The following is a 57,671-nucleotide window of genomic DNA, read 5'->3' as shown; positions in this document are numbered from 1 at the left end:
CACCGGTGCCGAAAAATGGGGGGAGGCAGACTATTTCGGTGCGCAGCCAAAAGCAGACACAGTACAAATCGAGATCGGCCGCGAAGAGCTTGACGATGGCGAACTGAGCAAGATTGTCCTGGCGGGGATGGATGAAGATGTCATACAGCAGCTGCTACCCGATACGCCAGTAGAGCAGCGCCCGGGCGCCCTGAACGAGCTGCTGGCCAACCACCTGACAGCACGTCGTCACGAAATCTTCGCGAGCATGCTGGAAAGCCATCGCGCACCGCTTGGCGACGAAGCACAGACCTTGGGCCGCCAGTTCCCCGGCTTGCCTGACAATGCCCTGGAAGAGCTCGTCGCACATGCCGACAGCACCGAACGCGAACGCCTGAAGAACGGGCGCGTGCCCTTGCGCGTGGCTGAAGAAGCCCGCTACCTGCAGGCCCGCGCCCGCCTCGATCGTGCCTTGACCGGCCTGTACCGAGCAGACCTGGCCAATGCCGACAGCCAGCTGCTGCGCGATGCATTGGTAGCCGAACAGCCGCAGGCGAGTGAAGCCGAGCTGTTCGCCAGCGCCGTCGCCGACCGATCGGGCTGCGCCGTGCTGCTTGGCCAGCAATCAATCAAGCCAGGCTTTCGCTCGCCCATGCGCCTGGCACATGGGCGAATCGGTTACCCGCTCAGTGGTCGAGGAGCAGCAATCAGCACATCCGCCGCGACAAGTCGGCTCAATCGACTTTTCCCTTCTCTGAATAGCAAACAAATCACCGCCCTGAGCGACGAATTGAGCCGGACCCGTGACCTGGGCTCGGCAATTCGGCAACTGGAGACGGAGTGGCAAACGCTGGATAGCAATCTGGAAAGTTGGTACAAGAGCGCCCCTGACATCTTCAGGCGCCAGGATCGAGAAAAATGCGCCGAAAGCCTCAAAGAGGCCTGGCGGCGGGAGGGTTCAGCCAAACTGGGCACGCTCGTTCTGGAGAAGATACAAATATCCGAGCTGCCAGCGATCACAGCGAGCCTGCCCTACATCCGTGAACTCAAGCTGAACGATCTGCAACTGCAACGACTGGACAGGGCGTTCCTGTCATGCTTCCCCAACCTGCAAGTGCTGAGAGTGACCAACATCGCGACAATCAACCCGCAAGCGTTGTTCGAAGCGCTCGAAGCGGTGCCCAAGCTGCAAACACTGGACCTGACCAACAATACCGTTGTTACCCTCTCACCCACCGCACAACGAGTGCTGGCAGCGATGCCAGGCTTGCGCGAACTGAACCTGACCGGCAACAACCTTACATTGGATCAAGCGACATTGGCTTTCCTCTGCGATCAGCCGCTTAATATCCTGAAGCTGAGTCGAAATCGCATCACGCTTGATGAAAACCTCGCCACACGCTTCCAGGACATGATCCATCCGCAGCAACTGGACCTGAGCTTCAACTCGCTGCAACACGCGCCTGATGTGCGCTACATGGCGCGGCTGCAGCACCTGGATCTGGACAGAACTCAGCTGCATGCCTTTCCCCCTGGCCTGAGCACCCTGATGAACCAGCGACAGTACCAGTTACGTTACCTGAACCTCTCGTCCAACCACATTCCCAATGTTCCGGACCTGGTAAACATCCTGCGCAGCCCGTATGTGCGGGACGTCGCAGCGCGCGTGCGCGATCGCCGTTGGCTTTTCAACTACAACAATCTGGAAGCCGAGCCGGCCAGGCAACTGCGCGCAAGAGGCGTCAACATCTTCGAGCACCCGCCCGAAAGGCAGGAGTGGCAACGGCTCTGGCGCGATTCCGCAACCGATCATCAGGTACAGGTGTGGTCCGACCTGTTCGATCAGAACGACAATGGCGACCTGCAAGCGGTGTTGGAGCGTCTGACCGACTCGGTGGAAGCGCGAAGAGATCTGCGAAGCCTGCGTGCCCGAGTGTGGGAACTGTTGGAGCAGGCCCACGGGGACGCGGTGTTGCGCGAGCGTTTGAACGAGGTGGCGAAAATCTTCCCGCCCACTTGCGGTGACGCCGGCGCCGATGCGTTCAGCGCCCTGGAAGTGGAGTTGCTGATCCACCAGGTATCTGGGGAAGCACAGGACACGGCAAAGCCGATACTCGACCTTTATCGCAAGCTGTACCGTCGCGAGAAAGTCAACGAACTGGCCGATCGCATCAGCCTGCAACGCGGTTTGCGCAAGCGGGCGCTGCAGGAACATGCTGGTCAGTTACCGGACCGTGACGTACTGGATGTCGCGGCGGCGTTCCCCGATGCGGACCTGACCACAGGCCTGGTCGACGATATTGAAGTCCGCCTGGCATTGCGCCAGTCGTTGAGCGAAGACCTCGATTTTCCAGAACCCAGCAGCGGCATGCTCTATAGGGACCTCGCCAAGATCAACCAGCAGATCATCGACAACGTGCGCGATGCCGTGGTCGAACTCGATGCCGACACCACTGCCCGACAACTGTGGATAAGCGAACGGCCGGTCTGGGTTGATTACCTCAAGCGCAAATATGCCAGCCAGTTCGAGGCCATTACCGACTTCTGGCGCCCTGGCCTCGATTACCTCTTTTATTGCCTGGATGAAAGCCAGGAGGCGATCACGCACCTGGACAAATCGATAATACGGGCATTGGCCCCGGAAATGCCTGGCCTTGCGCTGGACGAAAACGGCACGCTGCGCCGGGTTCCGCTCAGTGGGAAAGCGTATTTCAAGGCTATGGAAGCCTTGACCAAGGCACAGGAGGAGGTGGAAGCCGGGCTATTGCTGAGCCTTACCCGGCAAGAAGACATCCTCGATGCCTGAAAGCTGATCAATGACCACGCAGGTCTTCGAAGAAGGCCTGCCGCCCATCCACCTGGCTCGACGCACGCGGCGCTGCCGCCGCCTCTGCGTTAGCCGCCTCCACATGCCAATAGCAGTGCCTGACCGCGCGGGTTACCGCCACGTAGGCCAGGCGCTGCACCTCTTCCTTCTGCGCGGTATCGAACGGCTGGGCATCACCGGCCTTGCCCAGCCCGGCCTGGCGATACACCTGGTTCTTGTAGGGTGAACTGGTCAGGTACTGGCAGTCGCCCAGCATGAACACTGCATCGGCTTGCAAGCCCTTGGCACTGTGGTAGGTCAACTGGCGCAGCCGGCGCTGCTCGGCCGGCAACGCCGCCTCGGCGTGCAGCACGCCTTGCAGGTGCTCGTTCATCAGCGCCCTGTCGCTGCCCTTGCGGTACAGCATCATCACCGTCTCGCCACGCTGGTAGTGCTCGATCAGTGTTTCACCCAGGGCTGCCTCGTCACGGTCGAACACTTTTACCGGCGAGCCTGGCAACTCGGCCGCCGGGCCACTGGCCCGGGCTTTCTTGCCGGCTATCGCCGGGGTGCCCTTGACCAGGTGCTCGGCCGCGTCGATCACCTGCTGCTGGCAACGGTAGTTGTCGACCAGCATCACCCGAGTGTTGGCCGGCGACGGGAAGGCCTTGGTGAATTCCATGAAGTACTTGGGCGAACTGCCACGCCAGCCGTAGATCGACTGCCAGTCGTCGCCCACGCACAGCAGCGACGAATGCTGGGCATGGCGCCCGGTGTGCATCGCCGGGCCGCGACGACGGATCTCGGCGAGGCTGGCGCGAAGCCAGCTGACGATCTGCGGTGACACGTCCTGGAACTCGTCGATCATCAGGTGCGCCAGCGGCCGCAGCAACGGGTCGGGCAGCAGTTGCAGGTTTTCCGGGTTGTTCTCGCCGAACAAGGCGAACATGCGGTTGTAGCTCATCACCGGCGGCGACTGGTCCAGCAGGTGCGCCTCCAGGGCCTTCCAGTACAGGGCCAGGGCCTCGAAGAACAGCGCATCGCTGTCGCCGGACGGGAAGCTCATCGCCGCGACGGCAGTGTTCACCTCCAGGCCGAGGTTTTCGATGAAGTTCGCCGCGCCAACAAAGGCATCGAGCAGCGGCGCCGGGGCCAGTTCGCCCTTGACCTTGTATTCGAAGCCGGGGCCGGCCACGGCATCACCGGCCAGCGACGCTGCCAGGCGCCGGGCCATGGCGTAGTTGTCGAGCCAGATCAGCGGCTGGTCGCAGAAGGCCTGCAACAGGGTGCGCTTGACCGCCCACTCGGCACGCACTGCCAGCTTGGCACCGGGGCGCTGGTACTGCGCGCTTTCCGCCGGGTCGAAGCCCAGCACGAGCAGAGGCCCCTGGCCGGCCAGACGGCCATGCACATGGAAGCGGCTGCCACGAATCTCGATGGTCTCGCGGCAGGGTTCGATGCCCTTGATCGGCCAGGCGCCGGCGGCGAACCACAGGTCTTCGATCACGTCGCACAGCTCTTCGTCGCGCTGGGCAGCCAGCTGGGTTACCTGGGCGCGCTTCTGCACATCGGGGTTGTTCGGGTCCAGCGGCTTCAGCTGCAGGGCTTCGCTGCGCAACAGGCCGACCAGCTCGGCAAAACGCGGGCTCTCGCCCAGCAGCGTGCTGTAGCACTGGTTCAGTTGCTGGCGCTGGGCATCGTTCAGGCGCAGGTCGAACGGGTTGCTCTCGGCCTCGGCCTCACGCCCGGCCGGCATCTCGTTGCCCAGCGTTTCGAACGCGCGCACCTGGCCAAAACCCGGCAGGCTGCGCACCAGCGGCAGGATGCGCGAATGGAACGTGCGCACCAGCTCGCGGGCCTGCGGCGGTTGCAGGTTGATCTGCCACAGGGCGAAAACCTGCAGCAGGCGCTTGATGAAGTCCTTGCGCGACTCGCGGGTGAAGGTGACCACGGTCATCGCATCCAGCTCGTAGCCCAGGTAGTGGCGCAACAGCAGGATGCGCAGCACCAGCGAGGTGGACTTGCCCGCCCCGGCCCCTGCCACCACGCAGGTGGACGGTGTGTCACTGAAAATCAGCTTCCATTGCGCGGCACTGGGTTGCGCCTCGGCGGGCAGACGCTGGGCGACATCGGCCTTGAAGCGCTTTTTCAGCTCGGCAGTCAGCGGCAGGCGCCAGTCATCGAACAGGTTGTCATCCCGGCCCGGTACGGCGGCGGTGTCTGGCCGGGTGTCGCGGATCACCAGCACCTGGCGCCCGGCCTCGTAACCTTCCACCCGCCCGCGTTCGAACCCTTCACGCACGCCATCGGCATGGCCACTGCGCTGGCCGCTGGCGTGGCCGAGGAACCAGGAGTCGCGGTGCTGGGCCTGCAGGCGGGTCAGGCCACGCCCCAGCAGGCGGGCCGCCAGGCGGCGAAACCAAGGCAGTTGTGCAGGAGGGGTAAGGTCGGCGGGGGCCTGGGGTTGCTCGTGGGCCACGGTCACTCCGTTGAAAAACAAAATCAGCGGGCATGTTCGCCGCATCGACAAAAAATCGCCAGCGAATGCTTGCAGATCAGTGGATTAGGCGATGAAGCGAATAAAACACTCGATCGCATTAAATCAATTTTACTGATTGTTTTAAGCCGATATTTACGCTTATTTTCGATGCTTCTTTGACGCATCATGGCCTCATTCCACTGATTCAAGGAGCACGACCATGCTGCAACTGCGACCGTTCGAAAGCCTCGGCCACGCCAACCACGGCTGGCTCGACGCCCACCACCATTTCTCGTTTGCCGAGTACTACGACCCGGCGCGCATGCACTGGGGCAACCTGCGGGTGTGGAACGACGACCTGATCGCTGCTGGCAGCGGCTTCCCGCCGCACCCGCACCGCGACATGGAAATCATCACCTATGTGCGTGAAGGCGCGATCAGTCACCAGGACAGCCTGGGTAACAAAGGCCGTACCGAAGCCGGTGACGTGCAGGTGATGAGCGCCGGCACTGGCATCGTGCATAGCGAGTACAACCTGGAAGACGTCGACACGCGTATTTTCCAGATCTGGATCGTGCCGGAGCGCACCGGCGAAGCACCGCAATGGGGTACCCGGCCGTTCCCCAAAGGTGAGCGTGGCGAAGGCTTCGTGACCCTGGCCAGCGGCCGTGCGGGCGATGAGGACAGCCTGCAGATCCGCACCGATGCGCGGCTGGTGGCTGCCACCCTGCGGGCCGGTGAAACTGCCGAGTACCGCTTCGATACCGCTCGCCGGGGTTACCTGGTGCCGGCCAAGGGGCTGGTGGAGGTCAACGGGCTGCGGGCCAAGGCGCGCGATGGCGTGGCGATCGAGCAGGAGGAGGTGCTGCGGGTGACCGCCATCGAGGACAGCGAGATCGTGCTGGTGGATGTGGCCTGACGGGTGACGCGTACCTGTGGGATGACTTTGCCCATGCTACCCGCGACGGGTTGGTGGGCGAGGTGGAACGGCTCGAGGGCGGTGTGGCGCGGGTGGTGTTCGACTTCAGGCCAGCGGCCGCGGGCCTTGCAAACGGCTTGAGATTGCCGGGGCTGCTTTGCAGCCCTTTCGCGACACAAGGCCGCTCCCACAGAACTGCACATGCCTAATTGAATTAGCAGGGACCCTGTGGGAGCGGGCAATCCCGCGAACACCGGCGGAGCCGGTGCCATCCTCCGCGTCGCCTGCTTCGCGGGCGCGCCCGCTCCCACAAGGGAATGTGACACGCTCTCGAACATTGTTCCCTATGCAACAGCGCAGCCCAAAGGGCTGGGCACTCTTCCACAGAACTGCACACGACTCATTGAATTAGCAGGGACTCTGTGGGAGCGGCTGAAGCCGCGAACATCGGCGCAGCCGGTGCCATGCTCCGCGTTGGATTCTTCGCGGCTAAAGCTACCCCGCATCATGACGACATGCACTAGCCTCGTGCGGCCAGTTCAGCGAGCACCTCGGCCGAGGTGGTGACCTGGCGGAAGTGATGCTTCCACAGGTCGGTGCCCAGCTTGCCCGACCTGTCCAGCGAAGACCCTACAGTCATGTCCGTGACCAGGGTGGGCATCAGCCCCGCATCGAACAGGGCAAAACCGGCGGCCAGCACGCAAGTTTCGGTCTGCAACCCACATACCAGCACCCTCTCCACGCCCAGTTGCCGGATGTACTCGATGGCCTCTGCGCTCTGCCCGTAGCCATGCTTGACGAACACCTGGTCAGCTTCGACCAGGCTCTCGTCCTCCGCCGCCGGGTGCCAGCCAAGCTGGCGCTCGAACGGCGTGACCTGTTCATCGTGCAACTCGACCGAGGCAATGGTGGGGATGTTGGCCGACAACCGACGCAGGCCATCGACCAGCCACTCGGGCGGGCTGAAGGTGGACTGGACATCGACAATGAGCAAAACCTGGCGCATGGGCGGATTCCGGGCATGGGCAAAGGCGCGGAGTATAACGCGATCGCCTGTGGGAAAGGCCTCAATGCCACGCTGCCAGGTTGTCCCCCTGGCGATCGCCAAGCACTTCCACCAGGCGCCCGCTGCGCAGGTGATCGGCCAGGCTCCACTCGGCCCGCAACAGGATACCCTGCCCGTCCAGCGCCCAGTTCAGGGCGACCTCGTCATCATTGGTGCTGAGGCTGCCATGCACCTTCACCGACTCGCTCTGCTTGCCGCGGCTCAGCCGCCAGATACCGAACGCGGCGTCATTCTGGCGTAACACGATGCAGGTTACTCCCACAGGTTCTCCACAGGGCTGAGTATTGTGGGGTATCTGTGAGTTATCTGTTGCCTGAACCAACCTCTTCGCGGGCAAGCCCGCTCCTACAGGGGTATCACCAAGCCTGAGGGCAGTGATATCCCTGTGGGAGCGGGCTTGCCCGCGAATGGGCCGCAGAGCGGCCCTTGCTGCGTCCTCCCAGGCCCTCAACCTGCCAGGTTGAAGTCCGCTACGGTCACCGTGGTTGCATCCGCCACCCCCACCAGGCGGATGGAGTCGGTAGCACCGATGCTGACCAGCGTGTCATTGCCGACATCGGCGATGGTGACGTTGGCGGCAAAGGTGGCCGCGGTAATGTTGAGGGCAGAGATATCCAGCCGGTCCTGGCCACCCTGCGGGACTGCGTCGAAGTTGATGATCAGGTCATTGCCGAAGCCGGCAGCGAACTGGAAGACATCATTGCCATCGGTGGCCATCATCGTGTCGTTGCCGGCACCGCCCACGACGGTATCGTTACCCGCCGCACCGTTGAGGAAGTCATTGCCGGCACCGCCCTGCAAGGTGTCATTGCCAACGTCACCAAACAGCGTGTCGTTGCCATCGCCACCCTGCAGCACATCGACGCCGTTGCCGCCGTCAAGGTTGTCATCGCCGGCACCACCCTGCAGGTTATCGTTGCCGGCGTCCCCGAACAGCGAGTCGTTACCGGCGCCGCCGTCGAGGGTGTCGTTGCCAGCGCCACCGTTCAGGGTGTCGCTGCCCAGGCCACCGAGCAACTGGTCGTTGCCGCCATCGCCGTTGAGGGTGTCGTTACCCGCCGCGCCGGTAATGATGTTCGCCAAGCCATTGCCGGTACCGGTGAAGTTGCCCGCCCCGATGTAGGTCAGGTTCTCGACGTTGGCACCCAGCGTGTAGCTGGCCGCCGTGGCACGCACGGTATCCGTACCACCAGCCGTAGCCTCGACCACTACATCCCCGGCGTTGTCCACCACATAGGTGTCGTCGCCCAGGCCACCGACCAGGCGGTCGATACCGGCACCGCCATCGAGCAGGTCATTGCCAGCACCACCGGTGATGGTGTTGGCCAGCGTGTTGCCGGTACCCGTGAAGTTGCCTGCCCCGGTAAAGGTCAGGTTTTCGACGTTGGCACCCAGGGTGTAGCTGGCAAGGGTGGTCTGCACCAGGTCGACACCGCCGTTCAGCGCCTCGCTCACGGTATCGCCGAGGTTGTCGACCACGAAGGTATCGTTGCCTGCACCGCCAACCATGGCATCCGCACCAAGCCCGCCGTTGAGGGTGTCGTTGCCGGCACCGCCGTCGAGGCTGTCGGGGTCGTTACCCCCGTTGAGGATGTCGTTACCATCACCGCCGAACAGTTGGTCGGCGCCGCCAAGGCCGTTGAGCACATCGTTGCCGCCCAGCCCCGAGAGCGTGTCATTGCCCGCACCACCGGTCAGGGTGTTGGCCCCGGCAGTACCGACCAGCACCACGCCTGCCGGCGGCACCACCGCCGCAGTCGCTGCCGAGGTCAGCGATTCCAGGGTGCCGAAGGCGTCGGTGTAGCTCACGACCACCCGCAACTGCCGGTTACCCTGTTCGAAGCCCGGAGTGAAGGTTGCAGCAGTGGCACCCGCGATGTTGCTGAAGGTGCCGCCAATGTTCTGCTGCCACTGGAAGCTGAACGCGCCCAGCCCATCCAGGTCGGCGATACTGCCGGTGAGCGCGGTCAGCGTCTGGCCCTGGTCTGGCGTGGTGTCGCTGATCAGCACGGCACCAGTGGGCGCATCGTTGACGTTGGCCACCGGGTCGAGGATGTCGGAGGCAATGCTTTCCTGCACACCGAAGTCATCCACGTAGCTGACCACCACCCGCATGTTCTGCCCCACCTGGTTCTGGGTAAGGAGGAAGGTGCTGTTGATGGCGCCAGCAATGTCGACCCAGCCGGTACCCCGGTTGGACTGCCACTGGAAGGTGAACCGCGGGTTGCTCAGGCCGTCGGCATCGACAATGGTTGCCGGGTTGGCGGTGAGCGTCTGGTTCTGCACCAGCAGCCCGGTCACGGTAGGCCCGGCAGTCGGCGCGTTGTTCGGCGCCGAATCGACGATTTCCAGCGTGCCCTTGGTGTCCTGGTACACCGCGCGTACGCGGATGTTCAGCCCCGCCACATCGTCCGTGACCCGGTAGGTGGTACCGACAGCTCGCGAAACCTCGCCGGCAGCAACGAAGGTGATGTCTTCATAGACCCCCGAACCTGGCAGGGTCTCTACTTGCCAGTAGTACGCCACCGGGCCGGTGATCGCACCGGTCAGGTTGGTTGCGCTGACATTGTCCGCGTCATGTACCGCCAGCGGGGTAACCCGCAGCAGCTGGCCGCTTACCGGTGTGTCGTCACGCACGCCGGTGGCAGCGTCAAGGATCACCAGGCTACCGGTGGGGCCGGCGTTGACGGCGGTACCCACACCGGAAGCTTGCGAGCTATCCGAGAACTGCAGGCGCTCGATGCCGGTCAGGCGGTCGACACCATCACGCCCGGCCACCGAGTCGGTGACGATCACCGAGTTGCCATCGACTACCACGCTGTAGTCGCTGGCCACCCCCGAGTACACCGCCGTGTCGTAGCTGTCGGTGCCGTTGAGGATTTCGCGAACGATCACCAGCTGGCCCGGGTTGTAGGTGCCATTGAGCATCAGCGGCACCATCGGCTCCATGCTGTCGTAGCTGGCGATTTCCGGGCCAGTGCCGTCGCTGTTGGCGCGCACGCTGATGCGCACGTTCAGCCACTTGTCACCGTCGAGGATGTCGTCGCCGCCGCGGCCTTCGATCAGATCGCTACCACTGCCACCGAGGATGATGTTGCCACCATCGTAGAACGTTGCACCGGCGGCCAGCAGGCTGGACAGGCCATTGATCAGGCTGATGTTGGTCAGTACGCTGCCGTTGGCGCCATTGGTCGGCAAGGTGGCAGAGGTTTCGCTGTCACCACGCAGGAAGTCGCCATGAGCCGACCCCGACAGGCCTTCCATGATGTCGAAGCGCACCAGCGCAGACGCGCCCGAACCCGGTACCGGCGGCACATCGAAGAAGCGGTCGCTGAAGTCGACAGTCACGCCCTGGGCCAGGCCCTTGAAGGTTGCCCAGTCGTAGCCGGAACCACCGATGTAGCGGTCACCGAAGCCCAGGCTGCCGACCATGATGTCGTCACCGCCTTCACCGTTGAACTTGTCGTTCTCGTTGCCACCGATGAACACGTCGTTGCCGATGATCGGGTCGTTGCCGAGCGGGTCGAAGTTGTCGCCAGGCGCACCGTCCGAGGTACCCTTCTCGATCCAGTCGTCACCTTCGTTGCCCATGTCCTGCTCGTTGGCCTTGCTGCCCAGGATGAAGTCGTTGCCCTGGCCGCCAATGGCTTCGGAGGCGTCCTCACCGGTAACGATGAAGTCGTTGCCGAAACCGCCGATGATCAGGTTGATGCCATTACCGCCGTGCAGCACATCGTTGCCGTCGCCGCCCTGGATGTTGTCGTCACCACCCATGTCGCTGATGATGTCGTCGCCGGCACCACCACGCAGCTGGTCGTTGCCGTCGCCACCCTCGATGCGGTCGTTGCCGCCATCGCCCCAGACAGTGTCGTCACCCTCGCTGGAAACCAGGATGTCGTCACCGTTGGTGCCACCCAGCACAATGTGCTGGTCACCGGCGTAGCGGATGTAGTTGGTGTCCGGGCCTACTGTCAGCGGGCTGTCGCGGAACACCACCTGCTCGCCGTTTTCGCCCAGTGGGTCGGCATTGCCCAAGCCTTCGTTGAACTGCTTGCTCTGGTCCACTTCCAGGTAGAAGCCAACGTCGGAGAACACCAGGCCCGGCAGGTGGGTGGCCGAGGTGTTGGCCATGATCAGTTTGGCGAACGAGTTGCTTTCCAGCTCGGCATTCATCGACAGGCCGGCGGTGCGCTCCAGGTAGTAGAAGCGGTCGCCGTCCTGCAGTTTCTCCAACTGGTTTTCGAACACGAAGTTGAACGTGGTGCCCAGCATGCCGCCGAACGGGGTTTTCGCCTCCGCCAGGCCACCGATCCACAGGTCGATGGCATCGACACCGGTCACGGTCACTGCCCGCAGGTCATCGACGGTGCCGAGCACGCCATCCTTGCCAGGCAGGGTGACGTTGGCGTAGGCGCCGGTGCTGTTGAGGAAGTCCAGGCGATCGGCTGGCGCGCCGTCGCCGCCGAACACCAGGGCCATGGCCGCCGCGCGTTTCTCCAGCAACGTGGTGGCCCCGGTGATGGTGCTGTGGGTGCCGTAGGCGGCGATGAAGTTGATCAACGACTCCGGATGCTTCAGGTGCTGTACCAGGTCGACCCAGCTGGTGTACGGCTTGAGCTGGGTATCGCCGGTTTGCGCGTAGATGTCGCGGCGCACGGCGTTCAGCGAAGGGATACCGACGTCGCGGCCACGGGCGATGTTGATCGCCGGCAGGTCCAGCGGCAGGCCGAGCAGGTTGTTGCGTAGCGCCTCGGTGACGAACTCGTCGATCTCGTTACCGGCCTGGCGGGTTACCCCGCGCACGATGGCGCTGGTGGCATCCTCGGGGGTGACGCCACTGGCGGCATACGCCAGCGGGTTGAGGAACGCCGCGATCAGGCCCAGTTGCTGGTCGGGGTTGGCGCTGGCCGGGTCACTGATGACGGTGAAGTCGACGTCGAAGCGGTCGACGGTTTCGGTCAGCATCGAGTGGCCAAAGCGGTACACGGTGTGGGCGAATTCGGCCACGATCGACGCATCGAGGTCGACGTCATACACCTGGGTCGGGGCGAAGAACAAGTCGACCCGCGGCTGCACGGTACGGGCGAACTCCTCGAACACCAGGTGCTGGTACTGCATCTCGGTACCGAACTTGGCGGCCTGGAACAGCCGCTCGCCATTCCACACCAGTGCGTCGATCTCGGCCTGGTTAGCCGGCAGCGCGCTCAACGGGTTGAGCAGCCACTCGTTGATGAAGGCCAGGTCACCCGAGTCGAGCACGGTGTCCATGGTCTGCGCCACCAGCCGGTTGTGCTCGGAGTGGAAGATCGCATGCACGGCGGTCAGGCCGATGTTCTCGTTGACCCTGCCGTCGCCGGCAATGTAGTGCGCATCGAGCAGCTCGTTGTCGTAGGCCAGGTTGGCGCCAGTCTGCGGGTTCACCGGCACGGCGTTGCCGACATCGGTATCAGCATCAGGCACCAGCACGCCATTGCTGAACACCGGCACGGCATTGTGGGCGATGTCGGCAAGGAACTGGTGACCGGTGCGCACGGCGTTGGTCAGGCTGATCGGCGCCAGCGGGTTGCCCTCGACCTGCTGGTCGTCGGCCGTGCCGGCAATGCCGTCGGCACCTTTCATGATCACCATCGGGAAGCCGTTGGGCCCCTTGATGAAGTTGCCGTAGGCATCGGTCGCCAGCAGCGGCACGTTGTCTACATCGGCATCGGTCAGGTTGATGCCCAGTACGTCACGGGCCTGGGCCTTGACCACCTTCCAGATCGCCATGCCACCAATTTCGGTGTCGTCGGCGGTACCGTAGCGGCCGTCGGCGCCCAGGTCCCGGTTGGTGATCAACCGGCCGGTGGCAATAGGCCCGTCGTCAGTCAGCACATAGCCGCGCAGGAACACCTGGTGCGAGGGGTGCGAGCTGTAGGTCTGGTTCTGGTCCACGAACGGCGAGGTGGTATTGGTGTGCTCGTGGATGTCGTCGGCCGTGCCAAGCACGCCGTCCGGCCCAGGCTGGTTGGTCGCACGTGTCACCACCATGAAGTTGGTGAAACCGCCCTCCACGTACAGCGGGTCATCCGGTTGCAGCGGGATGTAGATGGTGCCCGAGCCCCCCTTGGTGACCAGGTCCAGGCCATGGTCGAAGAACTGCCCGAAGAAGGTCATCCAGGCGTTGAACGGCGCGGACAGGCCGGCATCGGCGGCGGTGTTCTCGAACAGGTAAACGTCGTGATCGTCGTCGGTGCCGAACTGGCCGTCCAGGCCCGGGCTGGCGACGATGTGCACGCCGTCCTTGAGCACGTCGTCATTGCCCTCGACGCCGAAGTTGAGCACGCCGTCCGCACCCGGATCATACGCGGTGGCATAGGCCGCCGGGTTGTTGGAGGTCTGGTCGACGATCAGGTTACTGATGGTGCGCGGCTGCGAGTCGAATACCGGGCCACTGGTCTGCTGGTACGACGAGCCCGGAATGGCCGGCGAGCCAGGGCCGAAGAAGCCGGCCGGTGCACCTTCGGCCGGGTTGAACACCGGGTCGGTCACGCGCGGGAAGACGTTATCGGCCGCACCGAACTCGGTGTTGTTGATGCCGTTGAGGTTCATCAGGTTGTTGTTCGAACCATCCACCGCCCGCAGGCCGAGTGGCGCACGGATGTTGGGCAGCAGCGAGAGGATGTCTGCCCCGTTGGCGTCGGCCTCGGCAATCTTGATTTGCTCGAGGATGAAGTTGAGGTCGGAGCGCACCATGTGCAGCCCGGCACCGCCTGCCGTGGCATCCACCACCGGCGTGGCTGGCGTCGGTACCACAGGCGCGCCCGGTTGCACCACGGTGGTGGGCTGGGAGAACAGCACTTCGGTGGTGCCATGGGCGTCCTGGTAGATCGCCTTGACCCGCAACGACAACCCGGCCAGGTCCGGCGACACCTTGAACGTGGTGCCGTCGGCGCTCTGGAACGCCAGGTCGCCTGCCGGCAGCAGGATGATGTCTTCGAACACACCGCTGCCCGGGGTGGCCTCGAACTGCCAGTAGTACGACACCGAACGGTCAGCGAGCGTGCCAAGCGGGTTGCCGGCGCTGATGTTGTCGGCATCCCGCACGCCGGCCACGTTTACCGTAAGGAGGTCACCCACGGTAATCGCGCCGCCGTTGTTATCAGTAACGGTCGGGCTGCCGACAGGCTGCGCATTCAGCCCTTCCACCAGCACCCGCTGGCTGTCTGCGAACTGCAGGCGCTCGATGTGCAGCAGGGTATCGACGCCATCGCGGCCGGCCACGTTGTCGGTCACCGTCCAGACGTCATCGGAAGTGTCCAGCGTACCTTTGGTGTTCTGCGTCACCGTGTACTCGCTCTGCACCCCCGAAAACACCGCCGTGTCGAACGCCGCCCCACCCGTCGAGGTGCCGGGCAGGATTTCCCGCACGGCCTTGAGCTGGCCAGGGTTGTAGGTACGGTCGAGCATGAACGGAATCATGTCGACCATGCTGTCGAAGCTGGCGATTTCAGGGCCGGTGTGGTTGACGTCTCCCGGCGCGTACACGGCGATGCGCACGTTGAGCCACTTGTCGCCGTCGATCAGGTCATCACCGCCACGGCCTTCGATCAGGTCGCTGCCGTTGCCGCCGAGCATGATGTTACCGGTGGCAAAGCCGGTGGTCGGCAACCCGGCATCGGCCAGGAACTGCTGCAGGCCACGGATCAGCGCCACGTTGGTCAGCGCACTACCGGTAGCACCACCATGGTTGAGGATGGTCACGGCATCGACATTATCGCCCTTGAGCACATCGGCGAAGTTCGAACCGGACACGCCCTCGACCTCGGCGAAGCGGTCGAGGATGGAGGCCGGCGAGGCGCCGACCGGGTTGAAAATACCGGTGTTCTGGTTCGGTGCGTTGCCATGAGGCTGAGCCAGGGCGGCCAGGGTCAGGTCGACGGTGACGCCGACCTGGTCATTCTTGTTGGTAACCCAGTCGAAACCGGACATGCCATCCATCTTGTCCTGGGCATCGCTGCCGACAAAGATGTCATCGCCGCCCTCGCCTATCATTTCGTCGAAGCCGCCACCACCGACGAAGATGTCGTTGCCGACCACTTCGTCACCCAGCAGCGGCGCAAAGTTGTCGCCGGGCGCACCGTCCTGGGTGCCCTTCTCGATCCAGTCGTCACCCTCGTTGCCGGTCGGTGGCAGGTTGGTCTTGGCGCCGAGAATGAAGTCGTCGCCCTGGCCGCCGAAGGTGGTGCTGATGTCTTCGGTGGTGATGATGAAGTCCTGGCCGTTGCCGCCCAGGATCAGGTTGCCGGCCGCCAGCATGCTGCCGGCAACGATGACGTCGTTGCCATCGTTGCCTTCCAGGCGGTTGTCGCCGAAGGAGTCGGTGATGATGTCATCACCGGCACCGCCCAGCACCGCATCGTTGCCCGCACCGCCTTCCAGGGTGTCATTGCCGGCGTCGCCGTAGAGGGTATCGTCGCCCTCACTGGAAATGATGATGTCGTTGCCAGCGGTGCCGCCCAGCACCACGTGGTCTTTGCCGGTGTAATGCAAGAAGTTGGTGTCGGTGCCCACGGTATCGGGGTTGTCGCGAATCACCTGCGACACCACTTCGACACCGTTGATCATGATGCCGCCCGTCGGGTCGGCCCGGCCGTCGGCGCCCAGGCCGGTGAACTGCTTGGTCTGGTCCACTTCCAGGGTGAAGGTGGGCGTGAGGAACACGGTGTTGGACAGGTGGGTGACATCGGAGTTGAGCATGATCAGCTTGGCGAAGGAGTTGTTCTCCAGTTCGGTGCCGAAGTTCATGCCCGCCGTACGCGACAGGTAGTAGAACCGATCGCCGTTCTGCAGGGCTTCCAGCTGGGTTTCGAAGACGAAGTTGAAGCTGGAGCCGAGCATGCCGCCGAACGGCATTTTCTTCTCGGCCAGGCCGCCGACCCAGAAGTCGATGGCATCGACACCGGTCACGGTCACCCCGGTGATGTCATCGGCGGTGCCGGCGATGCCGTCGGCACCGGCCAGTGTCACGTTGGCATAGGCGCCGGTGCCGTTGAGGAAGTCCAGGCGGTCTGCTGGCGCGCCGTCACCGCCAAGCACCAGCGCCACGGCAGCGGCGCGCTTGGCCGCTTCGGTGTCCGCCCCGGTGATGGTGGCGTGGGTACCGTAGGCGGCGATGAAGTTGATCAGCGACGCCGGGTGCTTGAGGTGGTCGGCAAAGTCGGCCCAGCTGATGTAGGGCTTGAGCTGGCTGTCGCCAGTCATGGCGTAGAACTCGCGGCGCGCCTCGTTCAGGGTGGGGATGCCGGTGTCACGGCCACGCGCGATGTTCAGCGCAGGCAGGTCCAGCGGCAGGCCGAGCAGGTTGTTGCGCAGCGCTTCGGTGACGAACTCGTCGATTTCGTTGCCCAACTGGCGGGTGACACCGCGGATGATCGCACCGGCCGCTTCATCGGCAGTGGCGCCACTGCCGGCGAATGCCAGCGGGTTGAGGAAGGCAGCGATCAGGCCCAGCTGCGGGTCGTCATTCACCGTGGCGAACGTCGGGTCGTAGCGGTCGACGGTTTCGGTCAGCATCGAGTGGCCGAAGCGGTAAACCACGTGGGCGAACTCGGCGAGGATGGCCGGGTCGATCGAGGTGTCATAGCCGTTGGGGGCGAGAAACTCGTCGATCTGCGGCTGAATGGTGCGGGCGAACTCCTCGAACACCAGGTGCTGGTACTGCATTTCGGTGCCGAATTTGGCAGCCTGGAACAGCCGCTCGCCGTCCCATACCAGCGCGGCGATTTCGGCGGGCGTGGTGGGGATGGCAGCGACATCATCGATCAGCCACTGGTTGAGAAACGCCAGGTCGCCGGCGGCCAGCAGGGTGTCCTTGGTCTGCTGCACCAGGCGGTTGTGCTCGGAGTGGAACACGTGGTGCACGGCGGTCAGGCCGATGTTCTCGTTCACCCGGCCGTCGCCGGCGATGTAGTGGGCGTCGAGCAGTTCGTTGTCATAGGTCAGGTTATTGCCGCCAGGCCCGGTTGGCTGCGCGTTGCCGACGGCAATATCGGCGTCGGCCTGCAGCACACCGTTCACGATCACCGGCGCGGCGTTGTGGGCGATGTCGTCAAGGAAGCCATGCCCGGTGCTCACGGCATTGGCCAGGCTGATAGGCGCGTCGCGGTTGCCTTCGACCAGCGTGGTGACGTCGTCGGCGGTACCGGCAATGCCGTCGGCACCATTGTTCACGCGCATCACCACCTGTGGCATGCCGTTGGGCCCACGCAGGAAGTTGCCGTAGGGGTCGGTGGCCAGCAGTGGCACGCTGTGCACATCGGCGTCGGTCAGGTTGATACCCAGCAGGTCGCGGGCCTGGGCCTTGACCACTGCCCAGGTGGCCATGCCACCGCTTTCACCATTGCCATCGTCGGCGGTGCCGAAGCGGCCATCGGCGCCCAGGTCACGGTTGGTGATCAACCGCCCGGTGGCTACCGGGTCGCCTGCGGCATTGAGCGTGTATTCACGCAGGAACACCTGGTGCGAGGGGTGCGAGCTGTAGGTCTGGCTCTGGTCGACGAACGGCGAGGTAGTGTTGGTCTGGCCATCGTCGGCAGTACCCACCACACCATCGGCGCCTGCAGTACGCACCGCGCGCGGCAGCACCATGAAGTTGGTCGGGCTACCTTCGACGTACAGCGGGTCGTCCGGCTGCAGCGGGATGAACACGACGTCGGTGCTGCTCTTGGTGACCAGGTCCAGGCCGTGGTCGAAGAACTGGCCGAAGAAGGTCATCCAGGCGTTGAAGCCGGCGGTCAGGCCGACGTCGGGCGACACGTTGGGGATGAAGAACACCTCCGTGTCGTCAGCGGTGCCGAATACCCCGTCGATGCCGGGGCTGATCACCGGGGCGGCGCCGCCATTGGCTTCGACCGCTGCCGGGTTGTTCGCCGTCTGGTCGACGATCAGGTTGCTGATGGTGCGTGGTTGCGAGTCGATGACCGTGCCGGTGCCGGCATAGTCGCCGGTGAAGGATGGGCTGAGCAGGCGCAGGAACGAATTGTCGGCGGCGCCGAACTCGCTCTGCCCGGTCACCAGGTTGTTGTAGCTGCCGTCCACGGTACGCAGGCCGAACGGCACCTGGCTGTTGGGCAGCAGGTCGATCAGGCTGGCGCCATCGGCATGCGCTTCGGCGATGAAGATCTGCTGAAGGATGAACTCCAGGTCCGACTTGCTGAAATCTGCCATTTCAATTGCCCTCGATCTGTCGGGAGATGACTCAGGGCAACAGGGTCCTTCCCGCGCCCAGTCAATGTGACGTGCGCAGTTCTGATTCTGGGTTCTGGGGCAGTTGGGCACTACGGTGCTGCGTTATCGCCACTGGCCTCATCGCCGGTTAGCCGGCTCCCACAGGAATGGCGGGAACCTTGTAAATGGTGCGATACAGGTAGGCACCGCACACACATCGACCCCAGCTCGCACAGGGTCCGAATACATCAGACTAAAGTCGTAGAAGAAAACCTTGTCAATATCCCGTCAAAAATTCACGCAACGCTGACAGCGCTATACAACTTACTGTTTTCACGGCACTTATGAAAAGTTCAAAGATTTTATAGAGCAAAAAGATATTACCGAGTGTTTTACTGCAACCTACGCTCCAGCATGTGGGAGCAGCGCAGCGTTTTGGACCATTCGCCCTCAGAGCGACCCGCCTGCGAGCCGACCAGAAGCCACAACTACCGCTGTACGGGCCGCCGCAAGGGCTTCCCGTTTGTGATAAAGGGAGGCCCCGATGCACAAGCCACCACGCACTCGTTCCGAGCTGGCCGACGTGCTGTTCCGCCTGCGCCGCAGCTTTTTTGCCCTGGCCGCCTTCAGCGGCGTCATTAACGTCATGATGTTGACGCCAGCTATTTATATGTTGCAGGTGTACGACCGCGCCCTGGTCAGCCGCAACGTCACCACCCTGACCATGCTCACCTTGCTGGTGATCGGCCTGTTCATGCTGATGTCGGCCCTGGAGATGGTCCGCACCCGCGTACTGATCCGGGTCGGCAACTTCCTCGACATGGATCTGAACCGACGCATCTTCAGCGCTGCCTTCGAACGCAACCTGAGCCGCGCCGGCGGCAACCCGGCCCAGGCCTTGCAGGACCTGACCCAGGTACGGCAGTTTCTCACCGGCAACGGCCTGTTCGCCTTCTTCGATGCCCCGTGGACGCCGATCTACCTGCTGGTCTGCTACCTGATCCACCCACTGCTGGGGCTGGTGACGTTGATCGGTTCGCTGATCCTGGTGGGCCTGGCCTACCTAACCGAGAAGGCCACGCAAAAACCCTTGGCCGAGGCCAACCAGGCGGCACTGTCCTCGGCCAGCTACGCCAACAACAACCTGCGCAACGCCGAAGTGATCGAAGCCATGGGCATGCTGCCAGCGATCGGCAAGCGCTGGTTTCAGGGCCATTTGCGCATCCTGCAGATGCAGACCCTGGCCTCCGACCGCGCGGCGATCATCAGTAGCACCGGGCGCTTCGTGCGCATTACCTTGCAATCGGTGATCCTCGGTGCCGGCGCACTGCTGGCGATCGAAGGCAAGATCACCCCCGGCATGATGATTGCCTGCTCGATCCTCACCGGCCGCGCCCTGGCCCCGGTAGAACAGGTGATCGCCGCGTGGAAGCAACTACAAGGCAGCCGTTCCGCCTGGGGCCGGCTCAACGACCTGCTGCACGACTACCCGCAGCGGCCACCAAGCATGTCGCTGCAACGGCCAATGGGCATGCTGGCCGTGGAAAACGTGGTCGCCGGTGCTCCCGGCACCAGCAACAGCATCGTGCGCGGGGTCAGCTTCAGCCTGGTCCCGGGTGAAAGCCTGGGCATCATCGGCCCGTCGGCTTCGGGCAAATCCACCCTCGCCCGCCTGCTGGTAGGCGTGTGGCCGACCCAGGCCGGCAAGGTGCGCCTGGACGGCGCCGACATCTTCACCTGGAACAAGGCCGAACTTGGCCCGTGGCTCGGTTACCTGCCACAGGACGTGGAGTTGTTCGAGGGCACCATCGCCGAAAACATCGCACGCTTTGCCGAAGTGGACAGCGAAGCAGTGATCCGCGCCGCCCGCAGCAGCGGTGTGCACGACATGATCCTGCGCTTCCCGCAGGGCTACGACACCCGACTGGCAGCCGACGGCAGCCCGCTGTCCGGTGGCCAGAAGCAACGCATCGCCCTGGCCCGCGCGTTGTATGGCGAGCCGAACCTGGTGGTGCTGGACGAGCCCAACGCCAACCTCGATGACGTTGGCGAAAAGGCCCTGGTCGATGCGCTGGCCGAACTCAAGGCACGCGGGGCCACGGTAATCCTGATTTCCCACCGGCCCAATGTGCTGTGCGCGGTCGACAAGGTGCTGATGCTGCGTGACGGTGCCGTGCACATGCTCGGCAGCCGCGACGAAGTGTTCGCGGCGCTGCGCAAGGCCAGCGTGATCCCGACGGCGACCGCTGCGCCGCTGGCGTCGGTAAAAGTACGGGAGTGACCGATCATGCAGATGACCCAACACACCGAGTTGATTCCCGCCGAGGCTCGCAACGAGATCGACCTGGACATTCATCGGCCGGCACGCTGGGGCGTGTGGCTGGTCGCCGCCGGCTTTGGCGGTTTCCTGCTGTGGTCGGGCCTGGCGCCGCTGGATGCCGGTGTGGTCGCCACCGGTACCGTCAAGGTCAGCAGCAACCGCAAGGCCGTGCAGCACCTGACCGGTGGCACGGTCGAGGCGATCCTGGTGCGTGAAGGCGATGTTGTGAAGAAAGGCCAGGAGGTGGTACGCCTGGACGCCCTGCGCGCGGTGGCCGAACAGGGTGCGGTCAGTGCCCAGTACATCGTCAGCAAGACCGTGGAGAACCGCCTGGAAGCCGAGCGCGATGGCCGCGACCAGGTCACCTTCGACCCTGCCCTGCTCAAGCACTACGGCGGCGACCCGCGCCTGCTGGCAGCGATGGACCTGCAACAGCGCCTGCTGGACACCCGCCGCGCGGGCCTGGCTGGCGAACTGAGCATCCTCGAGGAAAACCTGGCTGCCACGGCGGTGCAGCTCAAGGGCCTGCAGCAGGTGTATGGCGCCCGCGCCTCGCAGATCGGCTTCCTCAACCAGGAACTGCAAGGCACACGCGTGCTCGCCGCCGAAGGCTATGTACCACGCAATCGCCTGCTGGAGCTGGAGCGCAACAATGCCGACCTGTCCGCCGGTCAGGCCGAAAACCTCAACAACATTGCCCGGGCGCGCAGCCAGGCCACCGAGATCAAGCTGCGCATCCTGCAACGCCAGCACGACTACCTCAAGGAAGTGGAATCACAGCTGACCGATACCGCCAAGGAGAACACCACCCTGGCCGATCGCCTGCGCGCGCTGGACTACGAAGTGACCCATACGGTGATCCGCTCGCCGATCGACGGCATGGTCCAGGCCCTGAGCATCGCCACGGTCGGCGGCATCATCCAGCCAGGGGCCAAGATCATGGAGGTGGTACCGCTCGACCAGCCGTTGCAGGTGGACGCGATGATCCCGGTGCAGGCCATCGACAAGATGGTGCCGGGCCTGGACGTGGACCTGGCCTTCCCGGCCTTCAACCATGCGAAGACGCCGAATATCCCGGGGCGGGTCAAGACCATCTCCGCCGACCGCCTGATGGACGAAGAAAGCAAGCAGCCGTATTACCTGGCCCAGGTGGAAGTGACGCAGGACGGCATGGCCCTGCTGGGCAGCAACCATATCCGCCCCGGGATGCCGGCCACCGTCACCATCAAGACCGGCGAGCGCAACCTGCTCAGCTACCTGCTCAAGCCGATGCTCGAACGCGTGGACGCCTCGTTCAAGGAGCAATGACATGAATCGCCCGTGCCTGATGTTGTGCCTGTTGGGGTTGTCCGTACAGGCCAGTGCCATGGACCTGAAGCAAGCCTGGGACCTGCTGCAATACCAGGGCCCGATCTACCGCGCCGCGGTGCACGAGAAAGAAGCCGGCAGCGAGAACCGCGCCATCGGCCAGGCCGGCCTGCTGCCGCAGATCAACGCTGTGGGTTACTTCAACAAGGTCAATGGCAGCCAACGTCAGAGTGGCCGGGACAACGACCTGGACTATGACTCCAAGGGTGCCAACGTGCGGTTGCGCCAACCGCTGTTCAACAAGCAGAAGATGGCCGAATACCATCAGGGCCAGCAACGTGCCGACTACAGCGTGGCGGTGTTCGATGCCAAGACCCAGGACGCTGCGGTGCGCCTGGCCGATGCCTACTTCGACGTGCTGCTGGCCAGCGAAACCATCACCCTGGCCAAGGCCAAGCTGAATGCCTTCGAAGAGCAGCTGGCGTCGGCAAAGCGGCGCATGGAGCTGGGCGCCGGCACCATCACCGACATCGACGAGTCGATAGCCCGTCGCGACCTGGCCGAGGCCGACCTGATCGAGGCCCAGGACAACCTGGTCAACGCCCGCCGCAAGCTGGAGGAATACATTGGTGAAACGCCGGAGTCGCTGACCACCTTGCAGCCGGGCTTCAACACACCGCCGCTGATGCCGGGCAACCTGCAGGACTGGCTGGTCAAGGCCCAGGCCGACAGCCCGTTGATCCATGCGCGCCGGCACAACTACGAGCTGGCCGAAGAAGAAGTGAAACGCGCCCGCGCCGGGCACTGGCCGACCCTGGATTTCGTGGCGGGCTATACCGCCGGCAGCAGCCAGTCGATCTCCGAACTGAACCAGCGCAACCACTACAGCTCGATCGGGCTGGAGCTGAACATTCCGCTATACAGCGGCGGCAGCACCAGCGCCCTCACCCGCCAGGCCAGCGCCAACAGTTCCAAGGCACTGGATGAACTGGATGCCACGCGCCAGGAAGTGATCTCCGACACCACCCGCGAGTATCGCGGTGTACAGAGTGGCGCCTTGCGCATCCAGGCGCTGGAAAAGGCCGTGGCATCCAACGAACGCTCGCTGCTTTCGGCCCGCAAGGGCTTCAGGGAGGGCGGCACCAGCACCAACTCGGATGTGCTCAATGCCGAGGAATTGCTTTTTGACGCCCGGCATGACCTGTTCGAGGCGAAGCTGAACTACCTGATGTCGCGGCTGCGCCTGGCATCGTCGGTGGGCAGCCTGGGAGATGACGATATCCAGCAAATCAACGATTACCTCGGGCCGGAACTGGTAGTAAGCAACTGACTATCGGCGGCCCTGTGGGAGCGGGCATGCCCGCGAAGCAGGCGACGCGGTGTATGGCACCGGCTGCGCCGGTGTTCGCGGGCATGCCCGCTCCCACAGCGGCGCCTACCGCATTTTTCTCCATTTCAGGCTATGATCGGTGACCCCGCCGCGGACGCCATGCCCCATGCCCGTAGACCTGCAAGCGTTATACCCCAGGCTGATCCACCTGATGCTGGACACGGTGTTCGTGGTCGACAGGGGCAACCAGATCATTTTCGTCAGCGATGCCTGCGAGGCGCTGCTGGGCTACCAGGCCTGCGAGCTGATCGGCACCCCGATCACCGACTACATGCACCCTGACGACCTGGCGATTACCCGCGCGTCGATCGTACGGGTGATGAGCGGCCAACCCCATTACGACTTCCGTAACCGCTACATCCGCAAGGATGGCAGTATCGTGCATATCCTGTGGTCGGCCTCCTGGTCCGATGAGGCCAATGCCCGCATTGGTGTAGCGCGGGATATCACCGCCCAACACCAGGCCGAGGAAGAATTGCGTTTCCTGGCCCACCATGACCCGCTGACTCGCCTGGCCAACCGGGCCATGTTCAATGAGCGGCTGGGCACCGCACTTGTCGCGGCCCGGCACCACAACCACCCGCTGGCGTTGCTGTTCATCGATATCAATGACTTCAAGGATATCAACGACAACCACGGCCACAGTGTGGGGGACCGGGTGCTGTGCATTCTGGCGCGGCGCCTGGAAGGTTGCGTTGGGGCGACCGATACAGTGGCGCGGATGGGCGGTGACGAGTTCACCGTGCTGTTGACCGACTACGCCTCGCCAAAGGCCATTGCCGAGCAGGTGGCACGCATCCTGGCAGCCATGGCCGAGCCACTCGGCGCCGAGTTTGCAGGCATCGGAGCGCCGTCCTGCAGCATTGGCGTGGCCCGTTTCCCCGAAGACGGCAATGATGCCGACATGCTGCTGCGCCATGCTGATGGCGATATGTACCGGATCAAGCGACAGCGCGCTGCGGCCAGCTGAATACCAGAGGGAAGAAAATGACGGAACACCTGCAAGGCGCCGCCGAGCAAACGCGTGGTCACATCAGCCGGATCGAGGCCTTGCTGTTCTGGCTGAAGCTGGGTTTCATCAGCTTCGGCGGCCCGGCGGGGCAGATAGCGATCATGCATCAGGAACTGGTGGAGCGGCGCCGCTGGATCAGCGAGCGGCGCTTTCTGCATGCCCTCAACTACTGCATGCTGCTGCCTGGCCCCGAGGCCCAGCAACTGGCCACCTACATTGGCTGGCTGATGCACCGCACCTGGGGCGGGGTGATTGCCGGCACCCTGTTCGTACTGCCGTCGCTGTTCATCCTGATCGGCCTGTCGTGGGTCTATCTGGCCTGGGGCGAAGTGCCGGTGGTGGCTGGTATTTTCTACGGGATCAAGCCGGCCGTGACTGCGATCGTCGTGCATGCCGCACATCGCATTGGCACGCGCGCCCTGAAAAACGGCTGGTTGTGGGCCATTGCCGCGGCCTCGTTCGTGGCCATTTTCGCGCTCGACGTTCCCTTCCCGCTGATCGTGCTGGCGGCCGCGCTGCTGGGCCATATCGGCGGGCGGCTGCTACCGGGGCAGTTCGCGCCTGGTGGTGGCCACGGCGCAACCAGAGCCAGCCATGGCCCGGCCGTGATCGACGACGACACACCGGCGCCAGAGCATGCCCGCTTCAGCTGGGGGCGGCTGCTGGGCCTGCTGCTGGTGGGTGCCGCGCTGTGGCTGCTGCCCATGGGTGTACTGATGGCTACCTTTGGCTGGCAAGGCACCTTGACGCAAATGGGCTGGTTCTTCACCAAGGCGGCATTGCTGACCTTCGGCGGCGCCTACGCGGTGCTGCCCTACGTCTACCAGGGGGCCGTCGGCCATTACGGCTGGCTGTCGCCGACGCAGATGATCGATGGCCTGGCGTTGGGGGAAACCACCCCCGGGCCGCTGATCATGGTGGTGGCCTTCGTCGGCTTCGTCGGTGGCTACCTGCACCCCATGTTCGGCACCGACCAGGCGTTCATGGCCGGCGCGGTAGCGGCGAGCCTGGTGACCTGGTTCACCTTCCTGCCCTCGTTCCTGTTCATCCTGGCCGGTGGCCCGCTGGTGGAATCGACCCACAACGAACTCAAATTCACCGCCCCGCTGACCGGGATAACCGCGGCGGTAGTGGGCGTGATCCTCAACCTCGCGCTGTTCTTCGGCTACCACGTATTGTGGCCGGCCGGTTTCGACGGGCGGTTCGACTGGCCTTCGGCGCTGATTGCGCTGGCGGCGGCGGTGGCACTGTTCCGTTACAAGCGTGGGGTGATCCAGGTGTTGATAGCGTGTGCCCTGGCGGGGCTTGCCACCCATTTGTTGACCGGGGCACAGTGAAGCATCGCCCGCCCAACGGAGATGAACATGCGCAACCCTGAAGACGCCTTGCTCGACAGCTGGCAGCACAACGCCCAGGCCTGGATCGATGCGGTGCGCAGCGGCAGTATCGAGAGCCGTCGCCAGGTTACCGACCAGGCCATCCTGCTGGCCATTCTTGGCCGCCAGCCCGAACGGGTGCTCGACCTGGGCTGTGGTGAAGGTTGGCTGCTGCGCGCGCTGGGCGACCGGGGTGTCGAGGCGGTAGGTGTGGACGGTGACCGGGCGCTGGTGGATGCCGCGCGTGCTGCGGGTTCCGCCGAGGTGCACCTGGCCAGCTATGCACAGCTGGCCGCCGGGCAAGCCTATGTTGGCAAGGACTATGACCTGATCTGTGCCAACTTCGCCCTGTTGCAGCAGGACATCATCCCGCTGCTGGTGGCGATGAATGCCTTGCTGGCGCCCGGCGGTGCGCTGGTGATCCAGACCCTGCACCCGTGGAGCGTGGCGGATGGCGATTACCAGGATGGCTGGCGGGAAGAGTCATTTGCCGGGTTCGGCGGGGATTGGCAGGTGATGCCGTGGTACTTCCGCACCCTGGCCAGCTGGCTGAACGCGCTGGACATGGCAGGGTTGCGGCTGGTCAGCCTGCAGGAGCCACAGCACCCCCAGAGTGCGCTGCCACAGTCGCTGCTGTTGGTGGCCGAACGCCCTTGAAGCATACGCGGTCGGTGTAGGAGCGGCCTTGTGTCGCGACGGGCTGCAAGGCCGCTCCTAAAGGGACCGCGCCGGGCTCAGAGGACCGGCTTGCGCGCCGCCCCGCTGCGGGCCTTGGCCATGGCTGCCAGGCGCACCGCGACGTTGGCCGCACCGTAACCGGCATACCCCCCCTTGCGCTGGATGATCTCGAAGAAGAAACGCTCTTCGAACGGCTCGGTATACACGTGGAACAGCTCGCCGCCTTGGGCATCGCGGTCGTACAGCACGTTGTAGTAGGCCAGTTCGCTGAGGAACTCGTCGTCGAAATCGAAACGCGCCGCCAGGTCGTCGTAGTAGTTCAGCGGGATCTCCAGCAACGGTACCCCGGCCAGTTTGGCCCGCGCCACTTCGCGGAAGATGTCGTCGCAATCGAAAGCGATGTGGTGCACGCCCGAACCACGATAGCTGGACAGCGCATGGGCGATCGCGGTGTTGCGGTTTTCCGAGATGTTCAGCGGCAGGCGCAGGGTGCCGCATTGGCTACGCAGCGCGCGGCTCTTGACCAGGCCGTACGGGTCCGGCAGCACTACTTCGTCATCGGCTTCGAAATCGAACAGGCTCTTGTAGAACAGCACCCAGCTGTCCAGCGACTCGGCCGGCAGGGCCAGGGCCATGTGGTCGATACGGCGCAGGCCGCCGGTGGCGGTGGCGTTCTTGTCCAGGCTGAAGTCGGTGTCGTACAGGGTCTGGCCGGCAGTGCCCTGCTCCACCAGGTACAGCAGGCTGCCATCTGGCGCACGTACCGCCGGCACTTCGCACTCGTTGGGCCCGACCAGGCCACGGAATGGCTGGCCACGGAAGGCGGTGGCGCGCTTCAGGGCGGCTTGCTGGTCCTTGACCCGCAGCGCGGTGGCGCACAGCGACGGCCCGTGGGCCTCGAAGAAGTTGTGGCCGAAGGAATAGGGTTCGGCGTTCAGCACAATGTTGATATCGCCCTGGCGCAGCAACTGCACCTCTTTGCTGCGGTGCTTGCCGGCATCGGCAAAGCCCAGGCGCTTCAGCCAGCTGCCCAGGCGCGCGCCGACGGCTTCGTCGACCGCAAATTCGAGGAACTCTACGCCGTCATAGGCACTGGCCGCCGGTGGGGTGAACAGCACGCCGGGCTCGATCGAGGTACCTTCCTGCTCCAGGCGCAGGCGGGTGTGCTCTTCGAGATACAGCAGCGAACGCAGGCCGTCGGCGGCATTCTGCCGGGGCGGTGCGGCGCGGAAGCCGTCGTTGAAGATTTCCAGCGACAGCGGCCCGCGGTAGCCGGTGGCAAGGATGGGCGCCAGGAAACCGGCCATGTCCATCTCGCCCTGCCCCGGGAAACAGCGGAAGTGGCGGCTCCACTCCAGCACATCCATGGCCAGGATCGGCGCGTCGGCCATTTGCACGAAGAAGATCTTGTCGCCGGGGATATCGCGGATCGCGCTCGGGTCGCCCTTGAGCGACAAGGTGTGGAAGCTGTCGAGGATCACCCCGAGGGCCGGGTGGTCGGCCTGGCGCACCAGGTTCCAGACCTGCTGGTAGGTATTGACGTGGCGGCCCCAGGCCAGGGCTTCGTAGCCAATGCGCAGGCCGCGTTTGCCAGCGTGCTCGGCCAGCAGGCGCAGGTCGTCGACCAGCAATTGCTCTTCACCCAGGGCATCGGCCTGGACGTTGCTGCACACCAGCACCAGGTCGGTGCCCAGTTCCTGCATCAGGTCGAACTTGCGCTCGGCGCGGTCGAGGTTCTTCTGCAAGCGGTCGCGGCGGCAACCCTCGAAATCGCGGAACGGCTGGAACAGGGTGATGGCAATACCCAGGTCGGCGCACATCTGCCGTACCTGGCGCGGGCTGCCGGCGTAATAGAGCAGGTCGTTTTCGAAGATCTCGACGCCGTCAAAACCGGCGGCGGCGATGGCTTCGAGCTTTTCCGGCAGGGTGCCGCTCAAGGACACGGTAGCGATCGAACGCTGCATGGCGGGAGTTCCTTGTTGTTAGAGGATCAAGGCCAGGGCAGGACCTGGAAAATCAGCGCCACAGTTCCTGGCACGATCGATTATTCGCAGGTAAAGTCGTCGCTTCAATCTCTTTGTACGGAATGGTTAGTTTTGCGTTCGATTATCGAACAAAACCGGTTTTAGCGAATTGCCAGCCCACTGGCCCGTGGTCAACATGAACCACAGACGCAGGCACACCGACCCTCGCCTCCTGCCTTGGCGAATCTCCGGCGGAACCTGTGCAAACAACAATAACAACGGAGACAACGATGGCTCACTCCAGCTCTCAAGCCAAGAAAGCGACTGCCAGTGGATGGATAGGCTCGGCACTCGAGTACTACGACTTCTTCATCTACGCCCAGGCTGCTGCGCTGATTTTCCCGCAGATCTTCTTCCCCAACACCGACCCGAAAATGGCCATCATCGCCTCGCTGGCCACCTACGGCGTGGGTTACCTGGCGCGCCCGGTCGGCGCCTTCGTGCTGGGCCACTGGGGTGACACCCGCGGCCGCAAGAACGTACTGCTGCTGTGCATGTTCCTGATGGGCCTGTCGACCATGGCCGTTGGCCTGCTGCCCACCTACCACGACATCGGCCTGCTCGCCCCGGCGTTGCTGGTGGTGCTGCGCCTGGTCCAGGGCTTTGCCGTGGCCGGGGAAATCTCCGGAGCCAGTTCCATGATCATGGAGCACGCACCGTTCGGTCGACGGGGCTACTACGCCAGTTTCACCTTGCAAGGCGTGCAGGCTGGCCAGGTGTTGGCGGCGGCAGTGTTCCTGCCACTGGCCTACTTCATGCCTAGCGAAGCCTTCAACGACTGGGGCTGGCGCATTCCGTTCCTGCTGAGCGCCTTCGTGCTGATCGCCGGCTTCATCATCCGTAAGGAAGTGCACGAAACCCCGGCGTTCGTGAAGGAAGAGAAGCAGGACAAGGTCGCCAAGTCGCCGATCAGCGAGGCCTTCCGCCACAGCTGGAAGCACATGGTGCTGGTGATGTTCATGGCCTTGATGAACGTGATCCCGGTGGTCGCTACCATCTTCGGTGCGGCCTACGCGGTGCAACCGGCCTATGGCATCGGCTTCGACAAGAGCGTGTACCTGTGGATTCCGGTAGTCGGCAACATCGTCGCGGTGCTGGTGATTCCGTTTGTCGGCAACCTGTCCGACAAGATTGGCCGTCGCCCGACCATGATCGCCGGTTGCCTGGGCTCTGGCCTGCTTGCCTTCGTCTACCTGTATGCGATCAGCATCCAGAACGTACCGCTGGCGTTCGCCTCGTCGATCGTGATGTGGGGCATGGTGTACCAGGGTTACAACGCGGTGTTCCCAAGCTTCTACCCAGAGCTGTTCCACACCCGCTACCGTGTTTCGGCCATGGCCATCGCGCAGAACATCGGCACCATGCTGACCGCCATGCTGCCGGCGCTGTTCGCCCTGGTAGCCCCGCCCGGTTCGGACAACATCCCGTTGGTGGTTGGTAGCCTGGCGTTCTTCATCACCTGCGTGTGTGCCCTGGCAGCGTACATCGCCCCGGAAACCCATCGCCTGGCGATGGAAGACCTGGGTAACCCCGATGCCAAGCCGATGGACAAGACCGCGTATGAAGCTAGCCGTAAAGGGAGCTTTCAGGCGGTGAGCAACTGAGATTGCAGGGGGCTGCTCTGCAGCCCTTTCGCGGGCAAGCCCGCTCCTACAGGTACCGTGTCAGCTTGAGCCTTGATGCGATCCTGTGGGAGCGGGCTTGCCCGCGAATGGGCCGCAACGCGGCCCCGGCAGTTTCAGCCCTTGACCACTTCCTGCAAGCGCGCCCAGAGCTGTTCGACATGCTCCCGCTCGGTCGGCAATGCGCCAATCGACACCCGCACCATCCACCGCCCATCCAGCGTCGCCGGCGTCACATAGGCATCCCCGGACGCATTCAGCCGTTCGGCCCAGCCCTTGGTATGCGCATCCAGCGCCTCCCCTTCCAGCCCCGCCGGCCGATGGCGAATGCACAATGTCTGCAACTGCACCGGCGCCAGCACCTCCCACTCCGCCGCCGCGCCGATCTGCCCGGCCAGCCACTGGGCATTGTCCAGGTCACGCCGCAGCCGCGCCTGCAACGCCTCGACCCCCTCGCTGCGCAGCATGAACCACAGCTTCAACGCACGGAACCGGCGGCCCAGCGGGATACCCCAGTCACGCAGGTTCTTCACCTCGCCGTCCACCGCCGACTGCAGGTAGCTGGGGTTGGTGCTCATGACCCGGATCAGGTGCTGCGGGTCGCGCACGTAGTAGATCGAGCAATCGAAGGCCACGCCCAGCCACTTGTGCGCGTTGACCACCAGCGAATCGGCCAGCTCGATACCGTCCCACATCCAGCGGCATTCCGGCAGGATCATCGCAGAGCCGGCCATGGCCGAGTCCACATGCAGCCACAGGCCATGGGCCTGGGCGATCTCGCCGATCGGCCGCAGTGGGTCGAGGGCCGTGGTGGCGGTGGTGCCGGTGGTCGCGACCACCGCGCAAGGCTGGTTGCCAGCGGCCAAATCCTGCTCGATCGCAACCTGGAGGGCCTCCGGGCGCAGAGCGTAGCGTTCGTCGGTCGGGATCAGGCGTATGTTGTCGCGGCCAAAACCGGCCAGCAATGCGGCTTTGTCCACCGAGCTGTGGGCATGGGCGCTGACATAGACGATCAGCGGCTTGGCCTGGGCTTGCAGGCCGCCGCGTACCAGTGCGTAATCGCTGGCGCGTTCCCGTGCGCAGATCAGCGCCACCAGGGTGCTGGTGGATGCGGTGTCCTGGATCACCCCGCTCCATTGGCCAGACAGGCCGAGCAGCTGACGCAGCCAGTCGAGGGTGGTTTCCTCCAGCTCGCTCAGGGCCGGGCTGGACTGCCAGGAAAGGCCCAGCACGCCCAGGCCAGTGCTGAGGAAGTCACCGAGGACCGACGAAAGGGTGCCATTGGAGGGGAAGTAGCCGTAGAAGTCCGGGTGCTGCCAATGGGACAGGCCGGGCATGACCAACTGGTTGACGTCGTCGAGGATCGCTGCGAAAGGTTCGCCTTGCCGGGGGGCCTGAGCGGGCAAGGCGGCCTTGAGATAGCCGGGCTCGACCTGGGCCATGACCGGGCGCTCGCCGACGGATTGGCGGTAGTCGGCGATCAGGTCGATCAGTTGGTGGCCGTACTGGCGGAATTGTTCGGGGGTCACCTGGGGTCTCCTGTGGGTTTTTTCGCTGCCTGTGCTGGCCTCTTCGCGGGCACGCCCGCTCCCACAGGTATTGCATCGTTTGTAGGAGCGGGTTTACCCGCGAAGAGGCCGGTACAGGCAACACAATGCCCCAGTCTAGGCACCTATCCCGAAGTGAATAACCCCACCTCGCGCATACCTGCTATGGCAAACCCGCATGCCCGCCCTGCACACCGAACTGCGACTGGCGCCACAACTCGAACACCCGGTTGCGCAACCAGCGGTGTTCGGCCGAGGCCTGCAGGCGCTGGTGCCACACCACCCAGTAGCGCTGGCTGTGGTCGATGAAACCCAAAGGCCGCCAGGCCAGGTCATGCAGGCGGCACAGCTGCCGGGCGATGTGCTCGGGCACGGTGGCCAGCGCCTGGCTGTTGGCAATCACCTGCACGGTGGCCGAGAAGAACGGCACTTCCAGGCTGACCCGCCGTTGCAGGCCCTGGGCGCGCAAGTGGCGGTCGATGAAGCTGTCCTTGTCGCCTCCGCCGGAAATACGCACATGCTTGTGGCCCAGGTAGTCGGCCTGGCTGAGCGCACCGTGGGCAGCCAGCGGGTGGTCGTTGCGCATCAGGCACACTGCCCGGTCCTCGCCCAACAGCCGACCGTGCAGGTTGGGTGGCGACTCGTCGAACAACGTGGTGGCCAGGTCGATCTCGCCGCTGGCCAGCAAGGCGTACTGGCCGGCCTGCCAGGTGCGGTACTCCAGCGATACACCCGGCGCTTCGCGCTCCAGCGCCGCCACCAGCAGCGGCAGCATATGCTCGGCCACGTAGTCCGAAGCGGCCAAGCAGAAACGCCGCTCGCAGCGCCCCGGGTCGAACACCGCGGGTTGGCGCAGGGCGTGCAGCTCCTCGAGAACCTGGCGCAGGGGTTCGACCAGGGCTTCGGCGTGTTCGCTGAGCACGTAACCGCGGCCCTGGCGTACCAGCAAGGGGTCGTCGAAGGCTTCGCGCAAATGGGCCAGCTGGCGGCTGAGGGCGGACTGGCTGACGCCCAGGCGCTCGGCGGCGTGGCTGAGGTTCTTCAGCTGCAGCAGGTGGTCGAGGGTGCGCAGGTGGGCGAGGCTGAGGGAGGCGAAAGCGGGGTTCATCGGGGTTCGGCTCCAGACCGCTGGCGAGGGCTTTGCCCTCGTTTCGCGACACAAGGCCGCTCCTACATGGGTCATGCGTTCCCCTGTAGGAGCGGCCTTGTGTCGCGATGGGCCGCAAAGCGGCCCCAGAGAAGCAGATCAGTCAGTCAGGCCGACATAAACGTTCTGCACGTCATCGTTCTCGTCGATGGCTTCGAGGAACGCTTCCACCTCGGCCAGCGCTTCGGCACTCAGGGTTGCCGCGCTCACCGGGTTCTTCGGGGTGTAGCCGATCTTCGCCGAGGTCACGGTGAAGCCGTGCTCCGGCAGGGCCTTCTGCACGGCGTCGAGGTCGGTGGTGTCGGTAATGAACAGGGTCGAACCCTCTTCGTCGCCTTCCTCGAAGTCCTGGGCGCCGGCTTCGATGGCCGCCATTTCCGGGTCGGCGTCGCCGTTCGGGGTGGCTTCGATCAGGCCGACATGGTTGAAGTCCCAGGCCACCGAACCGCTGGCACCCAGCTGGCCCTTGCGGAACAGCACGCGGATCTGCGCGACGGTGCGGTTGACGTTGTCAGTCAGGCACTCGACGATCAGCGGCACCTGGTGCGGGGCGAAACCTTCGTAGCTTACCGCCGAGTACTGCACGGCATCGCCGTCCAGGCCCGCGCCCTTGCGGATTGCGCGCTCCAGGGTCTCGCGGGTCATCGAGGCCTTCTTGGCCTGCTCGATGGCCAGGCGCAGGCGTGGGTTCATGTCCGGGTCGGCGCCGGACTTGGCGGCGATCTGGATCTCTTTGGACAGCTTGCCCATGATCTTGCCTTTGGCGTTGGCCGCGGCTTCTTTATGTTTGGCTTTCCACTGTGCGCCCATGTCGACTCTCTTGTTTCAGCGGCCGGTTCAGGAAGCGACCGGCCAAAAGTGGGTGCAGTTTATACGCCCTCTGGCCTGTATTCGACAAGAAATCTCATCAGCCTTTATCGGCTTTGCCCGCCGCCGCCGCGAACCGCGCCAACCGCACATCCAGCCTCCGCGGCCGCTGCCCACGGTCCTCTGCCCGCTCCTTGCGGCGGATGGCATTGCGTACCATCAGCGAGCCCAGGTAGCGAATCGGCTCGGGCGGGAACAGCCCCAGCGGCCCCTTGACCAGCGGCGAACGGGTCCATGGGTTGTCCAGCCCCAGCGCCAGCGACGACAGAATCTGCCCGCCCATGTGGCACGGCCCGACGCCGCTGCCGGAGTAACCAAAGCCGTAGAATACGTTGCCCTGCCCGTTCAGCCGGCCAAAGAACGGCAAACCGGTCACCGAGCGGTCGGACGGCCCGTTCCAGCTGGCCGCCAGCGGCACTTGCGCCAGTGCCGGGAAGAACCCGCCCAGGCTTTCACGCAGCAGCGGCCGGTACGGCGACGGCTGGTCGAACACCGGCAACATGCGCCCGCCATAGGCGAAGGTATTGCCGCCCTTGCCGAGCATCAGCCGACCATCGGAGGTGTTGTGGTAGTAATGCACGAATATCCGCGAATCGAGCACGCTGATGCCACTGTCCAGGCCGATCTGGTGCAGCAGCTCAGGGCAAGGTTCGGTGATCACCATGTCGCTGGAAACAATCGCCACGCTGCGCTCGAACTGCGGGAAAGCTCGCGCCATCCAGGCATTCAGGCCCAATACCACGCGGTCGGCGCGCACCGTGCCATGGGCCGTGCGCACCTGCACCGGGGCGCCGTGTTCCAGGCCGGTCATGGCGGTGCCCTCATGGATGCGCACGCCACGCTGCAAGGCCACCCGGCGCAGGCCGCGCACCAGCTTGCCCGGCTGCACCGTGGCCGCGGCCGGCGAGAACCAGCCTTCCAGGTGCCGCGCCGAACCCGCCAGGCGCTGCAGCTGCTGCAGCGGCAGGCGGCGAAACGAATTGATCCCCTTTTGCTCCAGCGCGGCGATCACCGCGTCGGTGGCGCCGACCTGCGCGGCGTTGGTGGCGGTGTACAGCGTGCCATCCAGGCGGTAGTCGCAGTCGATGCCATTGGCCGCGCAGAACGCGCCGATCTCACCGATGCTGCGCTCCGACTCACGCACCAGGCGCACCGCCTCGGCCACCCCGAACAACCGCTCGAGGGTGAAGTACTTGGCCGACCACGACAACGCACAGCCACCATTGCGGCCACTGGCACCGGCACCGCAGATATCGGCCTCGATCAGCACGATATCCAGGGCCGGCACCGCTTCCTTGAGCATCAGTGCGGTCCACAGCCCGGTATAGCCGCCGCCGACGATGCATACATCGCAACGGGCATCGCCTTGCAGCGGCGGGCACACCGCCTCTTGCGCCGAATCCAGGGCCTGTTGCAGCCAGAAGGGTCTCATTCGCTCGCTTTCCTTTCAGGTACGCAGTGGCTTGATTGCCATGCTGGTATTCGGTGCCACGTCGGTGCTTTGCGCAGCGCTGGCCGGGCGGCTGTTCCAGTGCGGCAGCAGCACCAGCGCCGAGAACAGCGCGCAGCCGGCAAACACGATGAACACCGTGACGCCATCGAAGTACCCCGGCAGCAGCCCGCCCAGCACCGCCCCCACCGAGCCGCAGCCGTTGACGAAACCTGCTGCGGTGGCACCGGCCTTGGCGGTGCCGAAGTCGATGGCCGCAGCACCGCTGATCATCGAATCCGGCCCGTACAGGGTCAGGCCCATGACGAACAGCAGGGCCACCACCAGGATCACGCTGCCGGTGTGCATGGCCGCCATGAATGCCGCCAGCGCCACGGTCAGCAGCACCAGGCTGATGACACAGGCCGGCATACGCCGGGCGCCGAACAGCTTGTCGGAGGCCAGGCCGATGATGATCGGGCCGAGCAGCCCGGCAAGTTCGAAGGCTGTCGGGATGATCGCTGCCCCCACCTTGCCCACCGAGGGCATCTGCTCGAAGACGATCACCGGCCCCCACAGCAGGATGGCGTAGCGCGCCGGTTTCAACAGGAAGTACGCCAGCCCCAGGGTCAGCACCGTGCGGTTGCGCATAATCTCCTTCAGGGGCGCCCACACGCTGCACAGGTTGCCGGCCGGGGCCATGCTCTGTGGCTCGGGCTCCACCGCCGGCAGGCCGACGTCTTCAGGCTTGTTGCGCTGCAGGAAGAAGAACAGCACGGCCACCAGTGCCACCACCGCGGCACTGGAGAAGAACGCCGCGTGCCAGGTACCGACCAGGGTATAGGCCCACCAGCCGGCGAACGGCGAGGCCACCAGGCCGCCGAAGGCATAGCAGGAACTCCACAGGCCCAGCACCCGCCCACGCTGCGACGCCGGGAAGAAGCTGCCGATGTTCTTGCACAACCCGGCCCAGCCGGTGGATTGCGCCAGGCCCTGCACCAGCATGCAGGTGGCGAAGATCGGGAATGTGGCGTAACTGCCCATCACCACCGCCGCAACAGCAGAAATCAGCAGGCCGCCGAGCACCACCACGCGTGGGCCAAAGCGGTCGGCAAGCATGCCCCAGGTGAACTGGCCCACGGCGTAGGCGGCCAGGTAGATGGCGTCGAGGTTGGCCATGGCGGCCTTGTCGAGCATGAAGTCGGGGTCTTCACCGATGCCCAGCTTGGCCACCGAGAAGGCCTTGCGGGTGAAGTAGAAGGCGGCGTAGGCCAGCCAGGTAATGGCGAAAATCTGGATACGCCAGCGTTTGAACGCGGCTAGGGATTGGTTCATGTAAGTCTGACCTCTTGCTTGAGTGTGCCGGCAGAATGTGAAGAAACGCCTGTCTTGTTCTTGTGTTACGCACAGCGATGACGAGGCTGTCATCGGGTCAGATGGCGCCGTTTGGGTGCCATGGCCCTGGTCGGCACTTGTGGTGCCAGCGTCGGGCTGACATGCATGGAAACAGTTGCGCTAAGATAAATAAAATCGATTTATCGTATTTCACACATAAGCCCAGCTTGTTACTGAGGTCGTCATGTCGGTTTCCCACGCACAACTCAAGGCCTTCCACGCCGTGGCGGTTCACGGCAGCTTTACCCGCGCCGCCGAAAAGCTGTTTCTTACCCAGCCCGCGGTGTCGGACCAGGTGCGCAAACTGGAGGAGCGCTTCGGCGTCTTGCTGTTCCACCGCAACAAGCGTTCGGTGCAGCTCACCGACCTCGGCGAACGCCTGCTGGGCATCAGCCAGCGCCTTTTCGCCTGCGAGGCCGAGGCCCATGAACTGCTGCAGGATTCGCGTGCGCTGCACACCGGCAGCCTGGTGCTGGCGGTGGACGCGCCGGTGCACGTGCTGCCGCAGATCGCCCGCTTCTGCCAGCGCTACCCGGGCATCCAGGTCAAGATCGAGACCGGCAACACCGACGAGTCGCTGGCCCGGCTGTTCAGCTACCAGGCCGACCTGGCCCTGCTGGGGCGGGACGTCGACGATGAGCGGCTGCACTGCCTGCCGCTGCGCCGCGACCCGATGGTGGCGTTTGTCTCGCACCAGCACCCCTGGGCCAGCCGCGGCGCGATCAGCCTGGCGGATCTGGACGATACGCCGCTGGTGCTGCGCGAGCCCGGGTCGGTGACGCGGCAGACGCTGGAAGAAGAAATGCAACGGGCCGGGCTGCGGATTCGCCCGGCGATCCAGGTGGAAGGCCGGGAAGCGGCGCGGGAGGCGGTGGTGGTGGGGATTGGTGTGGGGGTGGTGTCGGCGGCTGAGTTTGGTGCGGATGCGCGGGTGTGCGCGTTGCCGATCGTCGATTGCCAGCGGCACCTGACCGAGACACTGGTGTGCCTGAGCGAGCAGCGCACGCGGCGGGTGGTGGCGACCTTCCTGCAGATGGTGGAGGAAGGGTTGTAAGCCTGTGCCGGCCTCTTCGCGGGCTCGCCCGCTCCCACAGGCACTGCACAGAATTCAAAACCTGTGGTGATCCTGTGGGAGCGGGCAAGCCCGCGAAAAGGCCAGCACAGGCAACCCAACTATGCTGGGATAACCTCAACCCTCGGCACACGACCCATGCTCTACCGCCTTGCCGCCGACACCCTGGTCCTGCTGCACCTGCTCTTCATCCTGCTGGTGCTGTTCGGCGGCCTGCTGGTACTGCGCTGGCGCCCTGCCCTGCTGCTGCACCTGCCAGCGATGGCCTGGGGCCTGGCGGTGGAATGCCTGCACCTGGGCTGCCCGCTGACCACCTGGGAAAACCGCATGCGCAGCGCGGCTGGTGACGCGGGCTATCAGGGCGGCTTCGTCGAGCACTACATCTGGCCGTTGATCTACCCCGCCGGGCTGACACCGCACATCCAGCTGCTGCTGGGCACGTTCGTGCTGCTGCTCAATCTCGGCATCTACAGCTACGTGGCCTGGCGCTGGCGCCGCCCTAGCGGGTAGCGATCACGAACAGCCGCGGGAACGGCAACAGCACCTTGCCATCGGTGGCCGGCGGGTAGTCGCGCTGCATCGCTTGCAGGTACATCTGCAGGAAATCCGCCTGCTCCTGCTCCTCCAACCGCCCCAGGTACGGTCGCAAGGCCGATCCCTTGAACCATTCCACCACGGCTTCGGCACCGCCGGCCAAAGGGTGATGATAGGTGGTACGCCACACATCCACCCGCGCACACAACGGGCTGAGCAGATCGTAATAGAACGCCGCGTTGTGCCGAGGCGGTAGTTGGAAATCGGCGAACTTCGCCGCCCAAGGGCCCTGGCTGGCGATTTCGCGCAGTTGCCGGTGGGCCGGCTCATCGAGGTTGTCCGGGGTCTGCACGGCCAGGCTGGCACCTTCGCTCAGCTGGCGCACCAGGTGCGGGTACAGCGAGGCGTGGTCGGGTACCCATTGCAGCGAGGCATTGGCCAGGATCAGGTCCTGCGGCTCGGGGGCGGTCCAGCCGGCAATGTCAGCGATGACCGTGCGCACGCGGGGGATGCACAGCCGTTTGCGCTCGCGGGCCTTGTCGATCATGTCCGGGTCGCTGTCCAGGGCCGTCACCTGGGCATCCGGGTAACGTTGCAGCAGCACCTCGGTGGAATTGCCAGGGCCACAGCCCAGGTCGGTGGCGTGGCGTACCGGGCGTGGTGGCACAGCGGCGAGCAGGTCGCGCACGGCGCGGGTACGCTCGTCTTCGAATTGCGAATACTGGGTGGCGGACCAGGCCATGTGAAGCTCCTTTGGGCGGGCAATGTGTTCAGCATATGCCATGTAACAGGCGGCCATATGCCCCTGGCCCAATAACGCAAAACGGCCGGGTCCCCCAGGGAGCCGGCCGTTTCGAGAAGCGAGTGACGCTTAGTGCTGCTTGCCAGTACGGATCTGGTGCACTACACCCATCGCCACCACGATTGCCGCGGCGATACCGGTGGAAATCACCAGGATCTGGTAGTCAGGCATGAAGGCCATGGTCACCAGAGCAGCCACGATGAACGCGATCACCAGGTAGGTCAGCCATGGGAACAGCCACATCTTCAGGCGTACTTCCTTGCCTTCGGCAACCAGCTTGCGGCGCATGCGCAGCTGCGAGAAAGCAATCACCAGGTACACCAGCAGGGCGATCATGCCGGTGGTGTTCATCAGGGTTTCCAGCACGTCTTTCGGGCGCAGGGTCTCGCTGAAGTTGATCAGCGCACACACCACGGCCACGGCGCACGAACCCATGATCGCGTACACCGGTACACCGGTGCCGGCGCGGGTGATCTTGAAGAACGACGGCGCGTCGCCACGCTGGGCCAGGGAGAACAGCATGCGCGAAGCAGTGTAGTGGCCCGAGATCAGGCAACTGCTCACCGAGGTCAGCACCACGAAGTTCATCAGCAGCTCGGCATATGGCACGCCCAACAGCTCCAGGGTGCGGCGGTAGGCGCCATAGCCGGAAACGCCCAGGTGCGGATCGTTCCACGGTACCAGGCAGACGATCAGGAAGATCGAACCCACGTAGAACAGGCACACACGCCAGACCACCGAGTTGGTCGCCTTGACGATCTGCGCAGCCGGGTCCTTGGCTTCGGAAGCGGCGATGGTTACGATTTCCGCACCGAGGAAGGCGAACATCACCCCGAGCAAGGCACCGATCACTGTAGTGATGCCATTGGGCATGAACCCTTCGGCGGTGAGGTGGCTGATGCCACGCACTTCACCGAACTGCCAGATGTTCAGCACGGCAGCGGTGCACACGATCAGGAAGCAGACAATCGCGATCACCTTGATCAAGGCGAACCAGAACTCGAACTCACCGTAGTGCTTGACGTTGAAGAAGTTGACGGTGATCAGCAACAGGGTCGTGGCCAGCACGAACACGTTGACGCTGACGTCGGGGAAGAAACCATGCAGGATCTTGCCCGCCACATAAGCTTCCCAGGCCATGAGGATGACCCAGTACCACCAGTACAGCCAGCCGATGGTGAAACCGGCCCAACGGCCGATGGCGCGATCGGCGTAGGTGGAGAACGAACCGGTGTCTGGCGAGGAAGTCGCCATTTCACCCAGCATGCGCATGATCAGTACCACCAGGATGCCGCCTGCCAGGTAGGCCAGCACAGCAGCTGGGCCGGCGCTGTGAATCACGCTGCCGGAACCGACGAACAAGGCGCCGCCGATAACCCCGGCGATCGACATCATCGTCAGGTGGCGCGACTTGAGCGAGGCACTGAGCTTGCTCTCATGCCCGCTTTTCGCGGTGGTGGTTGTGGATGTTGCGTCCATCAGTTGTGTACCCCGTGCTTCTTTTTATCCAAGGAAAACTGTGAAACCCCGATGGCTGGCGGTTTCACGTACATCAGTGCTAATGCGCGCAGGATGGTGTGAGCGAACACACGCAGGCCTTCCATGGCGGCCTGCTGACGCGCCCCAGGGCAGGCGCCTGGAGCGAACTGAACATGCTTTAGGTGGCGATATCTGACACCTAATGTAAAAATGTCCGACGCAGAGAGCCATGCACAGTGGCATGAAACTCGCACTGCACTGTACAGGTCGCCCTTGCAATACACCTTGCAAACGCCGGGCGATACGCAACCTGAAGGCCCAAATGTTCGAATTACATCCAGACTCCTCGACCCCGCTGGTGAACCAGATCATCGACGGGCTGCGCGAGCTGATCGACAACCAGACCCTCAAGCCAGGCGCCAAGGTCCCCTCGATCCGCGCCTTTGCCGCGAGCTATTCGGTGAGTACCTTCACCGTGGTCGAGGCCTACGACCGTCTGGTCGCCCAAGGCCTGCTGGTGAGCCGGGGCAATGCGGGGTTCTTCGTCAACCGCGCGGCGGGCGAATTGCTCGACCCGCACAACGCCGAGGCCGACACCAGTCGACCAACGTTCAACTCCGAGTGGTACCTGCAGCAGATCTTCGAAATCCGCCAATTGCCGTTCAAGCCCGGGTGCGGCTGGCTGCCCAACGACTGGATGTATGAAGACGGCCTGCGCCGCGGCCTGCGCCAGGTGGCCGGCAGCCCGCTGGAGCTGTCGGGCTACGGCGACCCCATGGGCCTGATGGAGCTGCGTGCACTGACCGCACAGAACCTGCAGCAGGAACTGTCGATCGTTGCCAACCCGGCGCAGCTGATGCTTACCCATGGCGCCAGCCAGGCCCTGGACCTGGCCGCGCGCACCCTGGTGCGCCCGGGCGACGTTGTGCTGGTGGACGACCCCGGCTACCCCAACCTGATGAGCATCCTGCGCACCCAGGGCGCGACCCTGGTCGGCGTGCCGCGCACACCGGCCGGCTACGACCTGAACCAGCTGGAACAGTTGCTCACCCATCACCGCCCCACTGCATTCTTCACCCAGCCGCACCTGCACAGCCCGACCTGCTCGCGCACGCCGCTGCCGCAGCTGCACCGCCTGCTGCAACTGGCCAGCCAGCACGGCTTCCGCCTGGTGGAGAACAACCTGTACGCCGACATGGTCGCCGAGCCGCAGCCGTGCCTGGCCAGCCTCGACCACCTGCAGCAGGTGGTGTACGTGGGCAGCTACTCCAAGAGCATTTCGCCCAATGTGCGGGTCGGCTACATGCTGGCCAACCCCGAGCTGATGCAGAAGCTGCTGCACCTGAAGATGCGCTCTGGCCTGACCACTTCGCAGGTGATGGAGCGCGTGGTGTATGCCGCGATCATCGACGGGCGTTGGCGCAAGCACCTCAAGCGCCTGCGCCAGCGTTTGGCCGAGGCGCACCAGGAAGTTGGCCGGCATCTGCATCGGTTGGGCTTCGAGCTGTTCATCGAGTCGGATGAAGGGATGTATATCTGGACCCGCCACCCGGCGATTCCAGACAGTGCGGCGTTGCTGGATGATGCGCTGGAGAAAGGCATCATGCTCGGGCCTGGGCAGTTGTTCATGGTCGATGCCAAAGCGACCGGGTGGATGCGGTTCAACGTGGCGTTCAGTACCGAGCCGGCGATGTGGGAGTTGCTGGAGAAGGTGTTGGTGAAGCATGTGCGGCGGGGTGGGGTGTAACGGATTGCGGGGTGTTCGCCACAACACCTTCAGTGCCTATGAGATTGAGCGCCGCGCGCGCGGCGCTTTGCAGCACAAGGCTGCTCCTACATCTGTTCGGGCCAATCTCGCGAATGGGCTGCAAAGCAGCCCAGCGATATGCACAACCAGCTGTCAGGCTCGAAGCCTACCAAGCCTTTACTCCAACTCTACTGCAACAGGAATTTTCGACAGTGCTGCCTTGAACTCATCGAACGAAATATAGCCATCACGGTTGGTATCATTAAAAGCCAAGCATTTTTTCTGTAAGTACGTGAACTTCTGGGCAACCTGCTTGAGCTTTTCCTCCAGCAGCCTGTGCTGCTCATCGAGGTAAGCGCGTTCAAAATGCAGGCGATCAAGCTGCCCTTTGAAATATTCCAACACCTCATCGTTGGAAACTTTGCCATCCCGATCTGAGTCCACCTCCGCATAATCCAGCAGGATCGGCAGGTCGAGCAAATTGGTGTTGGCGACTTTTACACTTCCCATGATCAATCTCCGAAAGAACAGTGAATTCCCTGTACTGCGGCGACAGACTCACACGCTCTCCGAAGCCGGACAACTGACAAAAATATCAGTTGCCCCGTGTCTTTATTCTGGACTAATGGCATTGCCCTCGGCTGCCCCGACCCGCTAACCGGTAAACAACCACTCGAAGGCGATGGCGTACCCGTGGGAGCGGGTTCACCCGCGAAGAGGCCGGCAGCCATTCCTCAGCTGCCGGCCCCTGGCACTTATCGCCAGTCCGCCTTGTCGGCAAAAAACGCCTGCGCGTTCGCCTCCAGGCTCTCCAGGTGATACCCCCCTTCCTGCACGATCAGGCACGGCAAGCGCATCGCCCGAATCCGCTCGCCCAATACCGCAAACCCTTCAGTCGTCACCGCCACCTTGCTCTGCGGGTCGAGTTCGTAGATATCGAACCCCAGCGACAACACCAGCACCTCGGCGCCAAAGTCCTTCACCGCCGCCAGCGCGATCTCCAGCTGGCCCATGAAGTCCGCTTCGCTAGCCCCATGCGCCATCGGCAAGTTGAGGTTGTACCCCTCCCCCGCACCGCTGCCACGCTCGTCCGCGAACCCGGCCACACCCGGGTAAAAGTTGGTGGGGTCGCCATGCACCGACACATACAGCACATCCCGGCGGTCGTAGAAGATTTCCTGAATCCCCTGCCCGTGGTGCATGTCGGTATCGAGGATGGCCACGCGGCTGTAGCGGCTGCGCAAGGCCTGGGCAGCGACAGCGGCGTTGTTGATGTAGCAGAAACCACCGGCCGCATCGAAGCGCGCATGGTGGCCTGGCGGCCGGCACAGGGCATAGGCCGCCGGCTCGCCGTCGAGAATGGCCTTGGCACCGGCCACTGCGCTTTGCGCAGACCAATAGGCCGAGCGCCAGGTGTGTTCGCCTACAGGGCAACTGCCGTCAGCCAGGTAGCGCCCGGCCTGGGCGAGGATGCCGCGCAAGGCGTTGGGTTCACGCACGAAGATGTTGGACATGACCTCGTCGCCCCAGTCCTCGGGCACTTCCTTCCAGCGCGCATGGGCCTCTTCGAGGAAGGCCAGGTAGGCCTCGCCATGCACTGCCTTGAGCGGTTCGAGGCCGGCGTCCTCAGGCTGACGGATGTCGAAGCCCAGATCCTTGGCCGCCTGCAGCAGGCGCTGGGCGCGTTCGGGGACTTCCTGCGGGGTGCGCATGGCGCCGCGCGAGTAGTAGCTGCGTGGGTGGTGCAGCAGTTGTTCGGGGTGGAAGTAACAACGCATCAGGCATCTCCCTGTTCGATACGGCCCGCGCGGGCCAGCACGGCATTGAGCAGTACATCGGCACCCTGGCGGGCGTCGTCGGGCAATACGTCTTCGGCTTCGTTGTGGCTCAAGCCGCCGACACAGGGGATGAACACCATGGCGGTCGGGCAGTAGCGGGCCAGCAGGATGGCGTCGTGGCCGGCACCGCTGACGATCGACTGCTGGGCATAGCCCAGGCCATCCACCGCCTGCTGCACGGCGGCTACGCAATCGGCATCGAATGGCGTGGCCGGGCTTGTCCAGTGGCGCTCGATACGCACCTGCAACCCGCGCTGATTGGCGATGGCTTGCAGCTTCAACGTCAGGTCGCGTTCCATCGCCTCGATGGCTTCATCCCGGTGATGACGCAGGTCGACGGTGAACTGCACCAGCCCCGGAATGGTGTTGCGCGAGGACTTGGCAATGGACAGTTCACCCACCGTGGTCAGGCCTTCAGGGACAAAATCGGCAGCCAGTTGCTCGACCGCCTGGATCATCCGTGCGGTGCCGAACAGGGCATCCTTGCGCAGCGGCATCGGCGTGGTGCCGGCGTGTGCGGCAATGCCTTCGACCGTGACGTCGAGCCATCGGATGGCCTGCCCGCCGCTGACCACGCCAATGGCCTTGGCGTTGTCTTCAAGGATCGGACCTTGCTCGATATGTGCCTCGAAATAGGCATCGACCTGGCCGCCCAGCGGGCGCTGGCCGACGTAACCGGTGCGCTGCAGTTCGTCGGCGACGCTGATGCCATCGGCGTCGCGAATGGCCAGCGCTTCGTCCAGTGCCAGGGTACCGGTGAACACCGCCGAGCCGAACATGGCCGGGGTGAAGCGGGCGCCCTCCTCGTTGGTCCATACGGCGATTTCCAGCGGTTTGCGCGTCTTGATGTTCAGCTCATTGAGCCGGCGCACCACTTCAAGGCCCGCCAGCACACCGTAGACACCATCGAAACGGCCGCCCTCAGGTTGGGTGTCGAGGTGGCTGCCCATCATCACCGGCGCTGCATCGGGGTCGCTGCCAGCGCGGCGGGCGAACAGGTTGCCGATGGCATCCACAGTCAGCGTCAGGCCGGCTTCGCGGCACCAGTGGCTGAACAGTTCACGGCCAGCCTTGTCCTCGTCGCTCAGGGCCAGGCGGCAGCTGCCGCCACGGGCGGTAGCGCCGATTTCGGCCATGGCCATCAGGCTCGCCCACAGGCGTTCGCCATTGCTTTTCAACATGTGCGGGTACTCCAGAAAAAAGCGGTTCGATCAGGCCAGTTCCAGGCGCTGGCTGCGGGCGTACTGGCGCGCCAGGGCGAGCACGCAGACCAGCGAAATGGTTGCGATCAAGGTGTAGAACACCGCCATCGGCCACCATTGGCCGGTGAAGGTGTGGGCCAGCCACGTACCGATCAGCGGGGTCAGGCCGCCCGCGATGGCGCCGCAGATCTGGTAGGCCAGGGATATGGCGGTGTAGCGCACGCGGGTGTCGAACATGCCGCTGACATAGCCGGCGATCACCGCGTAGAACGACGCCATGCATGCGGCGGCCAGGGCGATGCCGAGTACGATCAACGGGCCCTGGCCCGAGCTGACCAGCACGAACATCGGGTAAGGCGAGGCCATCGCCAGCAACGCGACCAGGGCCAGGAAGCGGGTGGCGCCGATTTTTTCCGATAGCCAGGCGGCCAACGGCTGCACGCAGAACTGGATGATCGCCACGAAGAACAGGCACTCCAGGATCAAGGAGCGCTCCAGGTGCAATTGCGTGGTGGTGTAGCTGATCATGAAGGTGTTGGTGAAGTAGACCCCGGCAATACCCAGGGTATTGGCACCGATGCACAGCAACAGCGGGCGCCAGGCCGTGCGCAACACTTCGAATACCGGGGCCTGCTCCTTGCGCCGGGCCTTTTCCGCCTGCTCGCGGCTGGCGATGAACTCGGGTGACTCATTCACCCCCAGGCGAATCGCCAGGCCCACCAGCAGCAACAGCGCGCTGGCCAGGAACGGCACGCGCCAGCCCCAGTTCATCAGGTCTTCTTCCGGCAGGCGGGTGACCGCGCCGAAGGCCAGCAGCGACAGGATCAGGCCCGCCGGGCTGCCCAGCTGGGCGAACGAAGCGAAGAAGTTGCGCCGGCCCTTGGGTGCATGCTCACCGGCCATCAGCACCGCCCCGCCCCACTCACCGCCCACGGCAATACCCTGGACGATGCGCAGCAGGATCAGCAGTACCGGCGCGGTGGCGCCGATTTGTGCGTAGGTCGGCAGCAGGCCGATGCCCACGGTGACGATGCCCATCATCAGCAAGGTGATGACCAGCGACTTCTTGCGGCCGATACGGTCGCCCACGTGGCCGAAAACGATGCCCCCCAGCGGCCGGGCGAAGAAGCCGACGGCGAAGGTACCGAACGCGGCCATGGTGCTGAACAGGCTGTTGTCGGAGGGGAAGAACAGCGCGCCGAACACCAGGGCGGCGGCGGTGGCGTAGATGTAGAAGTCGTACCACTCGATCATGGTACCGATGAACGCGGCGGCGGCGGCACGGCGTGGCTGGGGGGAAGCGGTGGGCTTCATGGGGGCTCCTTTGCTTGTTGTTCTGGCAGGAGTTGTCAGGGGCATGGGGGCGCTCTTGTGGCGCTTGGCCTGTTGGTCTGGTGTCAGCTTCTTCGCGGGTAAACCCGCTCCCACAGGGCTTGCACAAGGTCTGCAAGCGCTGCAGTACCTGTGGGAGCGGGTTTACCCGCGAAGAAGCCAACACCGATTCGGCAGGCCTCGATATCTGCGATTTATCGGCCCGGGGCTATGATTAGTCAATTTTCTATTTATTATTCGAAATATTAGCCTTGCTTATTATCGAGCCCTGCCATGCCCGACCGTCTGCTCAACGACCGCCTCGACTGGAACCTGCTGCGCACCTTCCGGGTCATCGGCCAGGAGCTGTCCATCAGCCGTGCTGCCGCCCGCCTGCACCTCACCCAGCCGGCAGTGAGCCAGGCGCTCAAGCGCCTTGAAGAACAGCTTGGCCGCCAACTGATCGCCCGCCGCGGGCCGCGCTTCGTGCTGACGGAAATGGGCGAGCAGCTGTTCCAGCTGGCTGGCGAGGTCTATGGGCAGATGTCGCAGATCGGCGGCTTGCTGGAGCAACCGGCGGACGAACTGGTGGGCAAGGTACGCCTGCTGATGATCAGCCGTATCGTCAACGAACACTTCGACGACTTCCTCGCCGACTTCCACCGCCAGCACCCGCGGGTGGAGCTGGAGATCGACGTGATGCGCAGCTCCGACATCGTTGCCGCCCTGCAGGAGAAAACCGCCACGGCGGGCCTCAGCCTTAACCGGCGTGCGCAGCCACGGCTGGAGCAACGGTTGTTCCTGCGCCAGCGCTATGCGTTCTTCTGTGGCAAGCACCATGCCCTGTTCGGCCAGGACGAAGGCGACCTGCAGCGGGAGAATTTCGTCAGTTTCACCAGTGACCAGATTGGCGGAATGCTGTCGCCACTGACCATTTTCCGCGACCAGCAGGGGTTTGCCGGGCGGATCGTGGCCTCGTCACCAAGCCTTGAGGAGGTACGCCGGCTGGTGATTGCCGGGTTTGGCATAGGTTGCCTGCCCGAGCATGTGGTAGCGCCGGATGTAGACGCCGGGTTGCTGTGGAAGCTGCCGCCGCAGGAAGGGATTGCCGATGTGGATATCCACCTGTTGTGGAACAGGGAGCAGCGCTTCAGCCGTGCGGAAGAGGTGTTTATCGAGGCGTTGCAGCACAGCCTTGACTGAACGCTGAGCTGGGGTCGACGAGCACTGGACACGATAGTGGCCAATTAGTAGCATCCAGCCCAACTGAACATTACGGACAATCTCAGTCATGGATCGAGCTACCGGGGTCATTCGACGCCCTATTCATCACCCCATCCGCCCCTTGATCACTTGGGAAGAAGCATGGAAGGGTCCCGACGAGGGCTTGATCCGCTGCTGGGAGATTGGCCGTGAGCGGGCTCTGGCCCAGCCAGAACTTGCCCGGCACTGCGCCGATGGCGCGCTCCCGGTGCTAGGTTGGAAAGGTGGCCATGATCGCGCATTGAAGAAACCGATGAAGTACGGTTCGTTCAAGTACCTGGCGCAATGGCAGGGCCTTCGCGGCGAGGATCTGTTCATCGATACGCGAACAGAGCTCACCCTGACCTGTAATCACACCGGCATGCTGACAACGTTCACACCGGACCAGGAAAAATACGCCAACGCTGTGATGCTGATGGAATAGCAACGAGGAACAGAGGGATGGCTACACCGTGATGATGTTTACCGCTTCTGAGCGGATCGATACACCTCGCTACGCTCGCGTTTGCCAACCGATACCACCACTACAACGATCCGCTCGTCCTCGACTCGATAGACGAGGCGATATCCAGAGGCCTTGAGCTTGATTTTGTAGTGGTTCGGCAGGTCACGCAGCGCGTCGGCCTGTACCTTGGGTGACTGCAGGCGCTCGGCGAGTTTTTTCTTGATCTGTTCGCGCACGGTGTGGCCTAGCTTGCCCCACTCTTTCAGTGCCGAAGGCAGGAATTCGAGTTTATAGGTCATCCAGGGATACCGGTACGCCTTTTTCACCCAACCTCGACTTGGCCAGTTCGCCCAATTCGAGATCTTCCAAGCGTTCCATCATGGCCTCGTACAGTTCGGCCGGCACCATGTAACCCATCACGCGGTTGTGATTGAGCACGGCGACGGGCATACCCGCAGCGCCGGTCATCACCGCGGATGGGTTCTTTTTCAGTTCCGACACGCTTACGGCCACGTCAGCGAATATGTTTTGCATGTTTTCACCCTCAAAAGAGAGCCATATTTTGGTCCATATATAGGACACAAACAAGTCGTCACTGCTCAAGCACAGAGGTGAGACACGACAGGCGAAATGCCGTCTTTTTGGGAGATCGCCCAGCCCTCTGAATCCAACGCGGTGCATGGCACCGGCTGCGCCGGTGTTCGCGGCTAAAGCCGCTCCCACAGGGTCCCTGCTAACTCAATGAGTCATTTGCAGTTCCATGAGGAGCGGTCGGGGTCAGGCTGTTGCCATGACCGGGTAGTCGGTCAGGCCATGGGCATCACCACCGAACAGCGTGGCCCGTTCGTGCTCGGCCAGGGGCGCATTCAGCTTCAGCCGCGCCGGCAGGTCCGGGTTGGCCACGAATGGCCGGCCGAAGCCGACCAGGTCAGCCCAGCCCTCCTCCAGCGCGCGCCGTGCGCGTTCGCCGGTGTATTTGCCGGCATACACCATCACCCCGGGGAACACCGCCCGCAGCTGTTGCTTGAAGTCCACCGGCATGTCCGGCGCGTCATCCCAGTCGGCTTCGGCAATGTGCAGGTAGCCGATGCCGATTACACCCAGGCACTTGGCCGCTGCGGTATAGGTGGTGACCGGGTCGGCGTCGACACAGCCATTGAGCGTGGTCAGCGGCGCCAGGCGTACGCCTACACGCTGGGCGTCGCCGGTACCTTCGACCAGCGCACGGGTGACCAGGTCGAGGAAACGCAGGCGGTTTTCCAGCGAACCGCCGAAGCGGTCGGTGCGGTCGTTGGCGCCGGAATCGAGGAACTGGTTGACCAGGTAACCGTTGGCCGCGTGCAACTCGACACCATCAAAACCGGCGGCCATGGCGTTGCGCGCAGCCTGGCGGTATTGCTCGATGATCTCGGCAATTTCCGCTTCGCTCAACGCGCGTGGTTTGGAGGCCTGGACAAAGCCTGGGGTGCCGTCGGCATTGTCGATAAACACGTTCACGCCTTCGGCCTGCATCGCCGAGGACGACACCGGTGCCTGGCCGCCGAGCAGGCTGCTGTGGCTGAGGCGGCCGACGTGCCAGAGCTGGGCGAAGATGCGCCCGCCCGCGGCATGCACAGCCTCGGTGACCAGGCGCCAGCCGTCGATCTGCGCCTGGGTGTGGATACCCGGGGTGCGGGCGTAACCCTTGCCCAGTGGCGAGATCCAGGTGCCTTCACTGACGATCAGCCCGGCACTGGCGCGTTGTGCGTAGTACTCGGCCATCAGCGCGGTCGGTACATCGCCAGGCTGGGCAGCGCGGGAGCGGGTCATCGGTGGCATCAGCACGCGGTTGGGCAGGTTGAGGGCGCCGAATTGCAGGGGTTGGAACAGTGGATCTTGAGCCATTGCGAGCATCTCCGTAAGGCGAATCAGGGGTCAGGCGCGGCTGACGACAGGTTGTGACTGGGCAGGTACGCGGCGGTCGAGGCGGCCGCTGTACAGGGTCAGGGCCAGGGCACCGAGGGTGACCAGCGCGGCAATCCATGGGGTGTGCCCGAGGCCGAGTTGTTGCACCACCTGGGCACCGCCCAAGGAGCCACCGGCCACACCCAGGTTGAAGGCGGCGATGTTGAAACCGGCCGCCACGTCGACTGCGTCGGGGGCGACCTTTTCCGCCTGCTGCACCACGTACACCTGCAGGCCCGGCACATTGCCGAAGGCCACCGCGCCCCAGGCCAGTACGGTGATTACCACCAGCACCGGATGCGGCGCGGTGAAGGTCAGCGCCAGCAGCACCACGGCCAGCAGCAGGAAGATGATCGACAGCGCCTTGACCGGGCCTTTGCGGTCGGCCAGGCGGCCGCCCCAGATGTTGCCCAGGGCAACCGAAACGCCGTAGGCGAGCAGCACCAGGGCGACGCTGTTGGCGCCGAAGCCGGCGATGTCCTGCAGGATCGGGGCAAGGAAGGTAAAGGCGATCAGCGAGCCGCCGTAACCCACGGCAGTCATGGCATACACCAGCAGCAGGCGCGGTTGCAGCATCACCCGCAGTTGGCGCAGCAGCGGTGCCGGCTGGCTGTGCTGGATGCGCTTGGGCACGAACAGCAGTGCGCCGAGCAGCGCTACCAGGCCGAAGGCAGCCACCACCAGGAAGGTCACGCGCCAGCCGAAGTGCTGGCCGATGAAGGTACCCAGCGGGATACCGGTGACGAAGGCCACGGTCATGCCACTGAACATGGTGGCGATGGCGCTGGCGGCTTTTTCTTTCGGCACCAGGCTGGTGGCGATGATCGAGCCCACCGAGAAGAACACCCCGTGGGCCAGGCCGGTGAGGATGCGCGCCATGATCAGCGATTCGTAGCTGGGCGCCTGCCAGGCCACCAGGTTACCGGCTGTGAACAGCGCCATCAGGCCGACCAGCAGCAGCTTGCGCGGGACGCGGCCGGTCATGGCGGTGAGCAGGGGCGCGCCGATGGCGACGCTGAGGGCGTAAAGGCTTACCAGCAGGCCGGCCGAAGGCAGTGTCACTGCCAGGTCATTGGCGATGGTCGGGATGAGGCCGACGATCACGAACTCCGTGGTGCCGATGGCGAAAGCCGCCAGGGTCAGGGCTAACAAGGCGAGAGGCATTTGAGAATCACCTGTGGAAGGTTGGGATGGGTGGATTCTCGGGGGGACGTGGGGATGGGAAAAAGATGGGCGCGGGACAATGAGTTTTGATCTGGAAGCAAAGGTTGCGATGGGGCTGTTGCGAAAGGGTCAATCTTTTGTGTTGCCTGACAGACGCATTCGCGGGCACGCCCGCTCCCACCGGAATTGCACAGGCTCCGGGCTGGTGCTGTACCTGTAGGAGCTGGCTTGCCTGCGATGGGCCGCCCAGCGGCCCCGCTTTTTTGTCCTCCAGTCAAAACACCTTGCCCTCACCGCACCTTTTTCCCACGCCCGATCCCCGCTAGCCTGCCGCCCACACCCGTCTCGAAAGGACCCGCACCATGCCAACCGATCATCAAGCCTGGGCCTGGACCCCGAACGCCGGCCTCGACGGCCTGCAACTGCTGCGTAAACCCCTGCCACAACCCGGCCCCGGTGAGGTGCTGGTGGCCAACCGCGCCATTGCCCTCAACCCGGTGGACTGGAAAATCTGCGAGTGGGGCCACCCGGCCTGGCAGCAGGGCACGGTCCCGGGCGTGGATGGCGCCGGTGTGGTAGTCGCCGTTGGCGCAGGCGTCGACATGCCGTTGGGCAGCCGCGTCGCCTACCACCAATCGCTGGCGCGTGACGGCAGTTTTGCCGAGCACTGCCTGCTCGATGCAAGCCTGGTCATGCATATCCCCAGCGCGCTCAGCGACACCGCCGCGGCCGCCGTGCCCTGCCCCGCCCTGACCGCCTGGCAGGCCCTGGCCAAGGTACCCGAAGGTGCCAGCTGCGACGTGCTGGTGATCGGCGCCGGTGGCGCGGTGGGCTTCTACCTCGCGCAGCTGGCCGCGCAGCGTGGCCTGCGCGTATGGGCCAGTGCCGGCCAACACCACCACGCCTCGCTCAAGGCCCTCGGTGTGAGCGGGGTGTTCGACTACCACGACGCCGACTGGCAGAACCAACTGCAGGCCGCCCTGGGCGAGCGCCCGCTGCATGCCCTGTTCGACACCGTCAGCGGCGCCCATGCCGGCAGCCTGGCCCACCTGCTCGGCTACAACGGCCACCTCGTTTGCATCCAGGACCGCCAGGAAACCGCACCAACGCCCGCTTTCAGCACGGCGATCTCGCTGCATGAAGTGGCGCTCAACAGCATTCATGCCTACGGCCAATTGGCAGACCGCCAAGCCCTGCGCGTGGCCGGTGAAAAATTGCTGCAGGCCATTGCCGATGGTCGCCTGATCGCTCCACAGCGCCGCGAGTTCACCTTCTCTGCTTTGCCACAGGCTCTGCGGCAGCTGAAAGAGGGCCAAGGCACAGGCAAATGGGTGACGCGCCTGGACTAAACGCCAAATGCGAAAACTTGGATCCCATTCTGCTACAAGGTATGCTGAGCAATAGCTAAACGCCACTACTTAGGCAGGCTTCGTGCCTGCCTTCAAGGACGAGCCCTTTGCCCAGCCACCCTACCCGCCACACCATCGCCCGCCAGTGGCAGCTGCTAAAGCTGCTGCCAGGCCGTCACCCGGGGATGAGTTCCACCCAGTTGCAGGCCGCCCTGACCACCGTTGGCTATATCACCAGCAAACGCACGGTCGAACGCGACCTGGTCGAACTCGCGGCACTCTTCCCGCTGCAGTGCAACAGCAAAGGCATGCCCTACGGCTGGTACTGGCAAGCGGGCCTGAACCCTGGCGAAGCGCAACAGCTGCAGCCCGATGCGCTCTCACCTGCGGAACAGGTCGAGTTGCACGCCTGGGTCGATGATGCCCTTGCCCGGCGCCTTGAGGCGTCGCCACTGTCGGCAGATATGCAACTGACGCTGCAGGCGGAAGGTGGTGCCATCCTGGTAGCTACCGTCGACGACAACCGCTCGCTGATGGGCTGGCTGCTGTCCCAGGCCGGCTCGATCCGCGTGCAGGCGCCGCAGGCATTGCGACAGGCCATGCTCGTGCAGTTGCGCCAGAGCCTGGCGCTGCACGAGGGTGGTTGTTGACCGGCAAGAACACCAACTCCGTGGCGATTCACTGACTATCAGTGCCAATGGGCACTGACCTGTAGGAGCAGCGTTGGGGCCGTCAGAACGTGCCGGGGAACGCCCCGCCATCGATCAACAGGTTCTGCCCGGTGATGTAGCCGGCATGCGCACTGCACAGGAACGCGCAGTAAGCGCCGAACTCACCCGCGCCGCCAAAGCGTGCCGCCGGGATGGCCTTGCGCCGCGACTGGGCGGTGGCTTCCACATCGCCACCTGCCGCTTTCAGGGTCTTCTGCAGGCGCGCCGTGTCGAACGCCCCAGGCAGCAGGTTATTCAACGTCACGTTGCGGCCCGCCAGGCGCTGCTGACGGGCCAGGCCGGCGATGAAGCCGGTAAGGCCACTGCGCGCACCATTGGACAAGCCAAGAATATCGATCGGCGCCTTCACCGCACCGGAGGTGATGTTCACCACCCGGCCAAACCCGCGCTCGGCCATGCCATCGACCACCGCCTTGATCAGCTCGATGGGGGTAAGCATGTTGGCGTCCAGTGCCTTCAGCCAGTCCTCGCGGCCCCAGTCGCGGAAGTCGCCCGGGGGCGGGCCACCGGCATTGTTGACCAGGATATCCACCTGCGGGCAGGCTGCCAGCAGCGCCTGGCGCACCTCGGCGTCGGCGACATCACCGGCCACGGTGCGCACCTCGATGCCCGGGCAGGCCGCGCGCAACTCGGCGGCGGTCTGCTCCAGGGTGGCCTGGGTACGGGCATTGATGACCAGGTTGACGCCTTCTTTGCCCAGCGCTTCGGCGCAACCTTTGCCCAGACCCTGGCTGGCCGCGCAGACGATGGCCCAGCGGCCGGTAATGCCTAGATCCATTGGGTTGTTCCTTGATGCAATGCAGTTACAGGGTCACTGGATCGGCGAAAACGCGGCAGGCATCAACAGCTTCGATTCCATCCGCACCAGCATCGGGAAGGCCACCGGGATGAAGCGCTCCAGCCAGTCCGCATCGCGGTACAGGGCGGCGCGGCGCTCGATGCGGTCGTCAAGGCTCTCGTAGGCCCAGATGTGCACCACCTGGTTCAGTTCGCCGATCTCGGTGTACCACCAGCCCACCAGCTTGGCGTAGCGCGAGATCACCGGCAAGCCTTCCTTTTCGAAGTGCTCCAGGTATTGCTTCATCTTGCCGATGTGCAGGGTGTAGGTACGCATTTCATAGAACATGGTCGTGGTTCCGTTAAAGGTTCAGAGGTTGCCGTGGTAGGCATCGGTGATCAGGCGCTCGACATCGCGCGCGGTGGTCAGGCGTGGGTTGACCAGCACGTTGCCGCTGCGCATCGAGTCGCTGACCATCTGCGGCAGGAAGTCAAGGTCCACGCCAGCTCACGGATGGTCGCCGGGATGCCGATGGCCTGGTTCAGGGCCACCACCGCATCTACCGTGCGCGCCGCGGCCTGCTCCACGCTGAGCCCGGTCACATCGGCGCCCAGGGCAATGGCGATGTCACGGAAGCGCTCCGGGCAGGCCGGCAGGTTGAACTTGATCACGTAAGGCAGCAGGGCGGCGTTGGCGATGCCATGGGGAATGTTGAACACCCCGCCGAAGGTGTGGGAAATGGCATGCACGTTGCCCAGCTTGGATTGCGAGAACGCCACCCCGGCCAGGAACGAGCCCAGCAGCATCTGCTCACGGGCCGCCATGTCGGTGCCGACGAAGTAGGTCTTTTCCAGGCTGCCGGCAATCATGCGAATGGCTTGCAGGGCCATGGCCTGGCTGATCGGGTTGGCCTGGCGCGACACATACGACTCGATGGCGTGGGTCAGGGCATCCATGCCGGTGGCGGCGGTAATGGCCGCCGGCAGCTTCAGGGTCAGTGCCGGAGGATGGCCAGGCGCGGGAACAGGCGCGGGCTGACAATCACCGTCTTGAACAGCGTGCGCTTGTTGGTGAACACGGTCGACGCGGTGCATTCGCTGCCGGTACCGGAGGTGGTCGGGATGGCGAAAATCGGCAGCGGCGGCTGGGTCAGTTTGTCGTAGCCTTCGTAGTCGAGGATGTTGCCAGGGTTGGTGGCCATCGCCGCCACGCCCTTGGCGGTGTCGATGCTGCTGCCGCCGCCCACGCCGATCACGGCGGTGCATTTGCGCTCTTTCAGCAGCGCCACGGCAGCGTCGAGCACATCGGTGCTGGGGTTGGCTTCAACGGCGCAGAACAGCTGGTAGTCGATGCCCGCCTGCTCCAGCGAGGCGAAGAAGCCGGCCAGGATGCCTGCATCGATCAGGCCCTGGTCGGTGACCACCAGCAGGGTGCCGTCCACGTGCGGCTTGAGCAGCGCACCGGCCTGGTCGGCCAGGCCCGCGCCACATTTGGCAATGGTGGGGAAATGGAACTGGAATTGGCTCATGAGGGGTCCTCAGGCTACTGCGTTGTTCTTGTTGTGCCCGCCGTGACGCTGGCGGGCCGTGCCGGGGCAATCTAGAGCGCGGGCCAGGGCCGCCGATAATGAAAAGAGCTGATCCGCCAATAACCACTGCTTATCCCCTGCCTGGGTAATAAGCAGGCGTTATTGGCGGATCAGCTCTTTTCATTACCTGCACTGCCGGCAGCGCTCCAACAATCGGCCTGCGTAGTTGCTACGCCTCCCGATAATCACAACAACGAGCTCCTGCGATGAAGACCATCCCCTCCCCGGCCGACCTGGCGCTGCCCGCTGCGGCCCCGATGACCACGGTGCGCTGGCGCATCTTCCTGATCCTGTTGCTGCTGACCGCAATCAACTACATCGACCGCGCCTCGCTGTCGGTGGCGCTGCCGCTGATCGCCCCCGAATTCAACCTGACGCCGGCCATGGAAGGGCTGATGCTCAGTGCGTTCTTCTGGTCCTATGCCTTGATGCAGATCCCTGGCGGCATGCTGCTGGACCGCTTCCACACCCGCGGCATCATTGGCGCGGCAACCGTGGCCTGGGGCCTGTTCCAGGCACTGGGCGCGGCCTCGCACAACTGGCTGGTACTGCTGCTGACGCGCATTGGCCTGGGCGTGGCCGAGTCGCCGATCATGCCCGCCGGGGCCAAGCTCAATGGCGCCTGGCTGACGCCTAACGAACGTGGCCGTGGCGCGGTGCTGGTGGATGGCGGAGCGCCGCTGGGCAGCGCCCTGGGGGCGATCCTGATTTCCGGGCTGATTGCCTGGCTGGGTTCGTGGCGGTTGGCCTTCGTGGTGGCAGGGATCGGCACCGTATTGGCCGGCATCCTGGCGTGGAAGTACATCCGCAACCACCCCAGCGAGCATCCGGGGGTCAACGAGGCCGAACTGCGCCACATCACCGAAGGCAACGCCAGCGCCCACGCAGCGGCAGCCAAGGCCAGCCTGCCGCTGCGCGAGCTGCTCAAGGACCGTTCGATCTTTGCCATGTTCGCCGGCTACAGCTGCATCCTGGCGGTGTTCTACGGCCTGCTGACCTGGATGCCGAGCTACCTGCACAAGGCCCACGGCCTGAACATCTCGGCCATGGGCGGGGCGACCTTCCTGATCTTCATGTGCGGGTTTGTCGGCGAACTGATCGGCGGCTGGATCGGTGACCGCTGGCGGGCTAGCGGCGCCTCGCCGAACCTGGTGATGCGCACCATGTTCAGCGGTTCGGCTCTGGTGGCGGCGCTGTGCATCCTGGCGGCAGCCTATGTGGGCGAGACCGTCGCGGTGATCAGCCTGCTGTGCGTGGCGATGTTCTTCATCCGTTGGTGCGGGATGTACTGGTGCCTGCCGGCGATCATCGGCGGGCCGTCGCGCACCGGCGTGCTGGGTGGCACCATGAACTTCTGCGGCAACATGGCCGGGGTGCTGGTGCCGATCGTGATCGGGCTGATCGTGCAGTTCACCGGGGATTACTTCTTTGCGCTGATCTTCTTTGTGGTGGCTGCGGTGTTGATTGCGGTGTTTTCCAGTTTGATCGATTACCGCGAGCGGCAGTTCTGAGGCAGGGATTGCGAGATCCCTGTGGCAGCGGCTTCAGCCGCGAACACCGGCGCAGCCGGTGCCATCACCGCGTCGCCTGCTTCGCGGGTGAACCCGCTCCCACAGGTACGGCGCAGGCTTCGGGCTCGCGCTGTACCTGTGGGAGCGGCTTCAGCCGCGAACACCGGCGCAGCCGGTGCCATCCACTGCGTCGCCTGCTTCGCGGGCTTGCCCGCCCCCCACAGGTACAGCGCAGGCTTCGGGCTCGCGCTGTACCTGTGGGGGCGGCTTCAGCCGCGAACACCGGCGCAGCCGGTGCCATCCACCGCGTCGCCTGCTTCGCGGGCTTGCCCGCTCCCACAGGT

At 64.2% G+C, this 57,671-nt stretch carries 39 protein-coding genes and 3 pseudogenes (1 of these 42 running past the window's edge); 18 read left to right on the top strand and 24 right to left on the bottom strand.

Annotated elements, in window-relative coordinates; genetic code table 11:
- A protein-coding gene (locus tag MJ643_RS10300) for an NEL-type E3 ubiquitin ligase domain-containing protein (RefSeq protein ID WP_332108787.1) crosses the window boundary here: on the top strand, positions 1 to 2,785 show its 3' portion. The gene continues 2,084 nt to the left of window position 1, outside the view; the window shows 2,785 of its 4,869 coding nt (coding positions 2,085–4,869); the start codon falls outside the window, past its left edge; the stop codon is at positions 2,783 to 2,785.
- A 7-nt stretch (positions 2,786 to 2,792) separates the two neighbouring features.
- Here the strand turns inward: MJ643_RS10300 and MJ643_RS10295 are convergent, their stop codons facing one another.
- Positions 2,793 to 5,309, bottom strand: coding sequence for a UvrD-helicase domain-containing protein (locus MJ643_RS10295; protein WP_038409309.1), 2,517 nt, complete (start codon positions 5,307 to 5,309; stop codon positions 2,793 to 2,795).
- A 175-nt stretch (positions 5,310 to 5,484) separates the two neighbouring features.
- Here MJ643_RS10295 and MJ643_RS10290 point away from each other — a divergent pair, with 175 nt between their 5' ends.
- Both MJ643_RS10290 and MJ643_RS10285 read left to right on the top strand, forming a co-directional pair.
- The gene (locus MJ643_RS10290) at positions 5,485 to 6,183 is read left to right on the top strand and encodes a pirin family protein (protein WP_013972071.1); all 699 of its coding nucleotides are present in this window, start codon (positions 5,485 to 5,487) and stop codon (positions 6,181 to 6,183) included.
- Positions 6,180 to 6,392 (top strand): annotated as a pseudogene (locus MJ643_RS10285) (hypothetical protein); the annotation flags it as partial. The gene MJ643_RS10290 and the pseudogene MJ643_RS10285, both read left to right, overlap by 4 nt.
- 311 nt (positions 6,393 to 6,703) lie before the next feature.
- Here the strand turns inward: MJ643_RS10285 and MJ643_RS10280 are convergent.
- From MJ643_RS10280 to MJ643_RS10270, 3 genes and pseudogenes are all read right to left on the bottom strand, one after another.
- Positions 6,704 to 7,189, bottom strand: a complete 486-nt coding sequence (locus MJ643_RS10280) for an isochorismatase family cysteine hydrolase (RefSeq protein ID WP_085721581.1) — start codon at positions 7,187 to 7,189, stop codon at positions 6,704 to 6,706.
- Between the two features lie 94 nt (positions 7,190 to 7,283).
- Positions 7,284 to 7,499 (bottom strand): annotated as a pseudogene (locus tag MJ643_RS10275) (LysR family transcriptional regulator); the annotation flags it as partial.
- Positions 7,500 to 7,696: 197 nt separating this feature from the next.
- Positions 7,697 to 18,454 (bottom strand): peroxidase family protein, encoded by a 10,758-nt coding sequence (locus tag MJ643_RS10270; RefSeq protein WP_247726789.1) that lies wholly within the window; start codon positions 18,452 to 18,454, stop codon positions 7,697 to 7,699.
- A 544-nt stretch (positions 18,455 to 18,998) separates the two neighbouring features.
- On the opposite strand from MJ643_RS10270, the gene MJ643_RS10265 reads away from it, so the two are divergent.
- From MJ643_RS10265 to MJ643_RS10240, 6 genes are all read left to right on the top strand, one after another.
- The gene (locus MJ643_RS10265; protein ID WP_024086777.1) at positions 18,999 to 20,735 is read left to right on the top strand and encodes a type I secretion system permease/ATPase; all 1,737 of its coding nucleotides are present in this window, start codon (positions 18,999 to 19,001) and stop codon (positions 20,733 to 20,735) included.
- A 6-nt stretch (positions 20,736 to 20,741) separates the two neighbouring features.
- Positions 20,742 to 22,082, top strand: coding sequence for an HlyD family type I secretion periplasmic adaptor subunit (locus tag MJ643_RS10260; RefSeq protein WP_023663259.1), 1,341 nt, complete (start codon positions 20,742 to 20,744; stop codon positions 22,080 to 22,082).
- 1 nt (position 22,083) lies between these two features.
- Complete coding sequence (locus MJ643_RS10255) at positions 22,084 to 23,412, top strand: TolC family outer membrane protein (RefSeq protein WP_023663258.1); 1,329 nt, start codon at positions 22,084 to 22,086, stop codon at positions 23,410 to 23,412.
- Positions 23,413 to 23,578: 166 nt separating this feature from the next.
- Positions 23,579 to 24,442, top strand: coding sequence for a sensor domain-containing diguanylate cyclase (locus MJ643_RS10250; RefSeq protein ID WP_024086776.1), 864 nt, complete (start codon positions 23,579 to 23,581; stop codon positions 24,440 to 24,442).
- A gap of 17 nt (positions 24,443 to 24,459) precedes the next feature.
- On the top strand, positions 24,460 to 25,821 hold the full coding sequence (chrA, locus tag MJ643_RS10245; RefSeq protein ID WP_024086775.1) for a chromate efflux transporter: 1,362 nt from the start codon (positions 24,460 to 24,462) through the stop codon (positions 25,819 to 25,821).
- A gap of 27 nt (positions 25,822 to 25,848) precedes the next feature.
- Complete coding sequence (locus MJ643_RS10240; RefSeq protein WP_024086774.1) at positions 25,849 to 26,517, top strand: class I SAM-dependent methyltransferase; 669 nt, start codon at positions 25,849 to 25,851, stop codon at positions 26,515 to 26,517.
- Positions 26,518 to 26,594: 77 nt separating this feature from the next.
- On the opposite strand, the gene quiC is transcribed toward MJ643_RS10240, so the two are convergent.
- Positions 26,595 to 28,502 (bottom strand): 3-dehydroshikimate dehydratase QuiC, encoded by a 1,908-nt coding sequence (gene quiC / locus MJ643_RS10235; protein ID WP_038409298.1) that lies wholly within the window; start codon positions 28,500 to 28,502, stop codon positions 26,595 to 26,597.
- 290 nt (positions 28,503 to 28,792) lie between these two features.
- Between quiC and MJ643_RS10230 the strand changes: the two genes are divergently transcribed.
- Positions 28,793 to 30,166, top strand: a complete 1,374-nt coding sequence (locus tag MJ643_RS10230; protein ID WP_013972058.1) for an MFS transporter — start codon at positions 28,793 to 28,795, stop codon at positions 30,164 to 30,166.
- A 134-nt stretch (positions 30,167 to 30,300) separates the two neighbouring features.
- Here the strand turns inward: MJ643_RS10230 and MJ643_RS10225 are convergent, their stop codons facing one another.
- The 5 genes from MJ643_RS10225 to MJ643_RS10205 form a co-directional block, all read right to left on the bottom strand.
- Positions 30,301 to 31,713, bottom strand: a complete 1,413-nt coding sequence (locus tag MJ643_RS10225) for a DOPA decarboxylase (RefSeq protein ID WP_023661575.1) — start codon at positions 31,711 to 31,713, stop codon at positions 30,301 to 30,303.
- Between the two features lie 181 nt (positions 31,714 to 31,894).
- Complete coding sequence (locus MJ643_RS10220) at positions 31,895 to 32,839, bottom strand: LysR family transcriptional regulator (RefSeq protein WP_023661576.1); 945 nt, start codon at positions 32,837 to 32,839, stop codon at positions 31,895 to 31,897.
- Positions 32,840 to 32,977: 138 nt separating this feature from the next.
- Positions 32,978 to 33,688 carry a YebC/PmpR family DNA-binding transcriptional regulator gene (locus MJ643_RS10215; RefSeq protein WP_024086772.1) on the bottom strand — a complete coding sequence of 237 codons (711 nt, stop codon included), beginning with the start codon at positions 33,686 to 33,688 and terminating at the stop codon, positions 32,978 to 32,980.
- Between the two features lie 97 nt (positions 33,689 to 33,785).
- Positions 33,786 to 35,177, bottom strand: a complete 1,392-nt coding sequence (locus MJ643_RS10210; protein WP_024086771.1) for an FAD-dependent oxidoreductase — start codon at positions 35,175 to 35,177, stop codon at positions 33,786 to 33,788.
- A 15-nt stretch (positions 35,178 to 35,192) separates the two neighbouring features.
- Positions 35,193 to 36,509, bottom strand: coding sequence for an MFS transporter (locus tag MJ643_RS10205; RefSeq protein ID WP_003259277.1), 1,317 nt, complete (start codon positions 36,507 to 36,509; stop codon positions 35,193 to 35,195).
- A 244-nt stretch (positions 36,510 to 36,753) separates the two neighbouring features.
- On the opposite strand from MJ643_RS10205, the gene MJ643_RS10200 reads away from it, so the two are divergent.
- Entirely contained in the window at positions 36,754 to 37,623 is an 870-nt protein-coding gene (locus tag MJ643_RS10200) for a LysR substrate-binding domain-containing protein (protein WP_013972053.1), read from the top strand.
- A gap of 156 nt (positions 37,624 to 37,779) precedes the next feature.
- The gene (locus MJ643_RS10195) at positions 37,780 to 38,151 is read left to right on the top strand and encodes a DUF2784 domain-containing protein (RefSeq protein ID WP_024086770.1); all 372 of its coding nucleotides are present in this window, start codon (positions 37,780 to 37,782) and stop codon (positions 38,149 to 38,151) included.
- Here the strand turns inward: MJ643_RS10195 and tam are convergent.
- The 3 genes from tam to MJ643_RS31475 form a co-directional block, all read right to left on the bottom strand.
- Entirely contained in the window at positions 38,141 to 38,917 is a 777-nt protein-coding gene (tam, locus tag MJ643_RS10190) for a trans-aconitate 2-methyltransferase (protein WP_024086769.1), read from the bottom strand. The genes MJ643_RS10195 and tam overlap by 11 nt on opposite strands.
- 129 nt (positions 38,918 to 39,046) lie before the next feature.
- Positions 39,047 to 40,456 carry an amino acid permease gene (locus tag MJ643_RS10185; RefSeq protein WP_013972050.1) on the bottom strand — a complete coding sequence of 470 codons (1,410 nt, stop codon included), beginning with the start codon at positions 40,454 to 40,456 and terminating at the stop codon, positions 39,047 to 39,049.
- A complete protein-coding gene (locus MJ643_RS31475) occupies positions 40,456 to 40,581 on the bottom strand; it encodes a hypothetical protein (RefSeq protein WP_023661944.1) in 126 nt (41 codons plus the stop codon). Before MJ643_RS31475 ends, MJ643_RS10185 begins: the two co-directional genes overlap by 1 nt.
- Before the next feature lie 197 nt (positions 40,582 to 40,778).
- Here MJ643_RS31475 and MJ643_RS10180 point away from each other — a divergent pair, with 197 nt between their 5' ends.
- Positions 40,779 to 42,203 carry a PLP-dependent aminotransferase family protein gene (locus MJ643_RS10180; RefSeq protein WP_015269943.1) on the top strand — a complete coding sequence of 475 codons (1,425 nt, stop codon included), beginning with the start codon at positions 40,779 to 40,781 and terminating at the stop codon, positions 42,201 to 42,203.
- A gap of 177 nt (positions 42,204 to 42,380) precedes the next feature.
- On the opposite strand, the gene MJ643_RS10175 is transcribed toward MJ643_RS10180, so the two are convergent.
- From MJ643_RS10175 to MJ643_RS10160, 4 genes are all read right to left on the bottom strand, one after another.
- A complete protein-coding gene (locus MJ643_RS10175; RefSeq protein WP_038409291.1) occupies positions 42,381 to 42,713 on the bottom strand; it encodes an EF-hand domain-containing protein in 333 nt (110 codons plus the stop codon).
- A 245-nt stretch (positions 42,714 to 42,958) separates the two neighbouring features.
- On the bottom strand, positions 42,959 to 43,981 hold the full coding sequence (locus MJ643_RS10170) for a histone deacetylase family protein (RefSeq protein ID WP_013972048.1): 1,023 nt from the start codon (positions 43,979 to 43,981) through the stop codon (positions 42,959 to 42,961).
- Positions 43,981 to 45,222: a Zn-dependent hydrolase gene (locus MJ643_RS10165; RefSeq protein ID WP_196184772.1), complete on the bottom strand. Its 1,242-nt coding sequence runs from the start codon at positions 45,220 to 45,222 to the stop codon at positions 43,981 to 43,983. Before MJ643_RS10165 ends, MJ643_RS10170 begins: the two co-directional genes overlap by 1 nt.
- Positions 45,223 to 45,252: 30 nt before the next feature.
- Positions 45,253 to 46,557, bottom strand: a complete 1,305-nt coding sequence (locus MJ643_RS10160; RefSeq protein ID WP_013972046.1) for an MFS transporter — start codon at positions 46,555 to 46,557, stop codon at positions 45,253 to 45,255.
- 291 nt (positions 46,558 to 46,848) lie between these two features.
- Between MJ643_RS10160 and MJ643_RS10155 the strand changes: the two genes are divergently transcribed.
- A complete protein-coding gene (locus MJ643_RS10155) occupies positions 46,849 to 47,757 on the top strand; it encodes a LysR family transcriptional regulator (RefSeq protein ID WP_013972045.1) in 909 nt (302 codons plus the stop codon).
- A gap of 88 nt (positions 47,758 to 47,845) precedes the next feature.
- Positions 47,846 to 48,241 carry a hypothetical protein gene (locus MJ643_RS10150; RefSeq protein WP_023662326.1) on the top strand — a complete coding sequence of 132 codons (396 nt, stop codon included), beginning with the start codon at positions 47,846 to 47,848 and terminating at the stop codon, positions 48,239 to 48,241.
- Positions 48,242 to 48,279: 38 nt separating this feature from the next.
- Here MJ643_RS10150 and MJ643_RS10145 read toward each other — a convergent pair whose 3' ends face one another.
- The 4 genes from MJ643_RS10145 to MJ643_RS10130 all read right to left on the bottom strand — a co-directional run bounded on the left by MJ643_RS10145 (position 48,280) and on the right by MJ643_RS10130 (position 51,370).
- On the bottom strand, positions 48,280 to 48,561 hold the full coding sequence (locus MJ643_RS10145) for a type II toxin-antitoxin system RelE/ParE family toxin (protein WP_003259987.1): 282 nt from the start codon (positions 48,559 to 48,561) through the stop codon (positions 48,280 to 48,282).
- Complete coding sequence (locus tag MJ643_RS10140; RefSeq protein ID WP_096010237.1) at positions 48,551 to 48,796, bottom strand: type II toxin-antitoxin system Phd/YefM family antitoxin; 246 nt, start codon at positions 48,794 to 48,796, stop codon at positions 48,551 to 48,553. Before MJ643_RS10140 ends, MJ643_RS10145 begins: the two co-directional genes overlap by 11 nt.
- Positions 48,797 to 49,039: 243 nt before the next feature.
- Entirely contained in the window at positions 49,040 to 50,146 is a 1,107-nt protein-coding gene (locus MJ643_RS10135) for an alkene reductase (protein ID WP_196184774.1), read from the bottom strand.
- 30 nt (positions 50,147 to 50,176) lie between these two features.
- Positions 50,177 to 51,370: an MFS transporter gene (locus MJ643_RS10130; RefSeq protein ID WP_196184775.1), complete on the bottom strand. Its 1,194-nt coding sequence runs from the start codon at positions 51,368 to 51,370 to the stop codon at positions 50,177 to 50,179.
- Between the two features lie 362 nt (positions 51,371 to 51,732).
- Here MJ643_RS10130 and MJ643_RS10125 point away from each other — a divergent pair, with 362 nt between their 5' ends.
- Together MJ643_RS10125 and MJ643_RS10120 are read left to right on the top strand one after the other, a co-directional pair.
- Positions 51,733 to 52,719 (top strand): zinc-binding dehydrogenase, encoded by a 987-nt coding sequence (locus MJ643_RS10125; RefSeq protein ID WP_196184776.1) that lies wholly within the window; start codon positions 51,733 to 51,735, stop codon positions 52,717 to 52,719.
- Between the two features lie 107 nt (positions 52,720 to 52,826).
- Positions 52,827 to 53,369, top strand: coding sequence for a WYL domain-containing protein (locus tag MJ643_RS10120; protein WP_038409286.1), 543 nt, complete (start codon positions 52,827 to 52,829; stop codon positions 53,367 to 53,369).
- A gap of 82 nt (positions 53,370 to 53,451) precedes the next feature.
- Here the strand turns inward: MJ643_RS10120 and MJ643_RS10115 are convergent, their stop codons facing one another.
- The 3 genes and pseudogenes from MJ643_RS10115 to MJ643_RS10105 all read right to left on the bottom strand — a co-directional run bounded on the left by MJ643_RS10115 (position 53,452) and on the right by MJ643_RS10105 (position 55,756).
- Positions 53,452 to 54,228, bottom strand: a complete 777-nt coding sequence (locus MJ643_RS10115) for an SDR family oxidoreductase (protein ID WP_013972038.1) — start codon at positions 54,226 to 54,228, stop codon at positions 53,452 to 53,454.
- Positions 54,229 to 54,261: 33 nt separating this feature from the next.
- Complete coding sequence (locus MJ643_RS10110; RefSeq protein ID WP_013972037.1) at positions 54,262 to 54,576, bottom strand: NIPSNAP family protein; 315 nt, start codon at positions 54,574 to 54,576, stop codon at positions 54,262 to 54,264.
- Between the two features lie 77 nt (positions 54,577 to 54,653).
- A pseudogene (locus MJ643_RS10105) lies at positions 54,654 to 55,756 on the bottom strand (iron-containing alcohol dehydrogenase).
- 266 nt (positions 55,757 to 56,022) lie between these two features.
- Between MJ643_RS10105 and MJ643_RS10100 the strand changes: the two are divergent.
- Positions 56,023 to 57,327: an MFS transporter gene (locus MJ643_RS10100; RefSeq protein WP_096010234.1), complete on the top strand. Its 1,305-nt coding sequence runs from the start codon at positions 56,023 to 56,025 to the stop codon at positions 57,325 to 57,327.
- Positions 57,328 to 57,671 lie beyond the last annotated feature (344 nt).

Source organism: Pseudomonas sp. PNPG3, assembly GCF_023093815.1.
Taxonomy (GTDB): Bacteria; Pseudomonadota; Gammaproteobacteria; order Pseudomonadales; family Pseudomonadaceae; genus Aquipseudomonas; species Aquipseudomonas asiatica.
The sequence above is the reverse complement of the archived record's forward strand: the minus strand, read 5'-3'. Positions and strand labels throughout refer to the sequence as shown.

Bases quoted from the DNA above. Each gene is read 5' to 3' on its own strand.
- MJ643_RS10220 (WP_023661576.1), bottom strand. From the start codon at position 32,839: ATGAACCCCGCTTTCGCCTCCCTCAGCCTCGCCCACCTGCGCACCCTC.
- MJ643_RS10170 (WP_013972048.1), bottom strand. From the start codon at position 43,981: ATGCGTTGTTACTTCCACCCCGAACAACTGCTGCACCACCCACGCAGC.
- MJ643_RS10195 (WP_024086770.1), top strand. From the start codon at position 37,780: ATGCTCTACCGCCTTGCCGCCGACACCCTGGTCCTGCTGCACCTGCTC.
- MJ643_RS10160 (WP_013972046.1), bottom strand. From the start codon at position 46,557: ATGAAGCCCACCGCTTCCCCCCAGCCACGCCGTGCCGCCGCCGCCGCG.
- MJ643_RS10180 (WP_015269943.1), top strand. From the start codon at position 40,779: ATGTTCGAATTACATCCAGACTCCTCGACCCCGCTGGTGAACCAGATC.
- MJ643_RS10165 (WP_196184772.1), bottom strand. From the start codon at position 45,222: ATGTTGAAAAGCAATGGCGAACGCCTGTGGGCGAGCCTGATGGCCATG.
- MJ643_RS10135 (WP_196184774.1), bottom strand. From the start codon at position 50,146: ATGGCTCAAGATCCACTGTTCCAACCCCTGCAATTCGGCGCCCTCAAC.
- MJ643_RS10265 (WP_024086777.1), top strand. From the start codon at position 18,999: ATGCACAAGCCACCACGCACTCGTTCCGAGCTGGCCGACGTGCTGTTC.
- MJ643_RS10295 (WP_038409309.1), bottom strand. From the start codon at position 5,309: ATGCGGCGAACATGCCCGCTGATTTTGTTTTTCAACGGAGTGACCGTG.
- MJ643_RS10185 (WP_013972050.1), bottom strand. From the start codon at position 40,456: ATGGACGCAACATCCACAACCACCACCGCGAAAAGCGGGCATGAGAGC.
- MJ643_RS10200 (WP_013972053.1), top strand. From the start codon at position 36,754: ATGTCGGTTTCCCACGCACAACTCAAGGCCTTCCACGCCGTGGCGGTT.
- MJ643_RS10150 (WP_023662326.1), top strand. From the start codon at position 47,846: ATGGATCGAGCTACCGGGGTCATTCGACGCCCTATTCATCACCCCATC.
- chrA (WP_024086775.1), top strand. From the start codon at position 24,460: ATGACGGAACACCTGCAAGGCGCCGCCGAGCAAACGCGTGGTCACATC.
- MJ643_RS10210 (WP_024086771.1), bottom strand. From the start codon at position 35,177: ATGAGACCCTTCTGGCTGCAACAGGCCCTGGATTCGGCGCAAGAGGCG.
- MJ643_RS10140 (WP_096010237.1), bottom strand. From the start codon at position 48,796: ATGCAAAACATATTCGCTGACGTGGCCGTAAGCGTGTCGGAACTGAAA.
- MJ643_RS10280 (WP_085721581.1), bottom strand. From the start codon at position 7,189: ATGCGCCAGGTTTTGCTCATTGTCGATGTCCAGTCCACCTTCAGCCCG.
- MJ643_RS10240 (WP_024086774.1), top strand. From the start codon at position 25,849: ATGCGCAACCCTGAAGACGCCTTGCTCGACAGCTGGCAGCACAACGCC.
- MJ643_RS10260 (WP_023663259.1), top strand. From the start codon at position 20,742: ATGCAGATGACCCAACACACCGAGTTGATTCCCGCCGAGGCTCGCAAC.
- MJ643_RS10155 (WP_013972045.1), top strand. From the start codon at position 46,849: ATGCCCGACCGTCTGCTCAACGACCGCCTCGACTGGAACCTGCTGCGC.
- MJ643_RS10255 (WP_023663258.1), top strand. From the start codon at position 22,084: ATGAATCGCCCGTGCCTGATGTTGTGCCTGTTGGGGTTGTCCGTACAG.
- MJ643_RS10145 (WP_003259987.1), bottom strand. From the start codon at position 48,561: ATGACCTATAAACTCGAATTCCTGCCTTCGGCACTGAAAGAGTGGGGC.
- MJ643_RS10250 (WP_024086776.1), top strand. From the start codon at position 23,579: ATGCCCGTAGACCTGCAAGCGTTATACCCCAGGCTGATCCACCTGATG.
- MJ643_RS31475 (WP_023661944.1), bottom strand. From the start codon at position 40,581: ATGGAAGGCCTGCGTGTGTTCGCTCACACCATCCTGCGCGCATTAGCA.
- MJ643_RS10290 (WP_013972071.1), top strand. From the start codon at position 5,485: ATGCTGCAACTGCGACCGTTCGAAAGCCTCGGCCACGCCAACCACGGC.
- quiC (WP_038409298.1), bottom strand. From the start codon at position 28,502: ATGCAGCGTTCGATCGCTACCGTGTCCTTGAGCGGCACCCTGCCGGAA.
- MJ643_RS10230 (WP_013972058.1), top strand. From the start codon at position 28,793: ATGGCTCACTCCAGCTCTCAAGCCAAGAAAGCGACTGCCAGTGGATGG.
- MJ643_RS10115 (WP_013972038.1), bottom strand. From the start codon at position 54,228: ATGGATCTAGGCATTACCGGCCGCTGGGCCATCGTCTGCGCGGCCAGC.
- MJ643_RS10130 (WP_196184775.1), bottom strand. From the start codon at position 51,370: ATGCCTCTCGCCTTGTTAGCCCTGACCCTGGCGGCTTTCGCCATCGGC.
- MJ643_RS10110 (WP_013972037.1), bottom strand. From the start codon at position 54,576: ATGTTCTATGAAATGCGTACCTACACCCTGCACATCGGCAAGATGAAG.
- MJ643_RS10205 (WP_003259277.1), bottom strand. From the start codon at position 36,509: ATGAACCAATCCCTAGCCGCGTTCAAACGCTGGCGTATCCAGATTTTC.
- MJ643_RS10175 (WP_038409291.1), bottom strand. From the start codon at position 42,713: ATGGGAAGTGTAAAAGTCGCCAACACCAATTTGCTCGACCTGCCGATC.
- tam (WP_024086769.1), bottom strand. From the start codon at position 38,917: ATGGCCTGGTCCGCCACCCAGTATTCGCAATTCGAAGACGAGCGTACC.
- MJ643_RS10270 (WP_247726789.1), bottom strand. From the start codon at position 18,454: ATGGCAGATTTCAGCAAGTCGGACCTGGAGTTCATCCTTCAGCAGATC.
- MJ643_RS10215 (WP_024086772.1), bottom strand. From the start codon at position 33,688: ATGGGCGCACAGTGGAAAGCCAAACATAAAGAAGCCGCGGCCAACGCC.
- MJ643_RS10100 (WP_096010234.1), top strand. From the start codon at position 56,023: ATGAAGACCATCCCCTCCCCGGCCGACCTGGCGCTGCCCGCTGCGGCC.
- MJ643_RS10125 (WP_196184776.1), top strand. From the start codon at position 51,733: ATGCCAACCGATCATCAAGCCTGGGCCTGGACCCCGAACGCCGGCCTC.